This is a genomic window from Streptomyces flavalbus (assembly GCF_042674625.1).
Lineage (GTDB): Bacteria > Actinomycetota > Actinomycetes > Streptomycetales > Streptomycetaceae > Streptomyces > Streptomyces flavalbus.
Genome location: NZ_JBHTEB010000001.1, coordinates 3,293,240 through 3,350,910, shown reverse-complemented (window position 1 = coordinate 3,350,910; position 57,671 = coordinate 3,293,240). Strand labels below are relative to the sequence as shown.

The following is a 57,671-nucleotide window of genomic DNA, read 5'->3' as shown; positions in this document are numbered from 1 at the left end:
CTTGCCGAACTCGGTGCGGGTCTCGGCGGACAGCTTCACCTCGGACATGATCACTCCTCGTAGAAAAACCAGTAACGGACGGGGTCACCCGGCCACGAACGGCCTGCTACGAAGAGCGCGTCGATAACGGACCGCCGTACATCCGTGCCACACACGGACCACGGCCTCCCTCGCCGAGCAACCCCAGCAGGATACTCGGCGCGGAAGGCCGCAGAAAAATCGATCAAGCAGATCGACCAAGCAGACAGCGCGCTAGCGGTGTCTCACTGCTCGTCGAACAGGCTCGTCACCGAGCCGTCCTCGAAGACCTCGCGCACCGCGCGCGCGATCGTCGGGGCGATCGACAGGACCTTGATCTTGTCGAGGTCGTTCGCCACCTCGCCCGGCGTCGGCAGGGTGTTGGTGAACACGAACTCGCTCACCCGCGAGTTCTTCAGCCGGTCCGCCGCCGGACCCGACAGCACACCGTGCGTCGCCGTCACGATCACGTCCTCCGCGCCGTGCGCGAACAGCGCGTCCGCCGCGGCGCAGATCGTGCCACCGGTGTCGATCATGTCGTCCACCAGGACGCAGATACGGCCCTCCACATCACCCACGACCTCGTGCACGGTGACCTGGTTCGCCACGTCCTTGTCCCGCCGCTTGTGCACGATCGCCAGCGGCGCGCCCAGCCGGTCACACCAGCGGTCGGCCACCCGCACCCGGCCCGCGTCCGGCGAGACCACCGTCAGCTTGTCCCGGTCCACCTTCGCGCCCACGTAGTCCGCGAGCAGCGGCAGCGCGAACAGGTGGTCCACCGGACCGTCGAAGAAGCCCTGGATCTGATCGGTGTGCAGGTCCACCGCCAGAATCCGGTCCGCACCTGACGTCTTCATCAGATCCGCGATCAGACGGGCCGAAATCGGTTCACGGCCACGGTGCTTCTTGTCCTGCCGCGCGTAACCGTAGAACGGCACGATGACCGTGATGGAGCGGGCCGACGCCCGCTTCAGCGCGTCGATCATGATCAACTGCTCCATGATCCACTGGTTGATCGGAGCCGTGTGGCTCTGGATCACGAAGCAGTCCGCACCGCGCGCGGACTCCTGGTACCGCACGTAGATCTCGCCGTTGGCGAAGTCGAAGGCCTTCGTCGGGACGACCCCGACACCCAGCTGGTGGGCGATTTCCTCGGCAAGCACGGGGTGGGCGCGGCCGGAGAAGAACATCATCTTCTTCTCGCCGGTCGTCTTGATCCCGGTCACAGCACTGTCTCCTCAGAGGTGTCGCAGCTAGATGTCGACACGGCGGACCGGCGGCGGGCCGGAGGCCGTCTTAGCTGGTGGGGTGCGGTTGTGCACTTATCACGGTACGCCGTCCCAGACGCACCCGTTTCCGGTCAGCCTTCGCCGTCCGACTCCCGGGACGCCGCCTCGGCCGCCTTCGCCGCCGCGCTCCCCGGACGCTTGCGAGCCACCCAACCCTCGATATTCCGCTGCTGGCCACGGGCCACGGCCAGCGAACCGGACGGCACGTCACGCGTGATCACCGACCCGGCGGCGGTGTACGCGCCGTCCCCGACCGTGACAGGCGCCACAAACATGTTGTCGGCACCCGTCTTGCAGTGGGAGCCCACGGTGGTGTGGTGCTTGTGCTCCCCGTCATAGTTCACGAACACGCTCGCGGCACCGATGTTGGTGTACTCCCCGATCGTCGCGTCCCCGACGTACGACAGGTGCGGCACCTTCGTGCCCTCGCCGACCGAGGTGTTCTTGATCTCGACGAACGTCCCGACCTTCGACTTCACCCCGAGCCGGGCCCCCGGCCGCAGATAGGCGTACGGCCCCACGCTGGCCCGCGGGCCGACGTCCGCCCCGTCCGCGACCGTGTTGTCCACCCGGCCCCCGCGCCGACACGGGTGTCCCTGAGCCGGGAGTTGGGCCCGACCTCGGCGCCCTCCGCCAGGTGCGTGACCCCGAGGAGCTGGGTCCCCGGGTGCACGACGGCGTCCTGCTCGAAGGTGACGGTGACGTCGACGAAGGTCGTCGCCGGGTCGATGACGGTCACGCCCGCGAGCATGGCGGCGGTCAGCAGCCGGTCGTTGAGGATGCGGCGGGCCTCCGCCAACTGCACCCGGTTGTTGATCCCGGCGATCTCCCGGTGGTCGGCGGCGACGCACGCCCCGACCCGGTGCCCGGCCTCCCGCAGGATGCCGAGCACGTCCGTCAGGTACTCCTCGCCCTGACTGTTGTCCGTACGGACCTTCCCCAGCGCGTCCGCCAGCAGCCGCCCGTCGAACGCGAACACCCCGGAGTTGATCTCCCGGATCGCCCGCTGCGCGTCGGTGGCGTCCTTGTGCTCGACGATCTCGGTGACGGCACCGGTGGCGTCGTCCCGCACGATCCGCCCGTACCCGGTGGCGTCCGGCACCTCGGCGGTCAGCACGGTCACGGCGTTCCCGTCGCCGCCGTGCGTCGCGGCGAGCCGCGCGAGGGTCTCCCCGGTGAGAAGGGGAGTGTCCCCGCACACGACGACGACGGTCCCCTCGACCGCGCCGCCCAGCTCCTCCAGGGCCATCCGTACGGCGTGCCCGGTCCCGTTCTGCTCGGCCTGCACGGCGGTGCGGACGCCGGGCGCGGCCTCCGCGAGGTGCGCGGTCACCTGCTCCCGCGCGTGCCCGACCACGACGACCAGGTGCTCCGGCTCCAGCTCACCGGCCGCGGCCAGCACATGTCCCACCAGGGACCGACCACAGATCTCGTGCAGGACCTTGGGTGTGGCCGACTTCATACGGGTGCCCTCACCCGCTGCGAGAACGACGACGGCTGCCGGGCGAATGGCGCTCACGGGGTTGCCCTTCGGCTTTTGGGATGGGGTGGGGTGACATGCGCAGGATACCGGGGGGACTTGGGGGTGACATGGGAGCGGGCCCTGACTGGACTGTGCCAGTCAGGGCCCGAACCTGCGAAATGCTCCCGGGGGAGGACTCGAACCCCCATGATCAGAACCAAAATCTGACGTCTTGCCCTTAGACGACCCGGGATTACCGCTATGTCCGATTTCCTGCATCGGTCGCGGAAGCAGCACCTACTATGCCGCACCACCAGCCCTCGATGCGACGGTACAACTCAGCGCTCTGCAAGATCGTGACAACCAGACACCCGTGGTAGGTGTCACCGGTGTCCAGGCGCGCCGTCTTGGGGGTTGTGGCGCTTCAGTGTCGTCTTGCCGAAGGTGGTCCGGTCCACCTGGACCACCTCCGCCCAGAACTCTTCAGCGGCTTCCGTGTCAGCCGACTCGTGGATCATGACCCGGTAACGGATGCGCCGCTGCTCGATGCCGAGCAGGTTGAGCCAGGCCAGGTGGAGGCGGATGACGTTGGGATCACTGTTGACGAAGATGACTTGCTCGCGGCGGGCGTGAGGCTTGTCCTTGGTGCCTTCGGCCCAGTAGAGGGCGACGCCGGCGATCAGCAGCTCTCGGTCAGGCATCGCCCCGATCTCCCGTGGGGCGGCTCGCCCTCCAGGAGGCGGTTGAGGAGGTCGTTGTTGTCGACGTGGAGCCGGTCGCGGATCTGGCGGCGGCTGAGGCCCGCGCGGCGCAGGGCGACGGCCTGTTCGCGCAGCCCCTCGAAGTCGGCGTACTTGTTCTATGAATGTGCCATGGGCATACCGTCCGGGAGGAATGCCCGGTTCCGGGGCTGGATGCCGAGGGGTTCACCTGTTCGAGGGCTATCGCGACGTATCGCTTGCGGAAGTCGCCGGAAAACGGGTGGCGGGCGATCGTAGGCTGGAGGCATGACCGCGACGGGGGAAGAGGACGTGACGGCCCGGGGAGGGCCGTTGTGGTGGGAGCGGCGGCGTGGTGCCGTGCTCGACGGGGGGCTCGCGCTGCTGTCGGCGGCCGAGTGTGGGGCCGAGGGGGTCAAGTTCGCGGGGGACGCCGGGATTCCGGTGGCGGTGGGGGTCGTCTTCGGGGTGCTCGCCGGGTCCGTGCTGCTGGTGCGGCGGCAGTGGCCGATCGCCGTCGTGCTCGTCGCCATCGCGATCGCGCCCGCCCAGATGGGCTTCCTGATGAGCATCGTCGGCCTCTACACGCTCGCCGCCTCCGAGCTGCCCCGCCGGATCATCGCCTCGCTGGCCGGGATGTCCCTCGTGGGGACGCTGATCGTGACGTTCGTGCGGGCCCAGCAGGGGATGACCCGGGGGGAGTACGAGATCGGCGGGGACTGGTTCGTCCCCTTTATTTCGATTACCGCTTCGCTGGGGGTGACCGCGCCTCCCGTGCTGCTCGGGATGTACGTCGGGGCGCGGCGGCGGCTGATGGAGAGCCTGCGGGAGCGGGCGGACAGCCTGGAGCGGGAGCTGCAGTTGCTGGCGGAGCGGGCCGAGGAGCGGGCCGAGTGGGCGCGCAACGAGGAGCGGACGCGGATCGCGCGGGAGATGCACGACGTCGTCGCGCACCGGGTGAGTCTGATGGTGGTGCACGCGGCGGCGTTGCAGGCGGTGGCGCGGAAGGACCCGGAGAAGGCGGTGAAGAACGCCGCGCTGGTGGGGGACATGGGGCGGCAGGCGTTGACCGAGCTGCGGGAGATGCTGGGGGTGCTGCGCAGTTCGGACGGGGCGGCGCAGCGGCCCGCGCGCGGTCCCGGCGCGGACTCGGTGCCGTTGGCCGCGGTCGGGGTGGCCGCCGCGGCTGCCGCGTCCCGGGTCGCCGAGGAGAGTGACGGGCCCTGTCTGTCGGAGTTGGACGAGTTGATCGGGCAGTCGGCGGCGGCGGGCATGGCCGTGGACCTGTCGGTGGTGGGGGAGGCGCGGGAGTACGCGCCCGAGGTGGAGCAGACGGCGTTCCGGGTGGTGCAGGAGGCGCTGACGAACGTCCACAAGCACGCGGCGGGCGCGAAGACGTACGTGCGGCTCGCGCACCGCGCGGCGGAGATCGCGATGCAGGTGGAGAACGAGCCGCCGCCGGACGGCGCGTCGGCGTCGTCGGCGCGGCTGCCGTCCGGCGGGAACGGGCTGGTGGGGATGAAGGAGCGGGTCGCGGCGCTGGGCGGGGTGTTCGTGTCCGGGCCGACGGACGCCGGGGGGTTCCGGGTGTCGGCGGTGATTCCGGCGTCGTAGCGGCCCCGTTCGTCGGGGGGTCGTGGCGGCCTCGCCTTCCGGCGTGGTGGCGGCCCCGCGCTGTCGGGGTCGTGGCGGCCTCGCCTTCCGGGGTCGTGGCGGCCCCGCCCTCCAGGGTCGTAGCAGCCCGTCCGTCGGCGTCGTAGCGGCCCCGTTCGTCGGGAGGGCTCAGGCCGCTGTGAGGCGTACTGGCTCCAGGCCCGTGACCAGGGTGGTGAGGGCCTGGTCGATGGTGGGGCCGAGGTACCAGTCGCCGGTGTGGTCCAGGGCGTAGGCGCGGCCTTCGGCGTCGATGGCGAGGAGTGCCTCGGAGTCGGGTTCGGTGCCGAGGGGGCTGACCTCGGTGTCGAGGGCGCGGCCGAGGTCGCCGAGGGTGCGGGCGAGGTGCAGGCCGTGCAGCGGGTCGAGGTGGACGGCGGTGGGGGCGAGCTGGCGGCCGGGGCCGGTCGGGGTGATGTGCAGGCCGCCGAACTCGGCCCACGCCTCGACGGCGGCCGGGAAGACGGCGTGCCGGTGTCCGGCGGGTGAGGTGTGTTCGCGCAGGGTGTCGGCCCAGATCTCCGCCTGCTTGATGTCCCAGCGTCCGGGCTGCCAGCCCGCCGCGCGCAGGGCGGCGTCGACGGGGACGGGGAAGCGGGTGGATGACGTGCGGTCGGTGTGCATCTGCCCTTCGATCGTGTGTGCGGGTGGGTGCGGCTCGTGCGGTGAGGGGTACGGCTGCTGGCGTACGGGCGTTCAGTCGGCGGTCGGCGTGGGGTCGACGACGCGGACGCCGAAGTGGGCGCTGAGGGCGGCGCAGGCGCGGCAGGGCGCGGCGTAGCTGCCGTGCAGCGGGTCGCCGTCCTCGCGGATGCGGCGGGCGGTGAGCTTGGCCTGCTTGAGGGCCTTGCGGGCCTCGCCGTTGGTCATGGGTTTGCGCGCGGCGCGTTTGCTGCGGGCGGCGTCGGCGGCGGCGATGTGCCGGGAGATGAGGATGGTCTCGGCGCAGCGGCCGGTGTAACGGTCGCGTTGGGCGCTGGTGAGGGTGTCGAGGAAGTCCTGTACGAGGGGGTGCAGGGCGGGCGGCTGGTCGCCGCGGGCGGCGGTGCCGGTGAGGGTGGCGCCGCGGACGGAGAGGGCGGCGGCGACGGTGGGGAGTATGCCGTCGCGGCGGTGACGCAGCGTAGGCGGTGCGGGCGCCTCGTTGGCGCTCCAGCCGATGCGCGGGTCGCCGGATCCGCTGGTGTGCGGCCCCGTCTGTGTCCCGTTCATGATCGTTTTTCCCCTCCAGTGCATCCCCCCGGCTGACACAGAGTGCCAAATGGCGTGGCTGGTGCGGAAGCTGGGGCGCCGCGACACGCCCGGTCGGGGCAGTGCGTCACGGTGGGGTGACGGCTGGTCACGGTGGCGGGGCGGTCGCGGCGGGGGTGGCCACCGGCGCCGGTGACCGGTGGGGTCGTACCGCATAGGCTGTCGGGCACCGCGCTTGCGCGGGCAACGCGTCGCGGCCGGGGAACGGTGCAACCGCCGGGTCCCGGGCGTGGAAGAGACGTGGGAGATCGGAAGTCGATACGGGGCGTGACGGCCGAGGGCGGTCGTCGCGGGCCGTACCAGAGTGCCGCAGGGGGCAACCGCCATGACGACAGGTCGGCTCGGGCTGGGGGAACCTCCCGGCCGCCAGGCCGGGGGACACGCCGCGCCGCCGAACGCGGCCTATGCCGGGCAGGTCGTGCACTTCCCGGATCCGGTGCGGGCGTCGCGTCATCCGCGAGGGGTGCGGGTGGACGAGCGCGGCTATCCCGACTTCTCGCCCTACGCGCGCGCGGCGGCGGAGATCGCGGAGCCCCCGGAGGGGTTCGGCGTCGACGAGCTGCGGTTGACGGACTACGTCTCGGCCAACGCGGCGCTGGCGGCGTCGGGGCACGAGCTGTGGGACACGGTCCCTGCGGTGGCGACGCCGCACGGCTGGACGTGGCACCACGTGGCCGGGACGCGGCGCCTTGAGCTGGTGCCGGTCGAGGTGAAGGCGCTGCTGCGGCACCACGGCGGTATCGCGACGGCGGCCGTCGACCACGGCAAGCGGGGCACGCGTCCGCTCCAGGAGACCCGGCCCGCGCACTTCGGGCTGCCGAAGGCGTCGGTGGCGGTGACGGAGGCGCAGGTGCTGGGCGTGGAGGAGGACCTGGGCTACCGGCTGCCGGGCGCCTACCGCTCGTTCCTGAAGGCGGCGGGCGGTTGCGCGCCGGTGGGGACGGCGCTCGACGCCGACCTGGGGCTGCTGATCGACCAGCCGTTCTTCACGGTGCGGGAGGAGGCGGCGGTCAACGACCTCGTCTACGTCAACAAGTGCCTGCGGGACCACCTGACGAAGGACTACCTGGGGGTGGCGTTCATCCAGGGCGGGCTGCTCGCGGTGAAGGTGCGGGGTGAGCGGGCCGGTTCGGTGTGGTTCTGCGCGTACGACGACGCGCGGGACGTCGATCCGTCGGTGCCGCCCGCCGAGCGGGTGGCGCGGCTGCTGCTGCCGTGCGGGGACGACTTCGACACGTTCCTGTCCCGACTGGCCGGTTCCCCGCCGGAGTTGGACACGGTGGCGAACCTGATGGTGGACGGCGGTTTCGCGCGGGCGGTGCCGGTGGCGTCTTCTTCGGTGGGGGAGTGAGCTGGCCATGGTGACCTTCGCGCAGGCGCAGGAGCGCGCCGAGGAGTGGATCAACGGGGACGTGCCGTCGTACCAGCACCGGGAGGTGCGGGTGCGGGAGTTCGGGCTCGGGTTCGTGGTGTGGGCCGAGGACCGTGCCGACGGGCCGCGTTCGGACGGCGGTACGCAGCGGCTGGTGATCGCCCGGGACAGCGGGGAGGCCACGCTGTGGCCGTCGCTGCCGGTGGGTGAGGTGATCCGCCGCTATGAGGAGGAGTACGGCGGTCAGGCGGACGCCGTGGCCGACGCGCCGCCCGCGCCTCCGGCCCGGGTGGACCTCAACCAGACGTCGTTCCTGCTGACTCCGCCGGAGTGGCTCCAGGAGGCGGCGGACCGGATGGGTATCCCGGACCGGCGGGAGCCGGAGCCGTCCGGTTCGGCCAGTGGGGCCACTCCGTGGCCCGCCGCCGGGGGTGGCGACGACGCCGGGCTGCCGGGGGCGCCCGCGGGGGCCACGCCGTGGGCGGGGACCGACACCAACGGGGATGCCGGTGAGGACCGTTCCGTGCCGTTGCCGGAGACGGTGTACGCGCCGCAGTTGAGCGAGGCGGACGCGGGTGCGGGCGTGGGTGCCGGTGCGGGTGCCGGTGCGGGGCCGCGGGGTGGTGTGGGCAGCGGGGGTACGCCGCCGGAGGCGCCGACGGCGCTGATGTCCGGGGGGAGCCAGTTGCCGCCCACGGCCGTGGCGCCGGTGGTACCCGGCGCGCCGGGGGCTGGGCAGACGCCGCCTCCGGGGATGCCGGGTGCCGGTCAGGCGCCTGCGCCGGGGATGCCGGGTGCGCCGGGGGCTGGGCAGACGCCGCCTCCGGGGATGCCGGGTGCCGGTCAGGCGCCTGCGCCGGGGATGCCGGGTGCGCCGGGGGCTGGGCAGACGCCGCCTCCGGGGATGGCGGGTGCTCCCGGGGCCGGGCAGACGCCGCCCCCGGGTGCGCCGGGGATGCCGGGTGCGGGGCAGACGCCTCCCCCGGGTGCCCCGGGTGTCGGGCAGACGCCGCCTCCGGGTGCCCCGGGGATGCCCGGCGCGCCGGGTCCTGGGCCGACGCCGCCCCCGACACCCCCCGCCGTCGCCCCGGAGCGGCCCCTTCCGCCGCACGCCGGGGACATCGCCGACGCCGCGACCAGCAAGGCCGCGCCTCCGCCCCGCCGGGGTGGGGGCATGGCGCCGCCGCCCCCGCCGGGTGCGCCCGGTGCGCCGGGTGCGCGGGCCGGGGGCGCTACTCCGCCGCCGCCGTCGCCGCCCGGGGCACCGGGCAGCGCGGGCGGTTCGGGTGGGGCGTACGTGCCCACGCAGTTGGTGTCGTCGCTGGGCCCTGACGGCCCCGGTACGCCGCCGCCTCCCCCGGGCACCCCGACCCCTCCGGGCCCGCCCGGCGGTACCGGCACCCCGCCCGGGAACGTGCACCACGCGGCCACGATGCTGGCCAACCCCGGCCCTGGCGGCGTAGGGGCCCCGGGCGCACCCCAGCCCCCCGCCGCACCCGGCGTTCCAGGCGCGCCCCAGCCACCCGGCGCCCCGGGCACCCCCGGCGCACCCCAGCCGCCCGGCGCCCCAGGCGCCCCCGGCGCCTCCGCTGGCGGTCCGCACGGTGCCGTGCACCACGCCGAGACGATGCTGTCCGCACCCCCGGTCGGCGGCCCCGCCGCACCCCCGCCGCCCCCGCCGCCCGGCCCGGGTGGCCCCGTCCCCGGTGGTCCGCCCCCGGCGTACGGCTACCCGCAGCCGCCCGTCGGGCAGCCCACCGTCGGCCCCGGCTACCAGGCGGTGCTGCGCTACCGCGCGCAGGACGGTTCCGAGCAGCAGCTCATCCGGCGTTCCGCGCCGGGCACGCCGCACCCGGAGTGGCAGATCTTCCACGAGCTGCGCGCCATGAACGTGCCCCCGGACCAGGTCCTGGAGCTGCACACGGAGCTGGAGTCGTGCGAGCTGCCGGGCGCCTACTGCGCGCGGATGATCCGGGAGCAGTGGCCGCAGGCACGCATCACCTCGATCGCGCCGTACGGCACGGACCACGCGAGCCGTCAGCAGGGGATGCGGCAACTGCTCGCCCACCAGGGCGAGTTGCACCAGGTCGCCGACGGCCCGGCGCGCCCCGCGCCGGTGCGGGCGCCGTTGCCGCCGGTGCAGCCCGTGCCGCCGGTGCCGCCGGAGGGCGTGGCGCAGGAGCTGGCGGCGGCGTTCGGGCCGGGCGTGTTCCGGTTCGAGCAGGCGGCGGTGTCCCGGCAGGGCGTGCCGCCGGTCGTGGCGCACACGCTGATGGTGGCGGGGCTGCCGTTGGACATGGGCCCGTTCTTCTGGGCGCAGGCCCAGCCGGGGCGGCCGGTGCCGACGCTGGCGGAACTGGCCGCCGAGCGCGGGGTGCGGCCCGCGCCGGACGCGGGGTCGTACCTCGTGATGGGCAGTGACTTCGGCAAGGCGCTCTGTGTGCAGTACGGCACCGCGCACATCGTGGCCGTGCTGGTGGAGGCCGGTCCGGGCGGGGCGCCGGTGCCGCCGCAGTTCGTGAACACCGGGCTGCCGGAGTTCGCGCGGTGCCTGGCGCTGCTCGGGCGGATGTGGCGGCTGCGGTACGGGCTGAACCAGGAGCAGGCGGGCCGCTGGACGGTGGACTTCCAGGCCCAGCTCGCGGCGCTCGACCCGGCGGCGCTCAGCTCGCCGGAGAGCTGGTGGTCGGTGCTCCTTGAGCAGATGTGGGACGGGCTGCTGTAGGGCAGCCTGGCCGCTGCAAGGGCCGGACCTGGTCGTGTGACCGGGTCCGGCCCTTTTGTGTGCGTAACTTATAGGCGGAGTGTCGCGTTATGAACACTTCCCTCTGATCCATCAAGATGTGCGCGAAATAGACATTTTTCGTGTGGCCGGTGGAGAGGGGTTCCAGGGTGACCAGCGCATCGATGCCGCCCTATGGGTTCACGACCGTCCGGGGGCGTGGCTACCGGCCCGAACAGGTGGACGCCTTCACCGCGGCGCTCTCCGCCGACCGGGACGCGGCGTGGGAACGGGCCGCCCGGCTCACCGTCCTCGCCCGCGAGATGGACGAGGAGGCGGCGGAGCTGCGCGAGACGGTCGCCCGGCTCAGGCCGCAGACGTACGAGTCGCTCGGGGAGCGCGCCCACCGTCTGTTCCTGCTCGGGGAGGAGGAGGCGGCCGACGTCCGGGAGCGCGCGCGGACCGCGGGGCGCGAGGAGTTGGCGCGGGCGCGGGAGTGGGCGGACGGCGTGCTGGGCGAGGCCCGGGAGTACGCCGACACAGTGCGCGCCGACGCCGAGGAGCACGCCCGTCAGCGGCTGCTCTCGGCGCGGGCGGAGTCCGACGAGATCCGGGTCGACGCCCGGCGTGAGGTGAAGGAACGGCGCGCGGAGGCGCTGGCGGCGTCGCGGGAGGCGCGGCAGGGGGTCGAAGCGCTCCTCGCGGAGCAGGAGAAGGCGCACGCCGAGCGGTGGGCGGCGGTGGAGCGGGAGGCCGTCGAGCGCGCCGCCGCGCTCGACGAGCGCCACGCCGAGGCGGTGACGCGGGCCGAGGCCGCGCTGGCGGAGGCCGAGCGGGGCCTCGCCGACGCGGAGGCGTCCGCCCGCCGGGGGCAGGAGGAGGCGGACGCGCGTGCCGAGGAGATCCTCCGCGAGGCCCGCGCCCACGCCGAGCGCGTCGCCCGCGAGACGGAGCGGGTGCTGCGGGAGCACGGGGAGCGCTGGGACGACGTACAGGCCCACATGGACCACGTACGCAGCAGCCTCGTGGCGCTGACGGGCGGTCACGCGCCCGCGGAGTGACCCACCGTCCCCCTCTCCCTTCGCCGCGCCTCGCGTCTCCGGCCCCCTGCTGCCCCGCCGCCCCTACCGCCCCCGGCGGGTCGCGCCCGCCAGGATCCAGCCCTCCACGGCCTCGTACTGGCGGCGTTGTTCGTCGGCCTTGCGGCGGCCGGAGAGGACCGTGCCCAGCCAGCCGAGGGCGAAGCCGAGCGGGATGGTGACGAGGCCGGTGGTGGTGAAGGGGAAGAAGTTGAAGTCGGCCTCGGGGAACGCGGCGTGCGGGGAGCCGGAGACGAGGTTGGTGCCCGGCATCAGCGCGAGGACGGCGAGGGTGCCGCCGACGAGGGTGGCCAGCAGGCCGGTGCGGGTGTAGCGGCGCCAGAAGAGGCTGTAGACCAGGGCGGGCGCGAGGGCCGAGGCGCCGATGCAGAAGGAGACCGTGACCAGCGGTTGCAGGCTGCGGTGCTGGACGAGCGTGGCGAGCAGGATCGCCGGGACGCCGACGGCGAGGGCGGAGAGGCGGGCGAGGGTCATCTCGCGCCGCGCGGTCATCTCCCGGACCCGGGCGGCGAACACGTCGTGCGCGAGGGTGTTGGCGCAGGCGAGGATCATGCCCGCGACGGAGGCGAGCACGGTGAGGAAGATCGCGGTGGTGACCGTGGTGAACAGGAACGTCTCCGCGGTGGACACCTCGGCGCCGAACACGGCGCGGGAGCCCAGCAGGTAGGCGGTGTTGCCCTGCGGGTCGGCTGCGGCGACCGGCTCGCGCCCGATCAGGGCGGTGGCGCCGAAGCCGACCACGGTGATGACCAGCACGAACAGCGTCACGCAGCAGACCGCCCAGGACATCGAGCGCCGCACCTGCCGGGCGCTGGAGGCGGTGTACATGCGCATGGTGACGTGCGGCAGGCAGGCGCCGCCGAGCACGACCGCCAACTGTGAGCTGATCATGTCAAGCCCGGGCGCGGGTCCCGCCTGGAACTCAAGACCGGGGCGCAGGAAGGCGTCCCCGACCCCGCTGCGCGCGGCGGCCGCGCCGAACAGGGCGCCCGGGCTCCAGTCGAACCGGGCCAGCACCAGCGCGGCGACGACGGCACCGGAACCGAGCAGCAGCACGATCTTCAGGATCTGGATCAGCGCCGTACCCTTCATCCCACCGATCGCCGCGTACGAGATCATCAGCGCGCCGACGCCGATGATGACGCCGGTCTTCAGCTCGTCGCCACTGAACCCCAGGATGAACGCGAGGAGTTGCCCGGTGCCCGCGAGCTGCACCAGCATCAGCGGCAGCAGCGCGGCCAGCGTCACCGCGCACGCCGCGATCCGCGCCGCGCGCCCCGGCATCCGGCGGGCGAAGGCGTCGCCCATGGTGAACCGGCCCGCGTTGCGCAGCGGTTCGGCCAGCAGGAACATCAGCAGCAGCAGGGACAGCGCGGTGCTCAGCGCGAGCACGATCCCGTCGTAGCCGTAGAGCGCGATGACCCCGCCGGTGCCGAGGACGCTGGCGGCGGAGATGTAGTCACCGGCGATGGCGAGCCCGTTGCGCATCGGGGACAGCGAGCCGTACCCGGTGTAGAACTCGTCGAGGTCGTCGCGGTCGGGCCCGGTCATCACGCACAGCAGCAGCGTGAGGGTGGCGACGGCGGTGAAGGCGACCAGGGACATGGCCTGGCCGGAGTCGCTGAACCCGGTCATCGAGCCGCGACTCCCCCGTGACCGGCACGCCGGGCGTCCACCTCGGCCTGCCGCCGGATCAGCCGGGCGAGGGGGTCCACGCGCCGCCGGGCGGTGGACTCGTACAGGCCGATCGCCAGCCAGGTGACCGGCAGTTGGGCCAGCGCGAGCAGCAGCCCGACCGGCACCCCGTCGACGACGGCACCGGCCAGGGCGGACGGCGCGAACGCGGACAGGGCGAGGAAGAGGGTGAAGTACCCCAGGGCGGCGAACGTGGCGACCCGGCGCTGCCGCCGGTAGGCGGTCCGCAGCACCCGCAGGTCGCTGTGGTGGCCGAGCGGCGGATGCTCGGGGACGGGCGGACGGGCTGGGGGGAATCCGTGGGACATCCCGGTGCTCCTTGCGCGGCTCAGGTCCCTGAGGGACCGCAGGGAGTGGGGGGTGTGGTGCGGGGCACGCACGTTACTCGTCCGTACACCCGAACGCGAGGGTTTCGTCAAACTGATTGGTCGGTAGGCCCCTGAACTGCTGCCGCGCCGCTGACCTGGGGTGTTACCCGCGTTAACTCAGACTTTTGGGTTCCGGCGACCGCTCGCCTTCCCGTCGCTCTCCGGCGCTGGTGCGTCCGGTTGCTGTCCCTGCCGGTGCCGGGGTGTCGAGCGGCGGGGGGTGCGGGTGAGGGTGATCTGGCGGACCGCCTGCTGGAGGCAGGCCAGGGCGGCGAGGCCCGGGAGGGCGGCCGCCGTGCTGTCGAGGAACGTGTGCGGTGCCTGGATGACGCAGAGGAAGACCGCGATCGCCGAGAAGAGGACGACCATGCACCACGAGTGCCCGGCCCGGCGGCGGTGCAGGGCCGCGCGGAGGATGGAGAGCGCCGCGACCAGCCAGGGGCCGTACACCAGCAGCGGCCACCAGGCGACGATGCCGCCGTGCGTACGCGCCGCCGCCACCGCGCGCAGCGGGTCGCTGGCGACCATTCCGCTCAGGAAACTCACCGCGGACGCGATAACCGCCGCGAGCGCCGCGGCGAGGAAACTGATCGAGCGGAGCGCCCCGCGGTTCCTGCGTTCCCTGACCCTGCGGTGACTTCGTGCCGCCCTTTTCAGCGGGGGGAGTTCCGCGGTGATTTCCTGGAGATTGCTCAGGGGGGTACCCGCGGTGGGCGCGGTGACCGATTCCTCGTCGCGGGGCGCGGGGATGACCGGGGGCGGCTGGTCGGCCATGGCCTCCTGGAGCATCCAGGCCAGTTCCTCGGCCGGGTCCCAGGTCGCGTCCGGTGGCACCAGGGGAATGGAGCGCACCCGGTCGTAGGTGGTCTCTTCGTCGTGCATGACGCCGGGCTATTCCGCGCGGGCCGGGCGGAAGCCGCTTTCGAACCTGGGCCATCGCTGGGCGAGATCGGCCTCAAGCGCCGCCATCTCGTCGAGGAATTCCGGCAGCAGGGACTCGGTCACCCTCAGGTCGGCCAGCCCGTCCTCGGTTGCCTCATTCATATACCGACTAACGTTGCCTCACTCTGGCGGATGCGGCGCAAACGAGTGAATGGAAGCGTCGATAATTACTTGATCGAGGGCCATTGGGACTAAATATCCCTGTGCGAAAAACCTAATGAACGGTCACCTCATGGGAGGTCCTGGCGGCTCTGCGGGCCGGTCTCGGCCGGTCGGGTGCCGTCCTCGACGCCGGGGTCGGGGGCGGTGGTGAGGACCGGGAAGCGGCGCGGGGCGAGGAAGAGCAGGACGAGGAAGGCCAGCGCGGCGGCGCAGGACGCGCCCAGGTAGACGGCGTGGACGGCGTCGGCGATCGCGCCCCGCACCGGTTCCGGGGCGGCCGTCCCGGCGTCGTAGCCGCGGGTCACGGAGTCGAGGTCGCCCGCGCCGCCGAGGCGGGCGGCGAGGACGCCGTTGGCGACGGCGCCGAACAGCGCCGCGCCGACCGTCTGCCCGGTCTGGCGGCAGAACAGGACGGAGCCGGTGGCGGTGCCGCGTTCCGCCCAGCCGACGGTGGACTGGACCCCGACGATCAGCGGGAGCTGGAACAGGTCCAGCGCGGCGCCGAGGAGGAGCATCAGCAACGTCGGCTGCCAGGCCGAGCCGGGGTAGGGGAGGAAGGGGAACGCCAGGAGGATGAGCGCCGCCAGGCCGATGCCGAGCATCGCCGTGGCGCGGAAGCCGATCCGCCGGTACACGTGCTGGCTCAGCGCCGCCGACACCGGCCAGCTCAGCGTCCACACCGACAGCACGAAACCGGCGGCCACGGGCGCGAGGCCCAGCACCGACTGCGCGTACGTCGGCAGGAACACCGTCGGCGCCACCATCAGCAGGCCCAGCGCGCCCAGGGCGAGGTTCACCGCGGCGATCGTACGGCGGCGCCAGACCCAGCCGGGGATGATCGGCTCCGCCGCCCGGCGTTCGACCAGCACCACCACCGCCACCAGGACCGCCCCGGTGCCGAGCAGCGCCAGGGACGGGGCGGACAGCCACGGCCACGCCACCCCGCCCTGCACCAGCGCCGTGAGCAGCGCGCCGCCGCAGGCGAAGACGGCCAGGGCGCCCGGCCAGTCGACGCGGGGCCGGGTGGCCGCCTGCTCCCGCGCGGGCTCGTGCAGATGACGGACGATCAGCCAGAGCGCCACCGCGCCTATCGGCAGGTTGACCAGGAAGATCCAGCGCCAGTCGGCGTACGCGGCGAGCAGCCCGCCCACCGCCGGGCCCGCGACCGCCGACACCGCCCACACCGTGGAGAGCCGGGCCTGGATCTTCGGGCGCTGTTCGAGGGGGTAGAGGTCGGCGGCGAGGGTCTGCACGGTGCCCTGGAGGGCGCCGCCGCCCAGGCCCTGCACGACGCGGAAGGCGATCAGGGCCCACATGTTCCAGGCCAGCGCGCACAGCAGTGAGCCCACGAGGAAGACCGTGGCGCCGACGACGAGCACCGGCTTGCGGCCGAAGGTGTCCGAGAGCTTGCCGTACACGGGCAGGGTCACGGTCACCGCGAGCAGATAGCCCGAGAACAGCCACGAGAAGACCGAGAAGCCGCCCAGGTCGCCGACGATCTGCGGGACGGCCGTGGAGACGATGGTGGCGTCCAGCGCCGCCAGCGCCATGGCCAGCATCAGCGCCGCGACCACCGCTCCCCGCTTGCTGGATGTCGTACGTCCCGCCGCGTCGCCCACCCCGGGTTCCTCGCTCTCTGTCCCCATGCCCCTTGCACCTATCTGCCATTCGACACCTTGCCACTTGAGCCTGACGTGGCGGGAGGGTGGAGAGTGGATGCGCCCGTGGGGGGAGGCGACCCCTACGCGGGGTCAGCCTGCGGGTGGAGGCCCCTAGGGGGAGATCCGTACAACGTCTCGGGGAGGGTTGGTACCGGCGGAGGACGAGCCGGGGGCGGGGGAGTCCTTAACCTGGCTTTACGCCGCGGGGGAGCGGCCGGTCGTACGGGCCGCAGCTTCGGGGGTGGGGTTTTCCCCCGCACAAGAGGGGGCCGTGCACCAGCGCGCCGGACCCCTCCCGGCGGACAGACTCAGAGACGTACCGCAGGACGTACCGCAGAACCTCGGGAGCCCGGCACCGTGGGGCTCGCATACCGCTACATACCGACATAGGAGACATACCGTGACATCGGCTGTGACCATTCCCAGGCACGGGGGTACTGGAGGGCGTACGGCCGTTGCCGCGCGGGCGCGGCAGGTCGTGAAGGCGTACGGGTCCGGTGAGACCCGGGTCGTCGCCCTCGACCACGTGGACGTGGACATCGCACGCGGGCAGTTCACCGCGATCATGGGCCCCTCGGGCTCCGGCAAGTCCACGCTCATGCACTGCCTCGCCGGGCTCGACACCGTGACGAGCGGTCAGATCTACCTGGACGAGACCGAGATCACCGGGCTGAAGGACAAGAAGCTCACCCAACTGCGGCGCGACCGCATCGGGTTCATCTTCCAGGCGTTCAACCTGCTGCCGACGCTGAACGCGCTGGAGAACATCACGCTCCCCATGGACATCGCCGGACGCAAGCCGGACAGGGAGTGGCTCGCGCGGGTCGTCGAGACGGTCGGCCTCGCGGAGCGGCTGAAGCACCGGCCGACGCAGCTCTCCGGCGGTCAGCAGCAGCGGGTCGCCGTCGCGCGGGCGCTGGCCGCCCGGCCGGAGATCATCTTCGGTGACGAGCCGACCGGCAACCTCGACTCCCGCGCGGGCGCGGAGGTCCTGGGCTTCCTGCGGCGCTCCGTGGACGACCTGGGCCAGACCATCGTCATGGTCACCCACGACCCCGTGGCCGCCTCGTACGCGGACCGGGTGCTGTACCTGGCGGACGGGCGGATCGTCGACGAGATGTTCAAGCCGACCGCCGAGACCGTGCTCGACCGCATGAAGGACTTCGACGCCCGGGGGCGCACGTCATGACCGTGCTCAAGACCTCGCTGCGCAACTTCTTCTCGCACAAGGGACGCATGGCCCTGTCGGCCGTCGCCGTCCTGCTGTCGGTGGGCTTCGTCTGCGGCACGCTCGTCTTCACGGACACCATGACGAAGACGTTCGACAAGCTCTTCGAGGCCACCTCCTCCGACGTCTCCGTCAGCGCCAAGGGCTCCTCCGACACCGGCGAGACGACCTCCGACAACGGCAAACCGCCTGTCATGCCCGCGTCCGTCCTGGACCAGGTGACCAAGGTCGACGGGGTGAAGGCGGCCGAGGGCGCCGTCTTCTCCACCTCCGTCACCGTCATCGACGCCGACAAGGACAGCCTCTCCCCGAGCAGCGGCGCCCCGACCATCGTCGGCAACTGGAACCGCAACGAGGCGCGCACCATGACCGTCACCGAGGGCGCCGCGCCGCGCGGCCCCGACCAGGTGATGGTCGACGCCGACACCGCCGACAAGCACCACATCAAGCTCGGCGACGAGATAGGCATCATCACCGTCGTCGGCACCCACCAGGCCAAGGTCTCCGGCATCGCCGCCTTCGAGGTCACCAACCCCGGTGCCGCGATCTTCTACCTGGACACCAGGACCGCCCAGCGGACCCTCGTCGGTGAGCCGGACGTCTTCACCAACATCAACGTCACCGCCGCCTCCGGCGTCAGCGACGCGCAGCTCAAGAAGAACGTCACCGCGGCCCTCGACGGCGGCTACAAGGTCCAGACCGCCCAGGAGGTCGCGGACGCCAACGCCGAGGAAGTCCAGGGCTTCATGGGCGTGATCAAGTACGCCATGCTCGGCTTCGCCGGGATCGCCTTCCTGGTCGGCGTCTTCCTGATCATCAACACCTTCTCCATGCTGGTCGCCCAGCGCACCCGCGAGATCGGCCTGATGCGGGCCATCGGCTCCTCGCGGCGGCAGGTCAACCGGTCGGTGCTCTTCGAGGCGCTGCTGCTCGGCCTGTTCGGCTCGGTGCTCGGCGTCGGCGCGGGCGTCGGGCTCGCCATCGGGCTGATGAAGCTCATGGGTGCCATGGGCATGAACCTGTCCACCGACGACCTCACCATCGCCTGGACCACCCCGGTGATCGGCCTGGTGCTCGGCGTCGTCGTCACCGTCCTCGCCGCCTACCTGCCCGCCCGCCGCGCGGGCAAGGTCTCCCCGATGGCCGCCCTGCGCGACGCGGGCGCCCCGGCCGACGCCAAGGCCGGTGCCGTACGGGCCGTGCTCGGGCTGCTGCTCACCGGCGGTGGCGCGTTCGCCCTCTACCTGGCCGCCGACGCCACCAAGGCGAGCGAGGGCTCGCTGTGGCTGGGCGCCGGTGTGGTGCTCTCCCTGATCGGGTTCGTCATCATCGGACCGCTCCTCGCGGGCGGGGTCGTACGGGTCCTCAGCGCCGTCCTGCTGAGGATGTTCGGGTCGGTCGGGCGGATGGCCGAGCGCAACGCGCTGCGCAACCCGCGCCGCACCGGTGCCACGGGCGCCGCGCTGATGATCGGGCTCGCGCTGGTGGCCTGCCTGTCGGTGGTCGGGTCCTCGATGGTCGCCTCCGCCACGGAGGAGCTGGACAAGAGCGTCGGCACCGACTTCATCATCCAGAGCGACTCCGGGCAGCTCATCACCCCGCAGGCCGTGGCGGCCGTGAAGGACTCGGACGCGGTGGAGCACGTCACCGAGTACAAGTACCTCGACAAGGTCGACTACAAGACGCCCGACGGCAAGGTGCTGAAGAACACCGACATCACCGCCGCCGACCCGACCTACGCGCAGGACCTGCGGGTGGAGACGGTCCAGGGCGACCTCGCCGACGCCTACCGGCCGGACTCGATGTCCGTGCACGAGGAGTTCGCCGAGGACCACGGCATCAGCCTCGGCTCCAAGATCGCCGTCACCTTCGAGGGCGGCTCGACCGCCGAGCTGACGGTCCGCGCGATCACCAGCAGCGACGGTGTGATCGACGCGGGCTCCAAGTACATGTCCATCGACACCCTCGCCAAGTACGTGCCGGCCGACAAGATGCCGCTGGACACGCTGGTCTTCGCCTCGGCGAAGGACGGCCAGGAAGAGGCCGCGTACACCGCCCTGAAGTCGGCCCTGGACGACTACCCGCAGTACACCGTCCGCGACCAGACCGACTACAAGGACGCCCTGAAGGACCAGATCGGGCAGCTCCTGAACATGATCTACGGCCTGCTCGCCCTCGCGATCATCGTGGCGGTCCTGGGCGTCGTGAACACCCTCGCCCTGTCGGTGGTCGAGCGGACCCGGGAGATCGGTCTGATGCGGGCCATCGGACTGTCGCGGCGGCAGCTGCGCCGGATGATCCGCCTGGAGTCGGTCGTCATCGCCCTCTTCGGCGCGCTGCTCGGCCTCGGGCTCGGCATGGGCTGGGGCGCCACCGCGCAGAAGCTGCTCGCCCTTGAGGGCCTGAACGTCCTCGACATCCCGTGGCCGACGATCATCGGGGTGTTCATCGGCTCGGCCTTCGTGGGGCTGTTCGCGGCGCTGGTCCCGGCGTTCCGGGCGGGGCGGATGAACGTCCTCAACGCGATCGCCACGGAGTAGCCGACCCGCGCGCCACCGCACACGGGGGTTGCGGGGGCGCGGGGGCAGGGCCCGGTGCCGGGGAGCCGTGGAGCTTCCCGGCACCGGGCGTTTTCGGTGGCCCGCTCCCGGGTGGTGCCTCCGGGGCGGATACGGGTGGCGTTCCCAGGTCACTCACGGGTGACGGCGTTGTCCACAGGGGCGGGGTCATCCACAGGTCCGGCGGGCGTCAGCGGGGCGTCGTACTCTGGACAGCCCCGGCCGCGCTTCGCGCCGGGCCCTTCGTGTTGCCCCACCAGGATCCAGGTCAGGACGGAAAAACCCGCCATGAGTCTGCACGGTCTGCTCGACGCCGTCGTCAAGGACGCCGCGCTCGCGGAAGCGATCAAGGCGGCTGCGGACGGCAACCGCATGAACGTCGACCTGGTCGGCCCGCCCGCCGCCCGCCCCTTCGCCATCGCCGCGCTGGCCCGTGAGACCTCCCGCCCGGTGCTCGCCGTGACGGCGACCGGCCGGGAGGCCGAGGACCTCGCCGCCGCGTTGCGCTCCCTGCTGCCGCCCGACGGCGTCGCGGAGTACCCGTCCTGGGAGACCCTGCCGCACGAGCGGCTCTCCCCGCGCAGCGACACCGTCGGACGCCGCCTGGCCGTCCTGCGCCGCCTCGTCCACCCGCGCGCCGACGACCCCGAGACGGGCCCGGTCTCCGTCGTCGTCGCGCCGGTACGGTCCGTGCTCCAGCCGCAGGTCAAGGGGCTCGGAGAGCTGGAGCCGGTGGCGCTCAGGAGCGGTGAGAGCGCCGACCTGGAGGAGATCGTGCGGGCCCTCGCGGCGGCGGCGTACGCGCGCGTGGAGCTGGTCGAGAAGCGGGGCGAGTTCGCCGTGCGCGGCGGCATCCTCGACGTCTTCCCGCCGACCGAGGAACACCCCCTGCGGGTGGAGTTCTGGGGCGACGAGGTCGAGGAGATCCGCTACTTCAAGGTCGCCGACCAGCGCTCCCTCGAGGTCGCCGAGCACGGGCTGTGGGCGCCGCCCTGCCGGGAGCTGCTGCTGACGGACAGTGTGCGGGCCCGCGCGCGTGAGCTGGCCGAGGCCCACCCCGAGCTGGGCGAACTGCTCGGCAAGATCGCCGAGGGCATCGCCGTGGAGGGCATGGAGTCCCTCGCCCCGGTCCTCGTCGACGACATGGAGCTGCTGCTCGACGTCCTGCCGAAGGGCGCCATGTCCGTCGTCTGCGACCCGGAGCGGGTGCGCACGCGCGCCGCCGACCTGGTCGCGACCAGCCAGGAGTTCCTCGCGGCGTCCTGGGCGGCGACCGCGGGTGGCGGTGAGGCGCCGATCGACGTGGGCGCGGCCTCGCTGTGGTCCCTCGCGGACGTCCGGGACCGGGCGCGCGAGCTGGGCATGATGTGGTGGTCCGTCTCGCCGTTCGCCGCCGACGAGGAGGAGTCCTCCGACACCCTCAAGCTGGGGATGCACGCCCCCGAGAGCTACCGCGGCGACACCGCGCGGGCGCTGGCCGACACCAAGGGCTGGCTCGCCGACGGCTGGCGCACGGTGTACGTCACCGAGGGCCACGGCCCGGCCGCCCGCACCGCCGAGGTGCTCGGCGGCGAGGGTATCGCGGCCCGGCTGGAGATCGACCTGGGGGAGATCTCCCCGTCGGTCGTGCACGTCTCCTGCGGCTGCATCGACGTCGGGTTCGTCGACCCCGCGCTGAAGTTGGCGGTGCTCACCGAGACCGACCTGACCGGCCAGAAGGCCGCCGGGCGGGACGGCGCGCGGATGCCGGTGCGGCGGCGCAAGACCATCGACCCGCTCACCCTGGAGGCGGGCGACTACATCGTCCACGAGCAGCACGGCGTCGGCCGCTACATCGAGATGGTGCAGCGCACGGTGCAGGGCGCCACGCGTGAGTACCTCGTCGTGGAGTACGCCCCCGCCAAGCGCGGCCAGCCCGGCGACCGGCTCTACATCCCCACCGACCAACTGGAGCAGATCACCAAGTACGTCGGCGGGGAGGCCCCCACCCTGCACCGGCTCGGCGGCGCCGACTGGACCAAGACCAAGGCGCGGGCCAAGAAGGCCGTCAAGGAGATCGCCGCCGACCTCATCAAGCTCTACAGCGCGCGCATGGCCGCCCCCGGCCACGCCTTCGGCGCCGACACCCCCTGGCAGCGCGAACTGGAGGACGCCTTCCCCTACGCGGAGACGCCCGACCAGCTCACCACCATCGCCGAGGTCAAGGAGGACATGGAGAAGACGGTCCCCATGGACCGCCTGATCTGCGGCGACGTCGGCTACGGCAAGACGGAGATCGCGGTCCGCGCCGCCTTCAAGGCCGTCCAGGACGGCAAGCAGGTCGCCGTCCTCGTCCCGACGACGCTGCTGGTGCAGCAGCACTTCGGCACCTTCAGCGAGCGGTACGCGCAGTTCCCGGTCAACGTGCGGGCGCTCTCCCGCTTCCAGACCGACACCGAGGCGAAGGCCGTCCTGGAGGGCCTGCGCGAGGGCTCGGTCGACGTCGTCATCGGCACCCACCGGCTGTTCTCCTCCGAGACCAGGTTCAAGGACCTCGGGCTCGTCATCGTCGACGAGGAGCAGCGCTTCGGCGTCGAGCACAAGGAGCAGTTGAAGAAGCTCCGCGCCAACGTCGACGTCCTGACCATGTCCGCCACGCCCATCCCGCGCACCCTGGAGATGGCCGTCACCGGCATCCGCGAGATGTCCACCATCACCACGCCCCCGGAGGAGCGCCACCCGGTGCTCACCTTCGTCGGGCCGTACGAGGAGAGGCAGATCGGCGCGGCCATCCGCCGCGAACTGCTCCGCGAGGGCCAGGTCTTCTACATCCACAACCGCGTCGAGTCCATCGACCGGGCGGCGGCCCGGCTGCGGGAGATCGTGCCCGAGGCGCGCATCGCCACCGCGCACGGCCAGATGTCGGAGGCGGCGCTGGAGCAGGTCGTCGTCGACTTCTGGGAGAAGAAGTTCGACGTGCTGGTGTCGACGACGATCGTCGAGTCCGGCATCGACATCTCCAACGCCAACACCCTGATCGTCGAGCGCGGCGACAACTTCGGCCTCTCCCAGCTCCACCAGCTCCGCGGCCGGGTCGGCCGGGGCCGCGAGCGCGGCTACGCCTACTTCCTGTACCCGCCGGAGAAGCCCCTCACGGAGACCGCGCACGAACGGCTCGCGACCATCGCCCAGCACACCGAGATGGGCGCCGGTATGTACGTCGCCATGAAGGACCTGGAGATCCGCGGCGCGGGCAACCTCCTCGGCGGCGAACAGTCCGGCCATATCGCGGGCGTCGGCTTCGACCTCTACGTACGGATGGTGGGCGAGGCGGTCGCGGACTACCGCAGGCAGCTCGAAACCGGGGAGATCGAGGAGGAGCCGCCGCTGGAGGTCAAGATCGAGCTGCCGGTCGACGCGCACGTCCCGCACGACTACGCCCCCGGCGAGCGCCTGCGCCTCCAGGCGTACCGCTCCATCGCCTCCGCCAACAGCGAGGACGACATCCGCGCCGTCCGCGAGGAACTCACCGACCGCTACGGCAAGCTGCCCGAGCCGGTGGAGAACCTGCTCCTGGTGGCCGGGCTGCGGATGCTGGCGCGGGCCTGCGGCGTGGGCGAGGTCGTCCTCCAGGGCACCAACATCCGCTTCGCGCCGGTGGAGTTGCGGGAGTCGCAGGAACTGCGCCTGAAGCGGCTCTACCCCGGTTCGGTGATCAAGCCCGCCGTGCGGCAGATCCTCGTACCCCGCCCGAAGACGGCGAAGGTCGGCGGCAAGCCGTTGGTGGGGCGGGAGTTGCTGGGCTGGGTGGGGGAGTTCCTGGCGGCGGTGCTGGGGTCGTAGAAGGCCGTAGACGGTCGTACGGGGTTTCGTGGACGGGGTCGCTCGTGGACGGGGTCGCGGAAGCCGCCCGAGGGAGGGTTCCCTAGGCGGCTCCGGTCCGTTGACCTCCGTGGGGTCGGCGGCCTACTGCTGGTCGGGCCGGTCGCGGTCCATGCCGAGCCTGCCCTCGGCCTGCTGCTGGGCGGTGTCGACCTGGTCCTCGTACTTGTTGCCCGTCCGCTGGTTGACCTGCCGTTCCACGGCGTCGGACATTTTCTTCTGCTTGTCCTTGTTCTGGCCGTGGCTCTTGAACTTGTCGAAGATGCCCATCCAAGGCTCCTTCCGGAGGTAGCTCAAAACCGACGATACGCCGGGTATGTGCGTGATGCGCCTTTAGGCCCTGTATGGTCTGGACCTCTGGCTCGCTACCGTGGCAGGGAGCGGGGCCGGTAAGGGGAGGACGCACAGGGTGACAGTTCTGAGGACGGCCGTCGTGGCCACGGTGATGACGGCCGGTGTGCTGCTCGGCGCGACCGGGTGCACGGAGGACGTGACCGGCGCGGGCGGTACCGGCGGCGGCAGCGGCGCGCGAGGCGGCGGGGGCGGCGGGGGCGGCGGGGGTCCGGCGCTCGCGGCCGCGGAGTCGCTGACCGTGAAGGGGCGGGCGCCCAAGACCGGGTACGACCGGGACAAGTTCGGCAGTCCGTGGGCCGACACCGACTCCAACCACTGCGACACCCGCGACGACATCCTCAAACGCGACCTGGAGGACGTGGAGTTCAGCGACGGCCACTGCAAGGTGGCCTCCGGTGTCCTGGACCCCGACCCCTACAGCGGCAAGGAGGTCACCTTCGTGCGCGGGCGCAGCCAGGTGGACGTCGACCACGTCGTCGCCCTCTCCGACGCCTGGCAGAAGGGCGCCCACCGCTGGGATGCCAGCAAGCGCGTCGCCTTCGCCAACGACCCCCTCAACCTGCTCGCCGTCGACGCGGGCACCAACCGGTCCAAGGGCGACGGCGACACCGCGACCTGGCTGCCGCCGAACAAGTCGTACCGGTGTACGTACGTCGCCGCCCAGGTCGCCGTGAAGAAGAAGTACGGGCTGTGGGTGACGTCCGCCGAGCAGGGCGCCATGAAGCGGGTGCTGTCGGGGTGTCCCGACCAGACCCTTCCCACGGGCGGCAACCCGACCGCGGCGCCACCGCGCTTCCACGCCGACTGAGGGGGCGGGGCGGCTGCTGGGGACCGGTTGGGTCGAGAAGCCGGTTCGGCCGGGGCCAGGGGCGGTCAGCCCGCGAGGTCGTCCAGGTCGAGGATCTCGCCCGTGGGGCGCTCCGCCCGGACCGGCTCGTCGTGGTCGGAGAAGGTCAGCGCGCCGGGGTCGTCGGCGCCGGTGCTGTCGACGCGGAGCAGGTAGGGCTCGCCCTCGGTGGCGACGTACAGCGTGTACCGGTCCTTGCCGTCCTTCTCGTCCAGCACGATCGCGGGCGTGCCGTCGACCTCCGTCGTCCTGCCGCGCGTGGCGTCCGAGTGCACCCGCTCCTCGCCGCCGAGGAGGGTGTCGAGGTCGCAGAAGCCGGTGATCTCGTCCATGTCCTCGCCGGTCGCGGACATGCTGGTCCACTTGCCCGCCAGCAGCGCCACCGCCGCGTCGGTGTCCGCCTGGGGCTCGCCCTCGCCCTGGGCGCGCAGGAAGCCCTCGTCGTAGCGCATGTAGACGGTGTCGCCGGTCCTGATCAGGTCGGCCTTGCCGCCGTCCATGCCGAGGGTGCCCGCGCACTCGCCGTCCTTGTCCATCGCCATGTCGAGGCGGATCGTGCCCCCGGACGACTCGTCCGGGACGTCGCCGGTGACGCGCAGGGACTGGGCGCCGACGGTGGCGTCCAGCGCCCGTTCGGCGATCTCGCCGCCGGTCAGGTCGGGGAAGGGTTCCGGCGACTTGCTGGCGGGGCTGGCGGCGGACCGGTCGGCCTTGCCGCCCTTACCGGCGGCCTTGTCGTCCGCCGTGTCGTCGCCCGACACGCAGCCGGTGAGCGCGACGGTGGCGGCGGCGGTGAGGCAGAGGGCGGTGAACTTCGTCAGCGGGGTGAGCGGGGTGAGCGGGGTACGGCGCATGGCGATTCCTTGGTGGTGGTGTGGGTGTGGCTGGGCGCGGCTGGTCAGCCGGTCTTCTTCCAGTCCTGGCAGCCGGTCGTCTTGAAGTAGGCGTCGGAGGCGCCGATCGTCACGACGGCCGAGCCGGAGACGTTGTCGTTGGCGACGATCGAGTCGAGCGAGTGCTCGGCGTCCTTGGCGCGCTCCCAGTAGCACATGTCGTCCGTGTTGCCGGTGGACTTGTAGGTGCCGGGCGCGATGTCGGCGCCGACCCGGAACATGCCGCCGTCGCCCGCCATCGTCGTCGCGGGCGAGCCTCCCTGGGCCTTCGCCTTGGGGTCGACGGCCTCCCAGTCCGCGCAGTCGCTCGTCTTGAAGAGCTTGTCGGTGGCCTTGACGGTGACGTACGAGGTGCCGGTCACGTTGTCGTTGGCCAGCAGGGAGTCCAGTTCGCCGGAGGCGTCCTTGGCGCGCTCCCAGTAGCACAGGCCGTCGTCGTTGCCGCTGGTGCGGTAGGTGCCGGGCTGGATGTCCGAGCCGACCTGGAAGTCGCCGTCCCCGTCGAAGGCGGCCTTCTTCTCCTCGGCGGCCTCCTTCTTGTCCTCGGCCTTGTCCTCGGTGCCCTCCTTGCGGTCGGCGGACGTGGAGGAGCCCTTGTCGGTGCCGGACGCGCGACTCGCCGAGCTGTCGGTGCCGCCGGTGCCGCCGGAGTCGCTGCCGCCGCCGTTCGCCGAGACGGCGCCGATGATGACGGCGCTCACGACGACGCCGAGCGCGACCTTGGCCTTCATGCCCATGGCTGTTTTCCCTCCCCAAAGCGGCGACCGCCTCGTTCCGACGGATCGCTCGTTCGCTGGGTCAATAACAGCAGAGCTTGTGAACCGAGTCAACACGGTTCGGGTCCATGGTGGTGCACAGTCGTGAAGTGATGGGTCTTGTGTACGGCGGTAAGCTCGGCGTCACATGTGAAGCGGGCGGGTGCGCGGACGAGGGGAGTGCGGCGGGTGCAGGACAACGCGACAGAGGTGACCGCGGCCGGGATCGCCCGGCTCGCCGGGGTCGGCAGGGCCGCCGTGAGCAACTGGCGGCGCCGTCACGCCGACTTCCCCAAGCCGGTCGGCGGCACCGAGACCAGCCCGTCCTTCGCGCTCACGGAGGTGGAGGACTGGCTGCGCCGCCAGGGCAAACTCGCCGAGGTCCCGCTGCGTGAACGCGTCTGGCAGCAGATCTCCGGACACCCCGAGGGCCCGGTCACCGCCCTGCTGCACGCCGGGTGCGCCCTGCTGCTGATCCACGACCGCCCCACCGACTGGCTGCACGTGAGCGCCGGTTCGGACGAGCGGCTCGCGGCGATGCTGCCGGGGGCGCTGGGGCCGCTGATCGCGGGCAGGTTCAACGGTGTTGGTGGCGGTGGCGGTGCCAGCGCCGGTGTTGGTGCCGGTGGCGGTGTGAACTCCCCGAACGCCGTTCACACCCCCACCAGCCCCCACCTCCTCCCCTCCACCCCCCTCAGCCCCCACCTCCTCCCCTCCACCCCCCTCCTCCGCGGCGTCGCCGAACTCGCCGCCGAGCTGGGCGCCCGGCAGACCTTCGAGTTCCTGCTCGGTCGGCACCTCGACGCCAACCCCCGCCAGTACACGCTCACGCCCGCCGAACTCGCCGCCCTGATGGCCCGGCTCGCCGGTCCCGCCCGTACCGTCCTCGACCCCGCCTGCGGCACCGGCGCCCTGCTGCGCGCCGCCGCCAGCCGCCCCGAGCAGGAGCTGTACGCGCAGGACAGCGCCCCCGACCTCGCCGCGCTCGCCGCGTTCCGGCTCGCCCTGCACACCCCGCCCCCCGACGCCGTACGCGCCGCCGTCGGTGACACCCTGCGCGCCGACGCCTTCCCGGAGCTGCGTGCCGACGCCGTGCTGTGCCACCCGCCGTTCAACGAGCGCAACTGGGGGCACGACGAACTCGCCTACGACCCCCGCTGGGAGTACGGCTTCCCGGCGCGCACCGAGTCCGAGCTGGCCTGGGTGCAGCACGCGCTGGCCCGGCTCGCGGACGGCGGCACCGCCGTACTGCTCATGCCGCCCGCCGCCGCCTCCCGCCGCTCCGGCCGCCGGATCCGCGCCGACCTGCTGCGGCGCGGCGCGCTGAAGGCCGTCGTCGCGCTGCCGGTCGGCGCGGCGCCGCCGTACAACATCCCGCTGCACCTGTGGGTGCTGCGCCGCCCCGACCGGGCGCCCGCGCAGCCGGAGGTGCTGCTCGCGGACATGGGGCAGTTCGCCACCGAGGGCCGCGGCGGGCCGGACTGGCGGGCGGTGCGGGAGGCCGTGCTCGACGCCTGGCAGGACTTCGACCGGGCGGGCACGCTGGCCGAACGGCCGGGGCTGGCGCGCTCCGTGCCGGTCATCGAACTCCTCGACGACGACGTCGACCTCGCCCCGGCCCGGCACCTGCCGCCGCCGACCGAGGCCGACGGCGCCGAGGCGCTCGTCGACGTGCGCGAGCGGCTCGGTGAGACGCTGCGCCTGACCGCCGACCTCACCCCGCCGCCCGCCGCCCCGGCCCGGCCCGCCCGCTGGCCGCTGACCACCGTCGGCGAACTCGCGCGCGGGGGCGCGCTGGTGATGCGCACCGGCGGAAACGGCGGCCACGCGCGCGTGCCCGTCCTCACCGACACCGACGTCCTCGCCGGAACCGCCCCGTCCGGCACGCTCCCGCCCAGCGACGAGGAGGCCGTGCTGACGGAGGCCGGGGACGTCGTCGTGCCCGTGCTCGGCGGGGGCGCGGTCGCGCGCGTGATCGACGAGGCGACCGCGGGCGCCGTCCTCGGCCGCAGCCTGGTGCTGCTGCGCCCCGACGGCACGGCCCTCGACCCGTGGTTCCTCGCCGGGTTCCTGCGCGGCACCGCCAACAACCGCCAGGCCAGCAGCTACGCGTCCACCGCCACCCGTCTCGACGTACGGCGGCTCCAACTGCCCCGCCTCCCGCTCGACGAACAGCGGCGCTACGGCGCCCGGTTCCGCGCCCTGGACGAGTTCGAACGGGCGCTGCGGCACGCGGGACGGCTCGGCGACCAACTGGTGCGCGGCATGTACGACGGCCTGACGGACGGCACGGTCGCCCCTGGGTGACGCTCACGGCGGCCCGTCCGAGAACAACGGTTCGGTACAACCCGTACAACCCAGGACCGGTTGTCCGTGTCGACCGATACGCTCGAACCGACAATCGCACGACCGGCGTCGCAGGACCCCGGACGGACGCACAGGCCCACCTCAGGCACCCCAGGAGCAGTCATGCATGGCCTCGGCTACACGCAGCCGGTGAAGCAGCCGCCCCCGACGGCGTTGCTGGTCTTCCTGCGTGTGCTGTTCGTGGGGCTCGCGATCCTCAGCTTCGGCTTCCTGACGTGGGCGATGCAGCTCCGCCTCGCGATCGTCACCCGCCGGGTCCACGACTGGGTGCTGCTGGCCGTCGTCCTGGTGGCGGAGGTGGTCGCCCTCGTGCTGATCGGCTCCGAGCCCGGCGACGAGATCCACACCCCGGGCGGCTGGTTCGGCCTCGCCCTGCTGCTGGGCACCCTGGTGGCCGACATCGCGTACTACCTCGCGGCCGACGTACGCCACTTCCACCAGCTCCGGTACGGCGGTTACGCCCCCCAGCCCGCCCCGGTGGCGTCCTACGGCTTCCCGCAGCCGACCCCGGCCCCGACGCCGTACCCGGCCACCACGCTGCCGCAGACGCCGCCCGCGCCGTCCACCCCGCCCGTCGGACAGCACCCGCACACGCCCCCGCCGATACCCACCCCGCCCCCGCGGCACCCCGGCCCCGCGCCCGCGCGCATCGACCAGGTGCGCGCCGAGCTGGACGAACTGAGTGACTACCTGCGCCAGCAGGACGGCGGGCACGAGGGCGGAAGGTGACCGTGGCGGCGGGACGTGTCGTCGCCGGGCGCTACGAACTGGCCACGCTGATCGGCCAGGGCGGCATGGGCCAGGTCTGGACGGCCTACGACCGGCGCCTCGACCGGCGCGTGGCGGTGAAGCTGCTGCGCCCCGACAAGGTGGCCGGACAGGAGGCGGAGGAGCTGCGCCGCCGCTTCGTGCGCGAGTGCCGGGTCACCGCGCAGGTCGACCACCCCGGCCTGGTGACGGTGCACGACGCGGGCAGCGAGGGCGAGGAGCTGTTCCTCGTCATGCAGTACGTCGACGGGGCCGACCTCGGCGACCACCTCGCCGAGCACCAGCCGTACCCGTGGCAGTGGGCGGTGGCGGTCGCCGCGCAGTTGTGCGCCGTCCTGAGCGCCGTACACGCGGTGCCGATCGTGCACCGGGACCTCAAGCCGCGCAACGTGATGGTGAAGCAGGACGGCACGGTCACCGTGCTGGACCTCGGCGTGGCCTCCGTCATGGACACCGACACCACCCGCCTCACGCACACCGGCTCCCCGATCGGCTCGCCCGCCTACATGGCGCCGGAGCAGGCGATGGGCGGCGCGGTGGGCCCGTACACGGACCTGTACGCGCTCGGGGTGCTGCTGCACGAACTGCTCAGCGGCGAGGTCCCGTTCGCGGGCTCCACGGCCCTCGGCGTGCTCCACCGGCACCTGTACGAGCCGCCGCTGCCGGTGCGCCGACTGCGCCCCGAGGTGCCGGAGGCGCTGGAGGCGCTGGTGCTGCGGCTGCTCGCCAAGGACCCGCAGCACCGGCACGGCAGCGCGCAGGAGGTGTACGAGGAACTGGCACCGATGCTGCCCGCGCGCGGGATGCCGACGGGGGCGCCGCTGGACCCCACCCGCCCGTTCCTGCGCCCGCACGCCCCCTGGCCGGACCGGGCGCGCACCCCGGCGCCGCAGCCCGCGCCGCCGGTGCCGTCGGCCGCCGAGAAGGCGGAGAAGCCGGACGTCGCGCGGGCGGTCGACGAGGTGAAGCGGCTGCTGGGGGAGGGCCGTATCACGCAGGCCGTGGACATCCTCGGCGCGATCCTGCCCGCCGCGGCCGAACAGCACGGCGAGCACTCCCCGGTGGTGCGCACCCTGCGCAAGCAGTACGCCGCCACGCTGATGGACGACGGCCAGTACCGGCGCGCGCTGCCCGAACTGCGCCGCCTCGCCGACGAACGCGCCGCCGAGGCCGGGCCGTCCGACCCGCAGTCCCTGCGGTTCCGCTACGAGGCCGCCCAGTGCCTGGAGCAGCTCGGGGAACCGGCGGCGGCGCTCGCCGGGTACCGGGAACTGCTGCCGTACTACGAGAACCAGTACGTCTCCGGTGACCCCGAGCTGGCCCACGACGTGCGCCGCCGCATCGGGCACCTGCTGCTGGCGCTCGGTGACCGGGCGGCGGCGCACGACACGCTGGTGCGGCTGCTGCACGACGTGGAGCGGACGCGGGGCCCCGGACACCCGCTGGCGGCGGAGGTCCGCAGGACGCTGCACTGGCTCGGGCAGGTGCGTTAGCCGCCCCCGCGCGGGGTCAGTGGTCGTTCTCCAGGTGGAGCTTGAGGAGGTCCACGCCGTAGTCGTTGCCGTTGGGGGTGCGGACGATGGTGTGGATGTGCTGCTGGGTGGGGTCGCCCTGGGGGCCGCCCGGCCCACCGGCACCCGGGCTCGCGGGAGCGGTGGGGGACGCGGTGGCGGCGGCGGTGGCCGTGCTGCCGTCCTCGCCCTCGTGGTAGGCGTGTGGGGACTGGGCGTCGTACTCGATGAGGATGACGGGGCTGTGGACGCGGTAGTAGAAGGCCGAGTCGTCCTCGTACGCGCCGACCCAGTGGAAGTACGTGTCGTCCAGGTGCTTCTCCAACTCGCGCATCCGCACGCGCGCGTGGCCCTCGTCCATCCGGCCGACGTAGACCTCGACGAGGTCGAGGAGCAGTTGCTGCTGACGGCGGTTGAGTGCGGAGCCCTTGAGGCCCTTGTACGGGATCACCGCGTTGTCCTGGCCCGCCCCGGCGGCCATGTCCTCGCCGCCCTTGGCGTCGGTGGAGAGGGCGGTGGCGAGCTGGGTGGAGCTGAGCGAGCGCAGCATCTTCAAGCCCGCGGCGGTCTCCTCCCGGAAGAGGTCGTAGGAGACGCCGCCGTAGGTGATCTTCGTGGGTTCGGAGCCGACGAAGTTCGGGGTCATCACGACCTGGTCGCCCAGGACGAAGTAGTTGACGATCAGGTGGTGGCCCTCGAACTGGAAGCCCCAGGGGTCCTTCGCGGACGGCGTGCCCATCACGGTGAACCAGTAGGCGTCCTTGTTGAGCGCCTTGGAGGTGTCGCCGCTGTACTCGCCGAGGAAGTGGTTGATCTGGCGGATGCCGTCCGCCTGCTTCAGGCCGCGCGCCGACAGGGCGGCCTTGAGCAGCTTCATGGCGAGCGCGTACTGCTTCTCGGTCAGGTCGCGCAGGGCGACGCCCTCGCGGTCGTTGGAGTCGACGTTGGTCCAGTCGAGCCACTGGTCGGCGTCGATGTCGAAGAGGGTGGCCGACTTCTGCTCGTCGGTGAGCGCGTCGACGAAGGACTGGGCGGCGCGGACCACCGGGGTGGTGGAGACGCCGGTGGAGTGGATGGCGTACAGGTCCTCGACGACGGTGCCGTCCGTGGTGACCCCGACGAAGTCGTCGTAGGCGACCGTCTGACCGAAGCCGCCGCCCGCGGGCGGTCCGGACGGGGCCGCGCTGGCGGTGGCGTCGGCGGTGCTGGCCTCCTCCGCCCCGGCTGACACGGCGGCGTAACCGCCCATGACCGCGACGGCGGAGACGCCGCCCGCGAGCAGGGCCTTGTTCATGAACCACCGGCGTGAGCGGTGGGCTCCGTGGGTGCGCGGCCTGTGTCCGTGGGTGGAGTCCGGACTGGCGCCTGGGCTGGTGTCTGGAGTGATGTCATTCACGGTGTCGAAGATTTCGTCAACAATTAGCAGGAGCATGGCAAGAAGCTGTGCGTGCGCTAGGAATCAGCGCGGGAGGGCTCGCGGGGGGCTCGGGCCGGGACTGAGGCCGGGGCCCCGGGCCGGGACTGGCGCCGGGGCCCGGGCCAAGGCTGGCGCCGGGTCCGGGGCCGGGGCTGGCGCCGCGGCCGGGCAAGGGCCGGTGCCGTAACTCCTGATGAATCGTTGGTCCAATGGGTTGGCCAGAGCTTCCCGGCTGCCTACCATCGATCATCGCAAGACTTTGTGCACCGCCGCACAATCTCCCCTGGAGGTCTCCTTGCACCGCCGCCGTCGCACCGCGCTCGTCCTCACCGCCGCGCTCGCCGCCGCGGCCCCCCTGCTCACCGCCTGCGGAAACGACGCGCATCCGGGCGCGGCGGCGGTCGTCGGCGGCCAGCGGATCACCGTCGCGCAACTGGAGGACCGGGTCGACGAGGTGCGCTCGGCGCAGCGCGCGGCGATCCGCGACGACGCGCAGTACGCGCAGGCCATCGCGGGCAGCGGCGGTCTGGCCCGGGACACGCTGCACGGCATGGTCCTGGACAAGGTGCTGCACCGCGCCGCGCGGGACGCGGGCATCACCGTCAGCCGCAAGGAGGTCCAGGACATGCGCTCGGGCCTGGAACAGCAGGTCGGCGGCGCGGAGGCGCTGGAGACGGCGTGGCTCCAGCAGTACGGTGTCGCCCCGGAGCGCCTCGACGAGAACCTGCGGCTCCAGTTGGAGGCCCAGAAGCTCGCCGCGAGCCTGGGCACGGACACCAGCCAGCCCGCGTTCTGGAAGACCCTCTCGGAGGCGTCCAGGCAACTGAACGTCGACCTCAACCCGCGCTACGGCTCCTGGGACGTGGAGAAGGTCAGCCGGGTGGACGCGAAGACGCCGTGGGTCCGCGAGGTGACGGCGGCGACGCAGCCGGAGCGGCCCGCGTAGGAGGGGCGGCGGTCGGGCGGGCGTCAGGGGAGGTCGGGAGGCCGAGCCGAAGCGGAGGTCGGGCGGCCGAGTCGAGGCAGATAGAGCGGATAATCCGATGATCGCCTGCGGCTGTGGATAACTGGAGGAGCCGGTCGGCGGGGTGGGTTACGTTCGGATCGTGAACGCAATCAGCCCCGCAGCCGTCACCGAGGCCGCCGACCCCGGCCGTGTCGTCCTGCTCACCACCAGCCACCGGGTCGCACCCGGCCTGCTGTCCTGGCCCGCCTGGCAGGCGCTGCACGCCGCCGACCAGGTGCTGTGCGCGGACGGGGCACACCCGCAGGTGCCCTATCTGCGCGAGGCCGGGATCACCGTCTTGGAGGCGGCGCCCACCGCCGAGGAACTCGTCGACGCCTGCGCCGGAGGCCGCACGGTGGTCGTCGTCGCCACCGGCGAGGGCGAGCCCGCCCTGACGGACGGCCTGGCCCGGCTCGCGGGCTCCGGCCGCGTCCGGATGCCCGACCTGGAACTGCTCCCCGCCTCCTACGACCTGCCCGGCGCCCGCCTCCTCGACCTGGTCCAGGTCATGGACCGCATCCGCGCCGAGTGCCCCTGGTCCTCCCAGCAGACCCACAAGGGCCTGGCCAAGTACGGCATCGAGGAGGCGTACGAGCTGGTCGAGGCCATCGAGGACGGCGACCGCGACGAACTCCGCGAGGAACTGGGCGACGTCCTGCTCCAGGTCGTCTTCCACGCCCGCATAGCCGAGGACGACGCGGAGGCGCCGTTCTCCATCGACGACGTGGCGGCCACCCTCGTCACCAAGCTCATCCACCGCCACCCGCACGTCTTCGGCGACGAGACGGCCACCACGCCGGAGGAGGTCAAGGAGCACTGGCTGCGCACCAAGGCGGTCGAGAAACAGCGCACCTCCATCACCGAGGGCATCCCCCTCCACCAGCCCGCCCTGGCCCTCGCCGCGAAACTCGCCTCCCGCGCCCGCACCGCGTCCCTGGACATCCCCCTCCCCGAGGGCGAGGGCATCGGCTACACCCTCCTCGCCCTGGCCGCCCAGGCCGAACGCGAGGGCATCGACCCAGAATCCACCCTCCGCGCGGCGGCCCGCGCCTACCGGGACGCGATCAGGGAAGCGGAGGGCTGAGGGCTGAGGGAGGGAGGGGAGGGGAGGGGGAAGCCCCCACGGGACGGCTACCGTCAGAGGGTGACCGACCAGAGTGCCCCGCACGACGCCCCCGCTCCCGCCCCCGCCACCCCCGCTCCCGCCCCCGACCTCTTCACCTGGGAGTTCGCCGCCAATCCCTATCCCGCCTACGCCTGGTTGCGGGAGAACGCGCCGGTGCGGTGGACGCGGTTGCCGAGTGGGGTGGGGGCGTGGTTGGTCACGCGGTACGGGGACGCCCGGCAGGCCTTGGCGGATCAGCGGCTCAGTAAGAATCCCGCGCATCACGACGAGCCCGCGCACGCCAAGGGGAAGACGGGCATTCCCGGCGAGCGCAAGGCCGAGTTGATGACGCATCTGCTGAACATCGATCCGCCGGATCACACGCGGCTGCGGCGGCTGGTCAGCAAGGCGTTCACACCGCGCCGGGTGGCGGAGTTCGCGCCGCGGGTGCAGGAGCTGACCGATGACCTCATCGGGCGGTTCGCCGGGCGGGGGAGCGCGGACCTCATCCATGAGTTCGCCTTCCCGCTGCCCATCTACGCCATCTGCGACCTGCTCGGCGTCCCCCGCGAGGACCAGGACGACTTCCGCGACTGGGCGGGCATGATGATCCGGCACCAGGGCGGGCCGCGGGGCGGCGTCGCGCGGTCGGTGAAGATGATGCGGGGCTACCTCTCCGAGCTGATCCACCGCAAGCGGGAGGCGCTGCCCGCCGAGCCCACCCCCGGCGAGGACCTGATCTCCGGGCTCATCCGCGCCTCCGACCACGGTGAGCACCTCACCGAGAACGAGGCGGCGGCGATGGCCTTCATCCTGCTGTTCGCCGGATTCGAGACGACCGTCAACCTCATCGGCAACGGCGCCCTCGCCCTGCTCACCCACCCCGAGCAGCGCGCCCGCCTCCAGCGTTCCCTGGCCGCCGGGGAGCGCGACCTGCTCGCCACCGGCGTCGAGGAACTCCTCCGCTTCGACGGCCCCGTGGAACTCGCCACCTGGCGGTTCGCCACCGGGCCCCTCACCCTCGGCGGGCAGGACATCGCCGCGGGCGACCCGGTCCTCGTCGTCCTCGCCGCCGCCGACCGGGACCCGGAGCGGTTCGCCGATCCGGACACGCTCGACCTGTCCCGGAGTGACAATCAGCACCTCGGCTACGGCCACGGTATTCACTACTGCCTCGGCGCCCCGCTCGCCCGCCTCGAAGGACAGTCCGCGCTCGGCACCCTCCTCACCCGGCTCCCGGACCTCCGACTCGCCGTGGAACCAGCGGAGTTGAGGTGGCGCGGCGGGCTCATCATGCGTGGACTGCGCACCCTGCCCGTGGAGTTCACGCCCCTTCAGCCGGAAGGGGCGGAGCGTTCTCCGGAGCAAAGTTGACACCTCGGCGCAAAGGTGACACGCGCTCAACTCTGTGATCTTCACGTGATCTGCGCGGCATTAACTTGTGACAAGTGATCGTCTGCCGATACGTTCACCCATCAACGCGACGCAGCAGCACCATGCGCCGCGCTGGTCACCGCTGTCTTGCGAAAGGTCCCGACATGCTCTCCGGGAACGGTCGTCACCGTCGCCCCCGCCAGGCTCCGGCCCTCCTCGTCGCCGCCGGAGTCACCGGTTCCGCCATCGCCATCCCGCTGCTCGGCGCATCCGGCGCCAGCGCCGCCGACGGCACCGTGTGGGACCAGGTGGCCGAGTGCGAGAGCGGCGGCTCCTGGAGCGCGGACAACGGCAACGGCTACTACGGCGGCCTCCAGATCTCGCAGGACGACTGGGAGTCGTACGGCGGTCTCGACTACGCGGCCAGTGCCGACCTCGCCAGCCGCTCGCAGCAGATAGCCGTCGCCGAGCGGATACTCGCCGACCAGGGCCCCGGTGCCTGGCCCGCCTGCGGGCTGCTCTCCGGACTGTCGAAGGACGCCGGTTCCGCCAACGTCGACACGGGGCTCGCGGCGGACTCCCCGGCGCCCTCCGCGTCGTCCGGCGACTCCACCGGGTCCTCCGACTCCGCTGACTCCAGGTCAGAGGACACGGACGGCAGCGGTAAGAGTACGGACAAGTCGCCCAAGTCCGACAAGTCCACCGACGCGGACGATTCCGACGCGACCTCCGACTCCGACCCGGACGCCGACACGCCCTCCGGATCGACCTCCGACGCGGACTCCGTCGCCCCCCACAACTCCCCCTCCGCCACCACGAGGAGCGACGACTCCGACAGTTCCCTCCAGGGTGGCGACTCCTCGGACGCCAGCACCGGCGGCGGCCGTCACCGCGGCGACAGCGCCGACGAGGACCCCGCCGAGGGCGCCCGCGCCGCATCCTCCGGCCGCCACGCGTCCCGTGACGCCTCCCGCGACGCCGCCACCGAGTCCTCCACCGCCGCCGACGGCTCCTACACCGTCCAGCCCGGGGACAATCTGACCTATATCGCCGACTCCCTTGACCTCAAGGGCGGATGGTGCGCGCTCTACGAGGCCAACGAGGACGCCGTAGGAGCCGACCCGGACCTCATCCTTCCCGGTCAGACCCTGGAAGTAGGGGTCGAAACGGGCGGAAAGTAGCGGGAGTTAAGGGCGCACTTCGCACGTAATGTCCGGTTCAGTGGAAGTGTGGGATGAGTCTCAGAAGCCCTGATCGTCTTTGAAATTCCGCGGATCGCGTGTCTACGGTCATGACCGCTCGCCAACACGAGCCCCGGCCGCCGCAACGCCGAATCCTGCCAGTGGCCGCCCGGGAACAGTCGTCGCGTCAAGCGCCGCAGGCAGGAGCGGGGGACCCAAGGTAGGCGCCGGAACCGGCGGTTGAGGAAACTCACCGCCGAACCGGCTAGGGGTGAAGCCGCGCCTCTCGTAAAGAGAGGTGTGGCCGGGCAACTCAACCGGCCCGAACCCGACAGCTCACCTCGCAGGCGTCGGTGAGGGGATCATCCATGCTGTTTTCCGGCAAGGGCAAGCACCGCCGTCCGTCCAAGACCGTCCGCGCCATCGCCGTCGTCGGCGTCACCGGGGCCGCGGCCGTCGCCGCCCCGCTGATGGCCGCTGGCAGCGCCTCCGCCGCCACCGCGTCCGAGTGGGACGCCGTCGCCCAGTGCGAGTCCGGCGGCAACTGGTCCATCAACACCGGCAACGGTTACTACGGCGGCCTCCAGTTCTCGGCCTCCACCTGGGCCGCGTACGGCGGCACGCAGTACGCCGCCACCGCCGACCAGGCCAGCAAGGCCCAGCAGATACAGATCGCCGAGAAGGTCCTCGCGGGCCAGGGCAAGGGCGCCTGGCCGGTCTGCGGCACGGGCCTGTCCAGCGCCGCGTACAACGGCGGCGGCGCCACGGACACCGGCTCCGGCGCCGGGGCCACCGACACCACCACCCGCGAGACCGAGCAGCCGAGCACCTCCCGCTCCGCCGAGCGCCCGGCCGCGAAGCAGACCGTCACCCCCCCGACCGGCAAGAAGGTCAAGAAGGGCGACGGCGAGTACAAGGTCGTCAAGGGCGACACGCTCAGCACGATCGCCGCGGAGCACGACGTCAAGGGCGGCTGGGCGAAGCTGTTCAAGCTGAACGACGACATCGTCCAGGACGCCGACCTGATCTACCCGGGCCAGCAACTGAACCTCAAGTAGGCCCGTAGCGGTCCAGTCACGTAGGCCCGTAGCGGTCCCGTGGCCGTACAGACCCCCCGCCCCGGCGCGTGTCCCCCCGTACGCGCCGGGGCGGGGTGTTTCACGCCCGCTTCCGGTAGCCGTCCGGTTCCCTTCCCGTAACCGTCCGGTCCGCTCTTTGTTCCGTTCGGAAACAATTTACTCTCGGTTCTGCTCTACCGGGGGTCGGAGGGCGAGCCGACGGCCCCCGGCCGGTTAGGCTCAGGACGCAGCACCCACCGCGGTACTGACGCAGCACCCACTGCGGTACTGCTGACCCACGTCACATCCATGAAGGAGATGCTCGTGCCGTCCATCGACGTCGTCGTAGCCCGGGAAATCCTGGACTCCCGAGGCAATCCCACGGTCGAGGTCGAGGTCGGCCTCGACGACGGCAGCACCGGTCGTGCCGCCGTCCCGTCCGGCGCCTCGACGGGCGCCTTCGAGGCCATCGAGCTGCGCGACGGTGACCCCAACCGCTACCAGGGCAAGGGCGTCGAGAAGGCCGTCCTCGCCGTGATCGAGCAGATCGGCCCGGAGCTGGTCGGCTACGACGCCACCGAGCAGCGCCTGATCGACCAGGCCATGTTCGACCTGGACGCCACCGACAACAAGGGCTCCCTCGGCGCCAACGCCATCCTCGGCGTCTCCCTCGCCGTCGCCCACGCCGCCTCCGAGGCCAGCGACCTCCCCCTCTTCCGCTACCTGGGCGGCCCCAACGCGCACCTGCTGCCGGTGCCGATGATGAACATCCTGAACGGCGGCTCGCACGCCGACTCCAACGTGGACATCCAGGAGTTCATGATCGCGCCGATCGGCGCGGAGTCGTTCTCCGAGGCGCTGCGCTGGGGCACCGAGGTCTACCACACCCTCAAGAAGGTGCTGAAGGGCAAGGGCCTGGCCACCGGCCTCGGCGACGAGGGCGGCTTCGCCCCGAACCTCGGCTCCAACCGCGCGGCCCTTGACCTCATCCTCGAAGCGATCAAGGAAGCCGGTTACACCCCCGGCGAGCAGATCGCCCTCGCGCTCGACGTGGCCGCGTCCGAGTTCTACAAGGACGGCTCCTACGTCTTCGAGGGCAAGGAGCGCTCCGCCGCCGAGATGACGGACTACTACGCCGAGCTGGTCGAGGCGTACCCGCTGGTCTCCATCGAGGACCCGCTGTTCGAAGACGACTGGGCGGGCTGGCAGACCATCACCGAGCGCCTCGGCGACAAGGTGCAGCTCGTCGGCGACGACCTGTTCGTCACCAACCCCGAGCGCCTCGCCCGCGGCATCGAGGAGGGCGCGGCCAACGCGCTGCTGGTCAAGGTCAACCAGATCGGTTCGCTGACCGAGACCCTGGACGCCGTGGAGCTGGCCCAGCGCAACGGCTTCAAGTGCATGATGTCGCACCGCTCCGGTGAGACCGAGGACGTCACCATCGCGGACCTCGCCGTCGCCACCAACTGCGGCCAGATCAAGACGGGCGCCCCGGCCCGCTCCGAGCGCGTCGCCAAGTACAACCAGCTCCTGCGCATCGAGGAGATCCTCGACGACGCGGCGGTGTACGCGGGCCGCAGCGCGTTCCCGCGCTTCAAGGGCTGAGCCTGGAAGCTGGCAAGGCGTAGCCAGTCGTACGTACGTCCCCGTACCCGGTCCCGTACCGTGTGCGGGGACGTACGCGCGTGTGCGGCGGGACGAGACGGAGGCGGGGCATGGCCGTGAAGGACCGGGACCGGTTCTCCACCACCACCAGACTCAAGCTGCTCGGTGAGCAGACGGCGGCCCGCGTCTACCGCTCACAGACCCGCCGCCAGGCCCGCCGCTCCCGCCTCACCGGCCGCGCCGCCCTGCTCGCCCTGGTCGTCTGCTCGCTGGTCGTCGCGCTCGCCTACCCGATAAGGCAGTACGTCGCCCAGCGCGCCGAGATCGCCGACCTGGAGCGGGAGAAGCGGCAGGCCAGCGAGCGCGTCGAACAACTGCGCGACCAGAAGGCGCGGTGGCAGGACGACGCGTACGCCGAGCAGCAGATCCGGCAGCGACTGCACTACGTGATGCCGGGGGAGACCGGTTACGTCGTGATCGACCCGGACGCGGCCAAGCGGGCCCGCGCCGACCTGGGCGCGGCCGACCGCCCCTGGTACTCGAACGTCTGGGACGGCGTCGACAAGTCAGACGCCGCCGACCGGTAGCCTCCCCGCGCCCGACCGCTACTCTCCCCGCGCCGACCAGTGACACCGTCGAGAAAGACTCGTAGAGATTCCTATGGACACGCCCCCGCCCTCCACCCCGCGCACCGAGCCCACCGACGCGGACGTCGAGGCGTTCAAGCAGCAGCTCGGACGTCCGCCACGCGGCCTGCGCGCGATCGCGCACCGCTGCCCGTGCGGCCAGCCGGACGTGGTGGAGACGGCGCCGCGGCTGCCGGACGGCACGCCGTTCCCGACGCTGTACTACCTGACGTGCCCGAAGGCGGCGTCGGCCATCGGCACGCTGGAGGCAGGCGGCGTGATGAAGGAGATGACGGCCCGCCTGGAGAGCGACCCGGAGCTGGCCGCCGCGTACCGCGCCGCGCACGAGGACTACATCCGGCGCCGGGACGAGATCGAGGAGCTGACGGGCTTCCCGAGCGCGGGCGGGATGCCCGACCGGGTGAAGTGCCTGCACGTCCTGGTGGCCCACTCGCTGGCCGCCGGTCCCGGCGTGAACCCGCTGGGCGACGAGGCGCTGGCGATGCTGCCGGAGTGGTGGCGCAAGGGCGCGTGCGTGAGCACGCCCACGACGACCGAGGAGGACGGCAAGTGACCCGCGTGGCCGCCATCGACTGCGGTACGAACTCGATCCGCCTGCTGGTCGCGGACTGCGACCCGGCGACCGGCGAACTGGTCGACCTGGACCGCCGTATGACGATCGTCCGCCTCGGCCAGGGCGTCGACCGCACCGGCCGCCTGGCCCCCGAGGCGCTGGAGCGCACGTTCGCGGCGTGCCGCGAGTACGCCGCGGTCATCAAGGAGCACGGCGCCGAGCGGCTCCGCTTCGTCGCCACCTCCGCCTCCCGGGACGCGGAGAACCGGGAGGACTTCGTGCGCGGGGTGCTGGACATCCTGGGCGTCGAACCCGAGGTGATCAGCGGCGACCAGGAGGCGGAGTTCTCCTTCACCGGCGCGACCCGCGAACTCACCGGTCGTACGGACCTCACCCGCCCCTACCTGGTGGTGGACATCGGCGGCGGCTCCACGGAGCTCGTCGTCGGCGACGAGGGGGTGCGCGCGGCCCGCTCGGTCGACATCGGCTGCGTACGGATGACGGAACGGCACCTGGTGCGGGACGGCGAGGTGTCCGACCCGCCGACGGAGGAGCAGATCGCGGCGATGCGCGCCGACATCGTGGCGGCCCTCGACCTCGCCGAGGAGCAGGTCCCGCTGCGCGAGGCGCACACGCTGGTCGGCCTCGCCGGTTCGGTGACGACGGTGTCGGCGATCGCCCAGGAACTCCCCGAGTACGACTCGACAGCCATCCACCACTCCCGCGTCCCCCGCACCCGCGTCCGCGAGATCACCGACTGGCTCCTCCACTCCACCCACGCCGAACGTGCCGCCGTCCCCTCCATGCACCCGGGCCGCGTCGACGTGATCGCCGCGGGCGCCCTGATCCTCCTCACGATCATGGAACGCGTCGGCGCGGAGGAGGTCGTGGTGAGCGAGCACGACATCCTCGACGGCATCGCGTGGTCGGTGGCGTAAGGGCCGTGACGGACGGCCACGGACGCCACCGTTGAGCAGGTCGTACGGCGTTTGAGCGGGGTGGAGGGGTGGATTCCGGGGGTGCGGTGACAGGCTGTCGGAAAACTTCGTGAAGTTCTTCACAAGGAATTGGGCGCCGGGGGGCGACAGCAAGGCCGTAGGAGGCTGTTTCCGTGCCCCGAAGGGACCCTTGCGGGGCGCGCGGGAAGGGTGTACGGCGGGGGTCTGAGGGGTCGGTCTGGGGGTGGTACGTCCCCCTCGGTCGCCTTGCGCGGCAGCTCACGCGGCATTGACAACGGTCCGCCCCGTGCGTCGGTTCCCGTCCCGGGTCATGACCTGGGTCACGTGGGCGGCGCAGTGTAGCAGAGGCATGGAAGAAGCTTGTGAAGGGGCGCACGAGGTACCCCCCCGGGGCGGGTGGATACTCGATGCCATGAGCACCACGGAGCGTCCCAGGATCCTCGTAGTAGGCGGTGGGTACGTAGGTCTGTACGCAGCTCGGCGCATCCTGAAGAAGATGCGCTACGGCGAGGCGACCGTCACGGTCGTCGACCCCCGGTCGTACATGACCTACCAGCCCTTCCTCCCCGAAACGGCCGCTGGCAACATCTCCCCCCGGCACGTCGTCGTCCCGCTGCGACGCGTGCTGCCGAAGGCGGAGGTCCTCACCGGCCGGGTCACCACCATCGACCAGGACCGCAAGGTCGCCACGATCGCGCCGCTGGTCGGCGAGGCGTACGAGCTGCCGTTCGACTACCTGGTCATCGCGATGGGCGCCGTCTCCCGCACCTTCCCGATCCCCGGCCTCGCCGAGCAGGGCATCGGCATGAAGGGCATCGAGGAGGCCATCGGCCTGCGGAACCACGTCCTGGAGCAGCTCGACAAGGCCGACTCCACCACCGACGAGGAGATCCGCCGCAAGGCGCTCACGTTCGTGTTCGTCGGCGGTGGCTTCGCGGGCGCGGAGACCATCGGCGAGGTCGAGGACATGGCCCGCGACGCGGCCAAGTACTACAACAACGTGTCCCGCGAGGACATGCGGTTCATCCTCGTCGACGCCGCCGACAAGATCCTCCCCGAGGTCGGCCCGAAGCTGGGCGCCTACGGCAAGGAGCACCTGGAGAGCCGGGGCGTGGAGGTCTACCTCTCCACCTCCATGGACTCCTGCGTCGACGGCCACGTGGTGTTGAAGAACGGGCTTGAGGTCGACTCCAACACCATCGTGTGGACGGCGGGCGTCAAGCCCAACCCGGCCCTGTCCCGCTTCGGCCTACCCCTCGGCCCCCGCGGTCACGTCGACTGCGAGCCGACGCTCCAGGTCAAGGGCACCGACTACATCTGGGCCGCGGGCGACAACGCCCAGGTCCCGGACCTCGTCGGCCGCAAGGCGGGCAACCCCAACGCCTGGTGCCCGCCCAACGCCCAGCACGCGCTGCGCCAGGCCAAGGCCCTCGGCGACAACGTGATCTCCGGTATGCGGGGCTTCCCGCAGAAGGACTACGCGCACGCCAACAAGGGCGCGGTGGCCGGTCTCGGCCTCCACAAGGGCGTCGCGATGATCGTCATGGGCAAGATGAAGATCAAGCTCAAGGGCCGTCTCGCCTGGTACATGCACCGTGGCTACCACGGTCTGGCGATGCCGACCTGGAACCGCAAGATCCGCGTCTTCGCCGACTGGACCCTCGGCATGTTCCTCAAGCGCGAGGTCGTCGCCCTCGGCGCCCTGGAATCCCCGCGCGAGGAGTTCTACGAGGCCGCGAAGCCCGCCCCGGCCCCGGCCCAGGCGGCCACCCCGGCCCCCGCCGAACAGCAGAAGGCCAAGGCCTCCTGACCCACCCCCGCCGAACCCCGAGGGGCCGCCCGCCATCCGTGGTGCGGGCGGCCCCTCGGCGTGCGTGGGGAGTGGACGGGATGGGGGATGGCTTGTTCGGATCATCCACTGGAGAGTCGTACTGTCAGGGATGACACGATGTGCACCGGCGCCTTACGGGGAGAAGGGGGTGGGCGTGTCATGTCCTGGGAGGAGTGGGAACGACTGAAGGCCAACGCACTGGCCGGACAACCCGACATGAGGACCGACCGCACGGGGAAGAGCGCCGCGATCAAGGCGCTGGAAGACACCATCCAGCCAGGCGCGGACCGCGCGGGGATGCACGCCGAGGAGTCCTCGGGGGCTGCCGTACGCGAGTTCACGGGCTGGGACACCGGTGCCGGACTGAAGGACGCGCACCAGGAGTGGGAGTCGCAGGTGAAGAGCCTGAAGGACAGGCTGGCCGCCGACCGTGCGGCGCTGCGGGCGAACAAGCGGGAGTTCCAGCAGGTCGACCACGGCGTGGGCGGGGGCCTGACGCAGATCGACACGGGGACCGGGCTCTAGGACACGGGGGCGGGCGCGCACGGGAGCACGGGAGTACGGGGAACTACGGGAGATACGGGGACTGCGGGGGCGATCGGGAATGCTCAGCTACCAGGACGTGATCACGGTCAACACCGGCGTGCTGACCACGGCGGCCACCGACTGGGACGACATGGCGGACGGCTTCGAGGAACTGGAGACCCTCTACGCCGCGCGGGTCCTGTCGGTCGCGAGGAAGGGCCGGTGGGTCGGCGTCAGCGCCACCGTGGCCGACGAGCAGCTTTCGGCCACCCGCAAGCAGCTCAAGGACGCGCAGACGGAGGCCCGTGCCATCGCCTCCATCCTCCGGGACGCCCACCTCCAGTTCACGGAACTGATCGGCCAGGTCAAGAGCCTGGTGGAGCAGGCGAAGGCGGAGAACTTCACGGTGACCAGCCAGGGGGTGGCGGTCTACGACCCGGACACGCTCCAGTCGATGCGGCACGACCCCGACTTCCAGAAGCACGCGGCACAGGTGCAGATCGCCGAGGCCGCCTGGACGCAGCAGATCAAGGACGCCGTACGGGCGGTCGACGACGCGGACCAGGGCGTGAAGCTCGCCCTGCACAAGGCCGCGGGCGTCAGGAGCTGGTTCGACCGCCTGCGGGACCCGCTCGGCCAGGACCACGCCTTCAACGGCTCCGCTGTCGGGGACATCGAGGTGTACGAGGCGCGGGAGGCCGGGAAGTACGCCGACCAGATCCTGACGGGCGACAAGCTCAGCGAGGCCGAACTGGCGGAGTGGCAGCGCCTGATGCGGGACAACTCCGGCGACGAGGTGTTCAGCAGAACGGTGCTCGACCACGTGGGCGCGGAGGGCACGATCCGGTTGACCAACCGGCTGAACGACCTCGCCTACGACTCGGACCAGGGGAACCGGCAGCAGTACCTGGGGATCGAGAAGGGCTTCGCCCACACCGTCGCCACGGCGACGAGGGACACGGACTCCGCCTTCTACCGCGAGTGGCGCGAGGGCCTGCGGGAGGCGGGCACGAGGCGGTACGAGTGGCAGGGCGAGGAGGTGACGGGGTACCAGTCCTTCGTCACGCTCCTGCGGCAGGGCGACGGCTACTCGGACCGCTTCCTCCACGACCTCGGCGACGACCTGATCGCCGCCGAGCGCGCCGACCCGGGCGACGACATCTGGGACCTGCCCAAGGGGTTCGTACAGGCACGGGACGACTGGTTCGCCAACGATCCGCTGGACGGCCTCCTCGGGGTGATGAGCCACGACCCCGGCGCGGCGGAGGGCTTCCTCGACCCCGGGAACGGCGCCAACGACAGGCTGGAGTACCTGCTGCGGGAGCGGGACTGGAACGTCGTCGACGGCCATCCGACGATGCGGAACCCGATGGACCCGGACCGCGCCCCCTCCGACGTCCTCGGCCAGTACGACGTCGAGGACGCGGACAGCAGGTCGGGGCTCGGCGCGGCGCTGGTCGCGGGCGCGACCGGGATCGACCCGGCGGATGCCGGGGGCGGGTTCGTTCCCCACTCGGCGGCGAACGACCGCATCTTCGAGGCGTCCCTCGGCCACCTCGCGGCGGAGGGGAACGACTTCCCACCCCAGTTGCGCGAGCCCATGGCGCTCGTCCTGGGCAACCACGGCGACGCCGTGCACGAGGCGACCAGCGCCCACAACGACGGGGAGACCTCCCTGAACCGCCAGCACGTCCTGGAGGTGGCCAAGCAGATCTCCCGCGACCAGCACGCCTACGGGACGCTGCACGACAGTCTGAACCGGGAGATCGTGTACGACATCAACACGGGCGCCGAAGGTGACGAAGAGCCGCTCATCAGGGCGGGGCGCACGATCGGGTTCCTGGAGGAGGCTCGTTACCAGGGCCTTCAGGTGGACGTCGACGACGCCAAGAGCAGAGCCACCTGGGACGCGAAGTGGGATTACCACACGTGGGGCGGAGTGGTGAATTTCATCCCCCACGTCGGGGATGCCGCACAGCGGGGGGTGGACGCGGTCACCGCCAAGTGGCTTGAGGAAGAGATCGCTCGCATTGACAGCGACCAAGCGCGCGCGAACCTGGCGGCCGGGATTGGCAGAGAAGGGCGCCTCGAAACGCTGGCCGAGCACTGGATGGCAGAGAATTCCAGAGTGGTTTCCGAAGAAGAAAAGTGGATGACAGTCGAAACTATTGACAATGCCGCGAATAACGGCAATGCGACGGCCCGGCGTCTGGCAGGTGCCGGGTCATGAAGGGCAAGCTCATCGGTTCCGTTGCCGTGTTCAGTGCCCTGCTGCTTCTCGGACTGGGGTGTTCTCGTGGTGGGCAGGAGCGGAACTACACGATCCCTGCCGAAGTCTGTGATGTTCCCGTCGCCGAGTCGGCCGTCGAGCCTCTTCTCCCGGGAGGCGATTCCCTGACAGAGAAGCGACCGTATTCTCAGGACGAGGGTGTGGAGGACTTCTGCGCCCTGAAGGTGGGGAAGGGGTACGCCCTGACTGTCAGTCTCGACCGTGACACCGGTGACGGGGTGGATGCGATGCTGGCATCCGACGACTACAGCAACCTGAAACGGGCCTCCTTCAGCGGCAGCGTGCTGAGTGCCGGGGTCGGAGAAGACGGCGCCATCGTCTGGCTCGATTGCAGGCCGAAGAGCACGCAGCCGCAGACAGGGCCGCTCGGCGGCGCGTACGAGTCTCTGGTGATGGAACTGCGGGTCGGTAAGAAGGGTGCCGAGGTCAAGAACCCCGACGAGCAGCGCCAGCACATCGAGGACTTCGTGCGGGCCTACCTGCCCGGCGTGGAGAAGACCTGGTGTGCCGGAGCGTGAGGTCGTTGCCGAGCCCGGCGCCGTACGCCGTATTTTGCACAGCCGTGACGGGCGTGGGGGACTGCCCCGTGGGCCCCGTGGTGTTTACGTGGTGTTGGACATTCCGGGATCGTCGTCACGGAGGTGTGCGCCATGGCCGACGCCGCTTCGCGGCTGAAGGGGCTGCTCGAACAGTTGCTGGGAACACCCGTCCCGGTACGCGTCCGCGCCTGGGACGGCTCGCTGGCGGGTCCGCCGGGCGCACCCGTGCTCGTCGTACGCAACCGCCGTGCCCTGCGCCGCCTGCTGTGGAAACCGGGTGAACTGGGGCTGGCCAGGGCGTGGGTGGCGGGGGACCTGGATGTCGAGGGGGACCTCTACGCCGCGCTCGACGCGCTGGCCGGGCTGATCTGGGACCGGGGGGAGGACGCCCGGACGCTCGGGCAGGCCCTGCGGGAGCCGGAGGTGCGGGCCGCCGTACGGGGGCTGTTCCGGCTGGCGGGGCCCGGACTGCCGCCCGCCCCGCCCCGCGAGGAGGCCCGGCGCCGCGGGCACCTGCACACCCGCCGCACCGACAGACGCGCCATCAGCCACCACTACGACGTCGGCAACGACTTCTACGAGATCGTCCTCGGGCCGTCCATGGTCTACTCCTGCGCCTACTGGGAGACCCCGGAGGGCGGCGACCTGGAGACCGCGCAGCGGGACAAGCTCGAACTCGTCGCCCGCAAGCTCGCCCTGAGGCCCGGTCAGCGCCTCCTCGACGTCGGCTGCGGCTGGGGCTCGATGGCCATCCACGCCGCCCGTGAGCACGGCGTCAGCGTCGTCGGCATCACGCTGTCGCAGGAGCAGGCCGCGTACGCCCGCAAGCGCGTCGCCGACGAAGGGCTCACCGACCGGGTCGAGATCCGGGTGCAGGACTACCGGGACGTCCGCGACGGGCCCTTCGACGCGATCTCCTCCATCGGCATGGCCGAGCACGTCGGCGCCGAACGCTACCTCGCCTACGCCCAGGACCTGTACGCCCTGCTGCGGCCCGGCGGGCGGCTCCTGAACCACCAGATCGCCCGCCGCCCGCGCCGCGACGAGTCGTCGTACCACGTGGACGAGTTCATCGACGCCTACGTCTTCCCCGACGGCGAACTCGCCCCCCTCGGCACCACCGTCACCCAGCTCGAACGCGCCGGGTTCGAGGTGCGCGACGTGGAGTCCATCCGCGAGCACTACGGCCTCACCCTGCGCCAGTGGGTCGCCAACCTGGAGGCCGACTGGCCGCGCGCCATGCGCCTCGCCGGACCCGGCCGGGCCCGCGTCTGGCGGCTCTACATGGCCGCCTCCGCCCTCGCCTTCGAGCAGAACAACATCGGCGTCAACCAGGTGCTGGCCGTACGGACCCCGGACGGCCCCGGTGACTCCGGCAGCTCCGGGATGCCGCTGCGCGCCCGTATGTGGAAGTGAGAAGGGACAGCGGCGGGTCCCCGCCGCTGTCCCCCCGGGGCCTACTCCGACTTGATCGCCGTCAGCATGTTCAGGCGGGCCGCCCGGCGCGCGGGCCACAGGGCCGCCAGGACGCCGACCGTCGCGGCCAGCAGCAGGAAGACGGCCATCCGGGTCCACGGCAGGACGAGTTCGTACGTCGCCATCCGGGTGCCCAGCAGCTCACCGGCCGCCCAGCCGAAGAACACGCCGAGGCCGATGCCGAGCACCCCGCCGAACAGGGAGATCACCAGGGACTCCAGGCGGACCATCCGCTTGATGCCGCTGCGGTCGAGGCCGATCGCGCGGAGCATCCCGATCTCCTGGGAGCGTTCGAAGACGGACATCGCGAGGGTGTTGATCACGCCGAGGACGGCGACGATCACCGCCATGGCGAGCAGGCCGTAGAGCATGTTCAGCATCAGCGTGAACATCTGCGCGATGTCGTGGGAGATGTCCTCCTTGTCCTGCACCTTGATCGCCGGGTTGCTGCCGAGGGCCTCCTCCAGCCGGTCCTTGGCCGCCTCCGACGCGCCGCCCGAGGTCTTCACCATGACCTGCATGTCCGCCGGGTCGGACAGGTGCGGGGTGAGGACGGCGTTGTCGAGCATGATGCCGCGGATCATCTCGTTGCCCTCGTACACCCCGGCGACCGTCAGCCGCTCCTTCGCGCCGTCCTCGTAGGAGACGGTGAACGTGGAACCGGCCCGCCAGTCGTGCCGCTCCGCCGTGTCGTCGTCGACGACGACCCGCCCGCCGCCGACCTCGAAGGCACCGCCGTCCACCGGCAGGTCGGTCAGCTCCCCGATGGTCGCGCCGGTGACGCCGGTCAGGTACTCGGTCTCACCGTCGATCCGGGAGGCGGCGTTGCGCAGCGGACTGGTGGCGGTCACCCCGTCGGTGGCCGCCAGCTTCTCCGCCACGTCGAGGGAGAGCGGGTTGCCGTTCGCCATGGAGACGACGTAGTCCGCGCGGATCGCCGCCGACGCCATCTTGTCGATGGCCTGCTGGAGGCTGCCCGCCATCACCGTCATGCCGGTGATCAGGGTGAGGCCGATCATCAGCGCGGAGGCGGTGGCGGCGGTACGGCGCGGGTTGCGCACCGAGTTCTGCCGGGCCAGCTTCCCCGCGACCCCGAAGATCCGCAGCACCGGGGCCGCCGCCGCGATCAGCGGGCGGGACAGCAGCGGCGTGAGGATGAAGACGCCGACGATGAGCAGGACCGCGCCCAGGCCCATGGGTGCCTGGCCGTCCGAGCCGTCCATCGTGGTCGCGGCGAGGACGACGGCGACACCGGCGGCGGAGAACAGCGCGCCGAGGGTGTTGCGCAGCACCAGCGACCTGGTGGTGGCCCGCGCGTGCACGGCGCTCATCGCGGCGACCGGCGGGATCTTCGCCGCGCGGCGGCCCGGCAGCCACGCCGCCAGCATCGTCACCAGGACGCCCACCGCGAGGGCGGTGCCGACCGTGCCGGGCGAGACCACCAGCGGACCGTCCGGCACGGTCAGGTCCAGCGTGCCCATCAGCGAGCGCAGCCCCGCGCCGATGCCGACGCCCGCGACCAGACCGGCCACCGCCGCGACCGCGCCCACCACGAACGCCTCGATCAGCACCGACCGGGTGACCTGGCGGCGGGACGCGCCGACCGCCCGCATCAGCGCCAGCTCCCGGGTGCGCTGGGCGACCAGCATGGTGAAGGTGTTGGCGATGATGAACGTGCCGACGAAGAGCGCGATGCCCGCGAAGACCAGCAGGCCCTGCTTGAGCCCGCCCATCGACGCGGCGATCATCTCCGCCTGCTCGTCGGCGAGTTCGGCGCCGGTCGTGGTCTTCACGACGTCGCCGGGCAGCGCCTCGTCCAGCGCCGCCTTCAGCGCGGTCTGGCTGGTGCCCGCGGCGGCCTCGACGTCGATCTCGTCGTAGACGCCGGGCTTGCCGAACAGCTTATGCGCGGTCGCCGTGTCGAACAGGGCGAGGCTGCCGCCCGCGGCCACGTTGCCGTCGTCGGTGGTGAAGACGCCGGTGACCTTCGGGGCGAGCACGGGGCCGTCCACGGACAGCCGTACGGTGTCACCGACGCCGTAGCCGGTGCGCCGCGCGGTCTCGGAGTCGATGAGGACCTCGTCCGCGCCGCTGGGCGCGCGGCCGTCGACGAGCGGGTACCGCGGGTCGTCGTCGCCCCAGTAGTTGCCGCCCTGCGACTGGAAGCCGTTGCCGATCAGCTCGCCGTCCTGGTCCGCGACGGCGGTGAAGCCGCGTACGACACCGATGGCGGAGGCCGCGCCCGGCACCCCGGCGCTGTCGTCGAGCAGCGCCTCGGTCAGCTCCGCGCGCTTGCCGACCTGGTCGCCGCGGGCCTTCTGGTACTCCGGCTCGACGGCGACGTCGACGTGGTCGAAGCCCTTGGCGGAACTGTTCTGGTAGGCGTCGGAGATGGTGTTGGTGAAGACCAGGGTCCCCGACACGAAGGCCACGCCGAGCATCACGGCGAGGACGGTCATCAGGAGCCGGGCCTTGTGCGCGAGCACGTTGCGCAAGGCGGTACGGAACATGGGTGATCTCAGTCCAGGGGTACGGGGGTGTGGTGGGGCGGGGACTAGCTGGTGCGGCCCTTGGCGTCGAACTGCTTCATGCGGTCCAGGACCGCCTCCGCCGTCGGCCCGTACACCTCGTCCACGATCCGGCCGTCCGCGAGGAACACCACCCGGTCCGCGTACGCCGCCGCCACCGGGTCGTGGGTCACCATCACCACCGTCTGCCCCAGCTCCCGCACGGAGTTGCGCAGGAAGCCCAGCACCTCGGCGCCGGAACGGGAATCGAGGTTTCCGGTCGGTTCGTCGCCGAAGATGATGTCCGGCTTCGAGGCGAGGGCGCGGGCCACGGCGACCCGCTGCTGCTGGCCGCCGGAGAGCTGGGAGGGCCGGTGGCTGAGCCGGTCCGCCAGGCCCACCATGCGGATCACGGTGTCCAGCCACTCCTGGTCCGGCTTGCGCCCGGCTATGTCCATCGGGAGGGTGATGTTCTCCCGCGCGGTCAGCGTCGGCAGCAGGTTGAACGCCTGGAAGATGAACCCGATCTTGTCCCGGCGCAGTTGGGTGAGCTGCTTGTCCTTCAGCGCGCCCAGCTCGGTGTCACCGATGCGCACGGAACCGGACGAGAAGGTGTCCAGACCGGCCACGCAGTGCATCAGCGTGGACTTCCCGGAGCCCGACGGGCCCATGATCGCGGTGAACTCGGCCTGCTGGAAGGCGACGGAGACCCGGTCCAGGGCGACCACCTGGGTCTCGCCCTGGCCGTAGATCTTCGACAGCTCCGTGGCGCGGGCGGCCACGGCGGTGGTCGGCTGGGCGAGGGGGGTGGTGGTCACGGGGGGCACTCCTGTCGGTACGGCGGCGGTCGCTGGAGCATCGCTGGAGACCGGCTCGGCGATCGCTCCGCCGTGGCTCGCGCGCTGCTCGCTGGGACCTCTCCATCGTCCCGACCGCGCACCGCCGTGTAGTCACCCCCTGTTCGGGTTCCGGGGGCAGACTTCGGTCGGACTTCAGCCAGTCGTGTCATACCTGGGGATGACGGCCGTCCCTGAGCCCCGTCCCCTTGTCCCTCCTGCGTTCCGCCCCGGCCTGATCTTGTCGAGAACGGGTGGAGCACCCTGGTCCCGGCGGTGAAATTCCGTCATTCCGCACACACGACGGACCGTCACACGTAAGGCTGTTGGCAGGTGCGGATGGCGCGTTCCGAGTGCTGATGCACCCTCAGACATCAATAAAATAAGACAACATCGCTCCGCCCGTCCGCTGTTCGGGGGATGCGTCCCGATAGGCTCGGGACGCTCGATGCGGAGCCCACGGCCTGCCCGGATGGTGGAATGCAGACACGGCGAGCTTAAACCTCGCTGCCCCTTCGCGGGCGTACCGGTTCAAGTCCGGTTCCGGGCACCTCCACGTCTACGGCCGACGGCTACGACGGCGCCTGACCTGCCTCCACGGCCGGTTGGCGCCGTCACTCGTCCGAGGGGACGGCATCCAGCCCCCGTGTCCGAAACCAGCGACCCACCCGAGCCCGAGCCGACCGGGGGCCCGGTTTTCCGCGGGCGTTATCAAGTGCGGCTCCCACACCAATCCGGCGTGCGGGTGAGTGCTTCGCCATCGTGGCCGCGTCTTGGGGCCAGGCGTGCGGCAGAAGAGCTACGACGCCTGACCCCGGGCCGCAGGGTTAGCTGTGAGAGAGCTGCCACTCCCGGGCCCGCTCGCTGAGATCGGCCGCAGGCCGGACACCCCGTGCGTCGAACACCGCGAGTTGGCGGCGGATGCTGTCGACCTGTTTCGCGGCGCGGGCGGAGCGTACCCCGCCGAGGAGGTCGAGGGATCGGCCCCAGGTGGCGCACGCGGCCTCCAGGTGCCCCTGGGCGGCCTGCTCCCGGCCTTGCGCCGCGAGAGTGAGCGCGGTGATGCGCTGGTAGCCGCTGCCGTCGCGGGGGCGGTTGCGCGCCGACGCCTCGTAGTGGCGCTCGGCGTTGCGGTGGTCGCCCAGCTCGTGGAACGTCTTCCCGGTGTGACTGCTCACCGTGGCCTTGGACGACCCCCACAGGGTGGCCCAGTACGGCAGCTCGGTCGGATCTCCCCGCACTACGAGGTCCTGCGCCTCACGGATCTGGGTGGCGGCCTCCTTGCCGCGCCGGTTAACCGCCAGGGCGCGGGCCCGGGTCACGGCGAACAGGGCCTCCGTCGCTGGCGACACCCGGCCCTGGACCCGGCTGAGCGCCGCCTCGGCAAGGGACAGCGTGTTCTCGGGACGGCGGATGTCCATGCCGTTGTGGGCCATGATGCGCAGGATCCATGCCTCGTGGATGCCGTCCCCGGCTTCCCGGGTGAGCGCGAGAGCCTGGAGGTAGTAGCGCTGGGCGAGGCCGTGTTCGTCGGCGTCGTACGCCTTCCAGCCGCACAGGTAGGCCACCGACGCGGCAAGACCGAGAGCCTCGCGGTGCTCGCTCTCGGAGCCGAAGCGCGACTGGCAGAGGTCGGCGACGTCTGTGCGCAGGTACTGTACGACCGCCGTGCGGCCGTGCTGTCCGCCGTGCCGCTCGTCGATGCGAGTGAACGTCGTCGTCATGTCACGGACGGCGTCCAACTCGGCGCGTCCAGCGCGGGCCCGATGCCAGCCTTCCGCGCGGGCACGGTATTCGAGGGCCTGGTCCAGACCGAGCGGCAGCGCCGCCGCTGCGACTGAGTACGCGGCGCTCGTCAGAATCTTGCGGCGTTGGATGTCCGCCTCCCCGATGCGTCGTAGCGTGTCCACGGGATCCGGTCCCGGACCCAACCCAAGCAGGGTCTGGGTCTGGTCCATGTCCGGGGCCGTCCACCCCAGGTCCACCGGCCGGACCTGACGGCCCAGCTTTCGACTGATCGCCTCGGCAATGTACGACGCTGTTCGACATCCAGGCGCCGCGCCCTTGACCCAGTGAGCCACCGCGGACCTGTTCGTGCGGAGATCGGCACCCGCCTCGGCCGCGATTCGCCGGACCTCGCCAGCGAGCTGCTCATACGTCAGACGCGCTTCAAGCAGGGCTTCTTTGAGCGCGACGTTGTGCGCGCCGGAGTGATTCTGCACTTCGTCCACCCTCCCAAGCAGGGCGTTAAACACGCTAAACAAGTCCGTCGCCCTGAGGACTACACGACCCACTGTATGCCTCGGTGTACTCGCTGTAATCACGTAGGCGAAACGGCCGCTTGGGGGCGTCGAGGTGGAACAGAGCAGAAGCACGCAAGACGAGCGACATGGGCCTCAGGACGAGGTTCGCGACCGCACCCGCAGGAAACGCGAGTTCGGGACGGCGACCTGGCTGTTAACGGCTGCCGTGGACACGCGGACGGTGTACTTCCTCGACGTGTCCCTGGCGGGGGTGCTGCCGAGCGCACCGTCGCACTGGTTGGTGGAGATGGACGATCCCGGCCTGCCGTGTGTGAGCGCCGCGGGAAGGCAGCCGCTGGAGGCCGTACGCTTCCGTGCCGCGCAGGACGGTGTCTGACGTGCGCGCCAGCCGTCGGCTGAAGGCCGAGGACGACGCACTCACGGTGTCCAGAAGCTTCGCTCGTGAGGACGGGTCCGTGGGGCAGGCCCGTCGCTACGTACACGGAGCGTTGCTGGACTGGAAGTTGCCCGACCTCGCCGACCGCGCGGAGCTGGTCGTCTCCGAGCTGGCGACCAACTCGGTGAGGCACGCGCGATGTGACACGTATCGCGTGACGCTCTGTCGGCTCAGCGACCACCGGGTGCGCGTTGCGGTCGTGGACCTGAGCAGGTGCGAGCCCAGGATGGCCCAGGCCGACCACGACATGGAACACGGCCGTGGGCTGGCCCTCGTTGACGCCATGTCTGACGAGTGGGGCACGGACCTGCTGCCGTGGGGCAAACGCGTTTGGGCCGATCTGGAGGTGCCCTCGCTGGAAGACCTGCTCGATCCGACCATCTCGGGGAACGCGACGCGCCGCGCTCAGGCGGCCCACCTCCTGGTGGTGGTCGCCGTCGCTGCCCTCCTCTTGGCGGCCGTGGCCGCAGACCACTGCTAGGCCCGCTGCTTATTCCCAAGCCCTCGCCCCGGCCCACGACGACGGCTCTCCCCGCCCGGGGCGGACCAACCTCCCTGGAGGCCACTCATGCATCAGCTCATCGCCGCCCCGTTCCTGGATCAGCACGTGATCGCGCGGCCCGGCAGCCGGGGCGGCGCCCTCCTCCCCGAGGCCCGCTACGAGGAGTTGCGCGCCCTCGAACCCAACGAACCGGCCCCGCCCTGGCTCGTCGACGCCGTCCGTTCCCAGTGGGACGACCTCGACCTCAGCGACCAGTTCGTCGGCGAGTTCCTGCTCGTGCGGAAGCCCTCCACGTGGGGCTACGGCAAGGCGAGCTGGGAGATCAACCTCGGGTGCAACTACCGGTGCAAGCACTGTTACCTCGGGCTCAAGGTGAACTCCGGGATGCCCTGGGAGGACAAGCGGCGCTGCCTGGACATCATGGCCGAGGCCGGGGTCGTCTTCCTCCAGATCACCGGCGGTGAGCCGACCGTCGACAAGGACTTCCTGCGCGCGTACCGGTACGCGTGGGAACTCGGCATGATGATCACGGTCTCCACGAACGGCTCGCTGCTGTGGAAGGAGAACCTGCTCCGACTCTTCCGCGCGTGCCCGCCGTACCGCGTCACGGTGTCCATGTACGGGGCGACGAAGGCCAGCTACGACGAACTGACGCAGCGCGAAGGTGCCTGGGACATGTTCGTGCAGGGCATGGGCGCCGCCCGGCACGCTCGCCTCCCGCTGCGGATGAGCATCGTCGTGACCGACGACAACGGCCGCGATGAACAGGCCATGCGGGACCTGTGCGAGTCATGGGGCGTGGAGTACGAGGTCTTCACGAACATGACGCCGACCATCTACGGCGGCGGCGAGGTCCTCACCGCGCAGTCGAAGGAACACCTGCGGGTACGTAAGACCTTCACCGGCTGCAACGCCGGGCACACCTTCTTCCACATGGACCCGCACGGCCTGGTGTCCATCTGCAAGATCGGCCGCGACGACCAGATCAGCCTGGCCCATGAGGGGATCGAGGGCCTGGCCCGGCTGGGCGCCGTCGCGGACCGCCTCATGCTTCGCACCGGCGGCTGCTCAGGCTGCACGCTCGCCGGTTCCTGCCGCGTGTGCAGGCCCCTGGCCAAGCACTACCAGGAGGCGAAGGCCCCGCTGGCGGCTTACTGCCAGCACGGATTCAAGAAAGCAGGGTGAGCTGAATGACCGCTGTAGCTGTCGAGATCTCCTCGCGGCCCCCGCTGGCGGGTGGCGGGCCCGCCGGGACCGGCGCGCCGTACTTCACGCGTCCGGTTCTGGAGCCGGTGATGCCGGTGACCACCGTCACGGGCGTCGCGGACCTGGACACCGTCATGGACGGCGCGCGGTGCTCGTGTGCCGCCGGTGACGACAACCCGCACTGACCTGATCTGCGCCTGATCCGGTCGTGAAGCCGCAGGCTCCAGCGTGTTCGCGCCGGAGCCTGCGGCATGTGGGCCCCCTGAGTAGCGTGCGGCTATGCGCTTCTCATGGGACCTGATCGAGCCCGTGCTGCCCGTGCCGTACGTGCCGACCCTCGGCCCCGTCCGCCGTGACGACCCGGTGCGCGACCTCTTCGAGGCCGTCGTCGAGAACGCGGGCACCGGCCGGTTCCTGCCCTACGACAAGGACCAACGGTGGAGCCCCACGAAGACCGAACGCGTCATCCTCGACGCCATCGAGCACGACCGGCGCCTGACCCTCATCCCCACGTTCTCCGAGCGGGGCGGGGGCGTCGTCAAGGTCCATGTGTACGGGTCGACACCGGACAGCCTGTCAGTCGCCGCCGTCCTGGCGGGGAAGCTCGCCGCCGCCTACGGCGCGAGGCAGGCCCGTGTGGTGTGGTTCCTCGGCCCCGAGCATTCCGAGGCGTACGCCCGCGGTGTGGGGACCCGGGTCCAGTTGAAGGACTTCGCCGCCGGGCCCGGCGAGGCGCCCGGCGTCCCGGTATTGGAGTACGGGCCGCTCGACGAGCCCGAGCAATTCCGTGTGTTCGCG

At 71.6% G+C, this 57,671-nt stretch carries 46 protein-coding genes, 2 tRNA genes, 2 pseudogenes and 1 riboswitch (2 of these 51 running past the window's edge); of the genes and pseudogenes, 31 read left to right on the top strand and 19 right to left on the bottom strand.

What is annotated here, in order from left to right; all coding sequences use genetic code 11:
- The 5 genes and pseudogenes from ACFQZ6_RS14885 to ACFQZ6_RS14865 form a co-directional block, all read right to left on the bottom strand.
- On the bottom strand, positions 1–48 hold the beginning of the coding sequence (locus ACFQZ6_RS14885) for a 50S ribosomal protein L25/general stress protein Ctc (RefSeq protein ID WP_381608654.1). 555 nt of this gene lie to the left of the window's left edge; the window shows 48 of its 603 coding nt (coding positions 1–48); its start codon is at positions 46–48; its stop codon lies beyond the left edge, outside the window.
- A gap of 215 nt (positions 49–263) precedes the next feature.
- Complete coding sequence (locus ACFQZ6_RS14880) at positions 264–1,244, bottom strand: ribose-phosphate diphosphokinase (RefSeq protein ID WP_381608651.1); 981 nt, start codon at positions 1,242–1,244, stop codon at positions 264–266.
- 134 nt (positions 1,245–1,378) lie between these two features.
- Positions 1,379–2,826 (bottom strand): annotated as a pseudogene (gene glmU, locus ACFQZ6_RS14875) (bifunctional UDP-N-acetylglucosamine diphosphorylase/glucosamine-1-phosphate N-acetyltransferase GlmU).
- Positions 2,827–2,951: 125 nt separating this feature from the next.
- Positions 2,952–3,022, bottom strand: a tRNA-Gln gene (locus ACFQZ6_RS14870).
- A 6-nt stretch (positions 3,023–3,028) separates the two neighbouring features.
- Positions 3,029–3,604: pseudogene (locus tag ACFQZ6_RS14865) on the bottom strand (hypothetical protein).
- A gap of 172 nt (positions 3,605–3,776) precedes the next feature.
- Here ACFQZ6_RS14865 and ACFQZ6_RS14860 point away from each other — a divergent pair.
- Entirely contained in the window at positions 3,777–5,102 is a 1,326-nt protein-coding gene (locus tag ACFQZ6_RS14860) for a sensor histidine kinase (protein WP_381608649.1), read from the top strand.
- Between the two features lie 168 nt (positions 5,103–5,270).
- On the opposite strand, the gene ACFQZ6_RS14855 is transcribed toward ACFQZ6_RS14860, so the two are convergent.
- Both ACFQZ6_RS14855 and ACFQZ6_RS14850 read right to left on the bottom strand, forming a co-directional pair.
- Positions 5,271–5,765 (bottom strand): SUKH-3 domain-containing protein, encoded by a 495-nt coding sequence (locus tag ACFQZ6_RS14855; protein ID WP_381608646.1) that lies wholly within the window; start codon positions 5,763–5,765, stop codon positions 5,271–5,273.
- Positions 5,766–5,837: 72 nt separating this feature from the next.
- Positions 5,838–6,353, bottom strand: a complete 516-nt coding sequence (locus ACFQZ6_RS14850; RefSeq protein WP_381608643.1) for a YwqJ-related putative deaminase — start codon at positions 6,351–6,353, stop codon at positions 5,838–5,840.
- Positions 6,354–6,717: 364 nt separating this feature from the next.
- Here ACFQZ6_RS14850 and ACFQZ6_RS14845 point away from each other — a divergent pair, with 364 nt between their 5' ends.
- From ACFQZ6_RS14845 to ACFQZ6_RS14835, 3 genes are all read left to right on the top strand, one after another.
- Positions 6,718–7,743, top strand: a complete 1,026-nt coding sequence (locus ACFQZ6_RS14845) for an SMI1/KNR4 family protein (RefSeq protein WP_381608640.1) — start codon at positions 6,718–6,720, stop codon at positions 7,741–7,743.
- A gap of 7 nt (positions 7,744–7,750) precedes the next feature.
- Positions 7,751–10,489, top strand: a complete 2,739-nt coding sequence (locus tag ACFQZ6_RS14840; protein ID WP_381608637.1) for an SUKH-4 family immunity protein — start codon at positions 7,751–7,753, stop codon at positions 10,487–10,489.
- 167 nt (positions 10,490–10,656) lie between these two features.
- The gene (locus tag ACFQZ6_RS14835; protein WP_381608634.1) at positions 10,657–11,547 is read left to right on the top strand and encodes a cellulose-binding protein; all 891 of its coding nucleotides are present in this window, start codon (positions 10,657–10,659) and stop codon (positions 11,545–11,547) included.
- A 63-nt stretch (positions 11,548–11,610) separates the two neighbouring features.
- Here the strand turns inward: ACFQZ6_RS14835 and ACFQZ6_RS14830 are convergent, their stop codons facing one another.
- From ACFQZ6_RS14830 to ACFQZ6_RS14810, 5 genes are all read right to left on the bottom strand, one after another.
- Positions 11,611–13,221 carry a sodium/solute symporter gene (locus ACFQZ6_RS14830; protein ID WP_381608631.1) on the bottom strand — a complete coding sequence of 537 codons (1,611 nt, stop codon included), beginning with the start codon at positions 13,219–13,221 and terminating at the stop codon, positions 11,611–11,613.
- The gene (locus ACFQZ6_RS14825; RefSeq protein ID WP_381608627.1) at positions 13,218–13,589 is read right to left on the bottom strand and encodes a DUF485 domain-containing protein; all 372 of its coding nucleotides are present in this window, start codon (positions 13,587–13,589) and stop codon (positions 13,218–13,220) included. Before ACFQZ6_RS14825 ends, ACFQZ6_RS14830 begins: the two co-directional genes overlap by 4 nt.
- A gap of 177 nt (positions 13,590–13,766) precedes the next feature.
- Positions 13,767–14,531 (bottom strand): DUF2637 domain-containing protein, encoded by a 765-nt coding sequence (locus tag ACFQZ6_RS14820; protein ID WP_381608624.1) that lies wholly within the window; start codon positions 14,529–14,531, stop codon positions 13,767–13,769.
- 9 nt (positions 14,532–14,540) lie between these two features.
- A complete protein-coding gene (locus tag ACFQZ6_RS14815; protein ID WP_381608621.1) occupies positions 14,541–14,693 on the bottom strand; it encodes a hypothetical protein in 153 nt (50 codons plus the stop codon).
- A 128-nt stretch (positions 14,694–14,821) separates the two neighbouring features.
- On the bottom strand, positions 14,822–16,399 hold the full coding sequence (locus ACFQZ6_RS14810; RefSeq protein WP_381608618.1) for an MFS transporter: 1,578 nt from the start codon (positions 16,397–16,399) through the stop codon (positions 14,822–14,824).
- A 415-nt stretch (positions 16,400–16,814) separates the two neighbouring features.
- Here ACFQZ6_RS14810 and ACFQZ6_RS14805 point away from each other — a divergent pair, with 415 nt between their 5' ends.
- The 3 genes from ACFQZ6_RS14805 (at position 16,815) to mfd (ending at position 24,022) form a co-directional block, all read left to right on the top strand.
- The gene (locus ACFQZ6_RS14805; protein WP_381608615.1) at positions 16,815–17,603 is read left to right on the top strand and encodes an ABC transporter ATP-binding protein; all 789 of its coding nucleotides are present in this window, start codon (positions 16,815–16,817) and stop codon (positions 17,601–17,603) included.
- On the top strand, positions 17,600–20,182 hold the full coding sequence (locus tag ACFQZ6_RS14800; protein WP_381608612.1) for an ABC transporter permease: 2,583 nt from the start codon (positions 17,600–17,602) through the stop codon (positions 20,180–20,182). The genes ACFQZ6_RS14805 and ACFQZ6_RS14800 overlap by 4 nt, the downstream gene beginning before the upstream one ends.
- A 306-nt stretch (positions 20,183–20,488) precedes the next feature.
- Positions 20,489–24,022, top strand: a complete 3,534-nt coding sequence (gene mfd / locus ACFQZ6_RS14795; RefSeq protein WP_381608607.1) for a transcription-repair coupling factor — start codon at positions 20,489–20,491, stop codon at positions 24,020–24,022.
- Positions 24,023–24,145: 123 nt separating this feature from the next.
- Here mfd and ACFQZ6_RS14790 read toward each other — a convergent pair whose 3' ends face one another.
- Entirely contained in the window at positions 24,146–24,331 is a 186-nt protein-coding gene (locus ACFQZ6_RS14790; protein ID WP_381608604.1) for an antitoxin, read from the bottom strand.
- Positions 24,332–24,506: 175 nt separating this feature from the next.
- Between ACFQZ6_RS14790 and ACFQZ6_RS14785 the strand changes: the two genes are divergently transcribed.
- Positions 24,507–25,223, top strand: a complete 717-nt coding sequence (locus ACFQZ6_RS14785) for an HNH endonuclease family protein (RefSeq protein WP_381618318.1) — start codon at positions 24,507–24,509, stop codon at positions 25,221–25,223.
- Positions 25,224–25,288: 65 nt separating this feature from the next.
- Here the strand turns inward: ACFQZ6_RS14785 and ACFQZ6_RS14780 are convergent, their stop codons facing one another.
- Positions 25,289–26,116: a hypothetical protein gene (locus ACFQZ6_RS14780; protein WP_381608601.1), complete on the bottom strand. Its 828-nt coding sequence runs from the start codon at positions 26,114–26,116 to the stop codon at positions 25,289–25,291.
- A 44-nt stretch (positions 26,117–26,160) separates the two neighbouring features.
- On the bottom strand, positions 26,161–26,892 hold the full coding sequence (locus ACFQZ6_RS14775) for a hypothetical protein (protein WP_381608599.1): 732 nt from the start codon (positions 26,890–26,892) through the stop codon (positions 26,161–26,163).
- Positions 26,893–27,099: 207 nt separating this feature from the next.
- Here ACFQZ6_RS14775 and ACFQZ6_RS14770 point away from each other — a divergent pair, with 207 nt between their 5' ends.
- The 3 genes from ACFQZ6_RS14770 (at position 27,100) to ACFQZ6_RS14760 (ending at position 31,538) form a co-directional block, all read left to right on the top strand.
- Positions 27,100–29,217, top strand: a complete 2,118-nt coding sequence (locus tag ACFQZ6_RS14770; protein ID WP_381608596.1) for an N-6 DNA methylase — start codon at positions 27,100–27,102, stop codon at positions 29,215–29,217.
- A gap of 162 nt (positions 29,218–29,379) precedes the next feature.
- Positions 29,380–30,006 carry a hypothetical protein gene (locus tag ACFQZ6_RS14765; RefSeq protein ID WP_381608593.1) on the top strand — a complete coding sequence of 209 codons (627 nt, stop codon included), beginning with the start codon at positions 29,380–29,382 and terminating at the stop codon, positions 30,004–30,006.
- A 38-nt stretch (positions 30,007–30,044) separates the two neighbouring features.
- Positions 30,045–31,538, top strand: coding sequence for a protein kinase domain-containing protein (locus ACFQZ6_RS14760; RefSeq protein ID WP_381618315.1), 1,494 nt, complete (start codon positions 30,045–30,047; stop codon positions 31,536–31,538).
- A 16-nt stretch (positions 31,539–31,554) separates the two neighbouring features.
- On the opposite strand, the gene ACFQZ6_RS14755 is transcribed toward ACFQZ6_RS14760, so the two are convergent.
- Entirely contained in the window at positions 31,555–32,850 is a 1,296-nt protein-coding gene (locus ACFQZ6_RS14755) for a DUF3500 domain-containing protein (protein ID WP_381608589.1), read from the bottom strand.
- 418 nt (positions 32,851–33,268) lie between these two features.
- Here ACFQZ6_RS14755 and ACFQZ6_RS14750 point away from each other — a divergent pair, with 418 nt between their 5' ends.
- From ACFQZ6_RS14750 to ACFQZ6_RS14685, 14 genes are all read left to right on the top strand, one after another.
- Positions 33,269–33,919: a SurA N-terminal domain-containing protein gene (locus tag ACFQZ6_RS14750; RefSeq protein ID WP_381608586.1), complete on the top strand. Its 651-nt coding sequence runs from the start codon at positions 33,269–33,271 to the stop codon at positions 33,917–33,919.
- A gap of 160 nt (positions 33,920–34,079) precedes the next feature.
- Entirely contained in the window at positions 34,080–35,063 is a 984-nt protein-coding gene (locus tag ACFQZ6_RS14745; protein WP_381608584.1) for a nucleoside triphosphate pyrophosphohydrolase, read from the top strand.
- A gap of 60 nt (positions 35,064–35,123) precedes the next feature.
- Positions 35,124–36,458, top strand: coding sequence for a cytochrome P450 family protein (locus tag ACFQZ6_RS14740; RefSeq protein WP_381608581.1), 1,335 nt, complete (start codon positions 35,124–35,126; stop codon positions 36,456–36,458).
- Positions 36,459–36,622: 164 nt separating this feature from the next.
- The gene (locus ACFQZ6_RS14735) at positions 36,623–37,639 is read left to right on the top strand and encodes a transglycosylase family protein (RefSeq protein ID WP_381608578.1); all 1,017 of its coding nucleotides are present in this window, start codon (positions 36,623–36,625) and stop codon (positions 37,637–37,639) included.
- A gap of 182 nt (positions 37,640–37,821) precedes the next feature.
- Positions 37,822–38,004: riboswitch (cyclic di-AMP (ydaO/yuaA leader) on the top strand.
- A gap of 3 nt (positions 38,005–38,007) precedes the next feature.
- Entirely contained in the window at positions 38,008–38,697 is a 690-nt protein-coding gene (locus ACFQZ6_RS14730; protein WP_381608575.1) for a transglycosylase family protein, read from the top strand.
- A gap of 324 nt (positions 38,698–39,021) precedes the next feature.
- Positions 39,022–40,302, top strand: a complete 1,281-nt coding sequence (eno, locus tag ACFQZ6_RS14725) for a phosphopyruvate hydratase (protein ID WP_381608572.1) — start codon at positions 39,022–39,024, stop codon at positions 40,300–40,302.
- A 110-nt stretch (positions 40,303–40,412) separates the two neighbouring features.
- On the top strand, positions 40,413–40,889 hold the full coding sequence (locus ACFQZ6_RS14720) for an FtsB family cell division protein (protein WP_381608569.1): 477 nt from the start codon (positions 40,413–40,415) through the stop codon (positions 40,887–40,889).
- Between the two features lie 73 nt (positions 40,890–40,962).
- Positions 40,963–41,502, top strand: a complete 540-nt coding sequence (locus tag ACFQZ6_RS14715; protein WP_381608566.1) for a DUF501 domain-containing protein — start codon at positions 40,963–40,965, stop codon at positions 41,500–41,502.
- A complete protein-coding gene (locus ACFQZ6_RS14710; RefSeq protein WP_381608563.1) occupies positions 41,499–42,440 on the top strand; it encodes a Ppx/GppA phosphatase family protein in 942 nt (313 codons plus the stop codon). Before ACFQZ6_RS14715 ends, ACFQZ6_RS14710 begins: the two co-directional genes overlap by 4 nt.
- A 433-nt stretch (positions 42,441–42,873) precedes the next feature.
- On the top strand, positions 42,874–44,271 hold the full coding sequence (locus ACFQZ6_RS14705) for an NAD(P)/FAD-dependent oxidoreductase (protein WP_381608560.1): 1,398 nt from the start codon (positions 42,874–42,876) through the stop codon (positions 44,269–44,271).
- A 180-nt stretch (positions 44,272–44,451) separates the two neighbouring features.
- Positions 44,452–44,817, top strand: a complete 366-nt coding sequence (locus ACFQZ6_RS14700; protein ID WP_381608556.1) for a hypothetical protein — start codon at positions 44,452–44,454, stop codon at positions 44,815–44,817.
- A 79-nt stretch (positions 44,818–44,896) separates the two neighbouring features.
- Positions 44,897–47,047, top strand: coding sequence for a hypothetical protein (locus tag ACFQZ6_RS14695; RefSeq protein ID WP_381608553.1), 2,151 nt, complete (start codon positions 44,897–44,899; stop codon positions 47,045–47,047).
- The gene (locus ACFQZ6_RS14690; protein ID WP_381608550.1) at positions 47,044–47,625 is read left to right on the top strand and encodes a hypothetical protein; all 582 of its coding nucleotides are present in this window, start codon (positions 47,044–47,046) and stop codon (positions 47,623–47,625) included. The genes ACFQZ6_RS14695 and ACFQZ6_RS14690 overlap by 4 nt, the downstream gene beginning before the upstream one ends.
- Positions 47,626–47,757: 132 nt before the next feature.
- Complete coding sequence (locus tag ACFQZ6_RS14685; protein WP_381608547.1) at positions 47,758–49,062, top strand: class I SAM-dependent methyltransferase; 1,305 nt, start codon at positions 47,758–47,760, stop codon at positions 49,060–49,062.
- 41 nt (positions 49,063–49,103) lie between these two features.
- Here ACFQZ6_RS14685 and ACFQZ6_RS14680 read toward each other — a convergent pair whose 3' ends face one another.
- Positions 49,104–51,632, bottom strand: a complete 2,529-nt coding sequence (locus tag ACFQZ6_RS14680; RefSeq protein WP_381608544.1) for an ABC transporter permease — start codon at positions 51,630–51,632, stop codon at positions 49,104–49,106.
- A gap of 44 nt (positions 51,633–51,676) precedes the next feature.
- On the bottom strand, positions 51,677–52,447 hold the full coding sequence (locus tag ACFQZ6_RS14675) for an ABC transporter ATP-binding protein (protein WP_381608541.1): 771 nt from the start codon (positions 52,445–52,447) through the stop codon (positions 51,677–51,679).
- Between the two features lie 484 nt (positions 52,448–52,931).
- Between ACFQZ6_RS14675 and ACFQZ6_RS14670 the strand changes: the two genes are divergently transcribed.
- Positions 52,932–53,015 (top strand) — tRNA-Leu (locus ACFQZ6_RS14670).
- Between the two features lie 277 nt (positions 53,016–53,292).
- On the opposite strand, the gene ACFQZ6_RS14665 is transcribed toward ACFQZ6_RS14670, so the two are convergent.
- Positions 53,293–54,189: a hypothetical protein gene (locus ACFQZ6_RS14665; protein WP_381608538.1), complete on the bottom strand. Its 897-nt coding sequence runs from the start codon at positions 54,187–54,189 to the stop codon at positions 53,293–53,295.
- Between the two features lie 745 nt (positions 54,190–54,934).
- Here ACFQZ6_RS14665 and ACFQZ6_RS14660 point away from each other — a divergent pair.
- The 5 genes from ACFQZ6_RS14660 to ACFQZ6_RS14640 form a co-directional block, all read left to right on the top strand.
- Positions 54,935–55,105, top strand: coding sequence for a hypothetical protein (locus ACFQZ6_RS14660; RefSeq protein WP_381608536.1), 171 nt, complete (start codon positions 54,935–54,937; stop codon positions 55,103–55,105).
- A gap of 1 nt (position 55,106) precedes the next feature.
- Positions 55,107–55,646, top strand: coding sequence for an ATP-binding protein (locus ACFQZ6_RS14655; RefSeq protein ID WP_381608533.1), 540 nt, complete (start codon positions 55,107–55,109; stop codon positions 55,644–55,646).
- Positions 55,647–55,733: 87 nt separating this feature from the next.
- Positions 55,734–56,852 (top strand): radical SAM protein, encoded by a 1,119-nt coding sequence (locus tag ACFQZ6_RS14650; protein WP_381608531.1) that lies wholly within the window; start codon positions 55,734–55,736, stop codon positions 56,850–56,852.
- Between the two features lie 5 nt (positions 56,853–56,857).
- Entirely contained in the window at positions 56,858–57,058 is a 201-nt protein-coding gene (locus ACFQZ6_RS14645) for a hypothetical protein (RefSeq protein ID WP_381608528.1), read from the top strand.
- 94 nt (positions 57,059–57,152) lie between these two features.
- On the top strand, positions 57,153–57,671 hold the 5' portion of the coding sequence (locus ACFQZ6_RS14640; RefSeq protein WP_381608525.1) for a GNAT family N-acetyltransferase. Its footprint extends 354 nt past the window's final position; 519 of the gene's 873 nt are visible here — the first part of the coding sequence; its start codon is at positions 57,153–57,155; its stop codon lies off the right edge, out of view.

Coding starts and splice junctions, on each gene's coding strand:
- ACFQZ6_RS14860 (WP_381608649.1), top strand. CDS start 3,777: ATGACCGCGACGGGGGAAGAGGACGTGACGGCCCGGGGAGGGCCGTTG.
- ACFQZ6_RS14855 (WP_381608646.1), bottom strand. CDS start 5,765: ATGCACACCGACCGCACGTCATCCACCCGCTTCCCCGTCCCCGTCGAC.
- ACFQZ6_RS14850 (WP_381608643.1), bottom strand. CDS start 6,353: ATGAACGGGACACAGACGGGGCCGCACACCAGCGGATCCGGCGACCCG.
- ACFQZ6_RS14845 (WP_381608640.1), top strand. CDS start 6,718: ATGACGACAGGTCGGCTCGGGCTGGGGGAACCTCCCGGCCGCCAGGCC.
- ACFQZ6_RS14840 (WP_381608637.1), top strand. CDS start 7,751: ATGGTGACCTTCGCGCAGGCGCAGGAGCGCGCCGAGGAGTGGATCAAC.
- ACFQZ6_RS14830 (WP_381608631.1), bottom strand. CDS start 13,221: ATGACCGGGTTCAGCGACTCCGGCCAGGCCATGTCCCTGGTCGCCTTC.
- ACFQZ6_RS14825 (WP_381608627.1), bottom strand. CDS start 13,589: ATGTCCCACGGATTCCCCCCAGCCCGTCCGCCCGTCCCCGAGCATCCG.
- ACFQZ6_RS14820 (WP_381608624.1), bottom strand. CDS start 14,531: ATGCACGACGAAGAGACCACCTACGACCGGGTGCGCTCCATTCCCCTG.
- ACFQZ6_RS14815 (WP_381608621.1), bottom strand. CDS start 14,693: ATGAATGAGGCAACCGAGGACGGGCTGGCCGACCTGAGGGTGACCGAG.
- ACFQZ6_RS14810 (WP_381608618.1), bottom strand. CDS start 16,399: ATGGGGACAGAGAGCGAGGAACCCGGGGTGGGCGACGCGGCGGGACGT.
- ACFQZ6_RS14800 (WP_381608612.1), top strand. CDS start 17,600: ATGACCGTGCTCAAGACCTCGCTGCGCAACTTCTTCTCGCACAAGGGA.
- mfd (WP_381608607.1), top strand. CDS start 20,489: ATGAGTCTGCACGGTCTGCTCGACGCCGTCGTCAAGGACGCCGCGCTC.
- ACFQZ6_RS14790 (WP_381608604.1), bottom strand. CDS start 24,331: ATGGGCATCTTCGACAAGTTCAAGAGCCACGGCCAGAACAAGGACAAG.
- ACFQZ6_RS14785 (WP_381618318.1), top strand. CDS start 24,507: ATGACGGCCGGTGTGCTGCTCGGCGCGACCGGGTGCACGGAGGACGTG.
- ACFQZ6_RS14780 (WP_381608601.1), bottom strand. CDS start 26,116: ATGCGCCGTACCCCGCTCACCCCGCTCACCCCGCTGACGAAGTTCACC.
- ACFQZ6_RS14775 (WP_381608599.1), bottom strand. CDS start 26,892: ATGGGCATGAAGGCCAAGGTCGCGCTCGGCGTCGTCGTGAGCGCCGTC.
- ACFQZ6_RS14765 (WP_381608593.1), top strand. CDS start 29,380: ATGCATGGCCTCGGCTACACGCAGCCGGTGAAGCAGCCGCCCCCGACG.
- ACFQZ6_RS14755 (WP_381608589.1), bottom strand. CDS start 32,850: ATGAACAAGGCCCTGCTCGCGGGCGGCGTCTCCGCCGTCGCGGTCATG.
- ACFQZ6_RS14735 (WP_381608578.1), top strand. CDS start 36,623: ATGCTCTCCGGGAACGGTCGTCACCGTCGCCCCCGCCAGGCTCCGGCC.
- ACFQZ6_RS14730 (WP_381608575.1), top strand. CDS start 38,008: ATGCTGTTTTCCGGCAAGGGCAAGCACCGCCGTCCGTCCAAGACCGTC.
- ACFQZ6_RS14720 (WP_381608569.1), top strand. CDS start 40,413: ATGGCCGTGAAGGACCGGGACCGGTTCTCCACCACCACCAGACTCAAG.
- ACFQZ6_RS14715 (WP_381608566.1), top strand. CDS start 40,963: ATGGACACGCCCCCGCCCTCCACCCCGCGCACCGAGCCCACCGACGCG.
- ACFQZ6_RS14705 (WP_381608560.1), top strand. CDS start 42,874: ATGAGCACCACGGAGCGTCCCAGGATCCTCGTAGTAGGCGGTGGGTAC.
- ACFQZ6_RS14700 (WP_381608556.1), top strand. CDS start 44,452: ATGTCCTGGGAGGAGTGGGAACGACTGAAGGCCAACGCACTGGCCGGA.
- ACFQZ6_RS14695 (WP_381608553.1), top strand. CDS start 44,897: ATGCTCAGCTACCAGGACGTGATCACGGTCAACACCGGCGTGCTGACC.
- ACFQZ6_RS14690 (WP_381608550.1), top strand. CDS start 47,044: ATGAAGGGCAAGCTCATCGGTTCCGTTGCCGTGTTCAGTGCCCTGCTG.
- ACFQZ6_RS14685 (WP_381608547.1), top strand. CDS start 47,758: ATGGCCGACGCCGCTTCGCGGCTGAAGGGGCTGCTCGAACAGTTGCTG.
- ACFQZ6_RS14680 (WP_381608544.1), bottom strand. CDS start 51,632: ATGTTCCGTACCGCCTTGCGCAACGTGCTCGCGCACAAGGCCCGGCTC.
- ACFQZ6_RS14665 (WP_381608538.1), bottom strand. CDS start 54,189: ATGACGACGACGTTCACTCGCATCGACGAGCGGCACGGCGGACAGCAC.
- ACFQZ6_RS14650 (WP_381608531.1), top strand. CDS start 55,734: ATGCATCAGCTCATCGCCGCCCCGTTCCTGGATCAGCACGTGATCGCG.
- ACFQZ6_RS14645 (WP_381608528.1), top strand. CDS start 56,858: ATGACCGCTGTAGCTGTCGAGATCTCCTCGCGGCCCCCGCTGGCGGGT.